Consider the following 56114-nt stretch of genomic DNA (forward strand, 5'->3'; position numbering starts at 1 on the left):
GCTCCGGTGCGGTAGATCCAAGGTTACAAGGCGTTTGCGCCAGCTTCCGACGATCCGCTCCATCGTTCCTGTGCTACCCCTTGCTTCGCAGTCTCGGATCCGCTTGCGGACCGTGTCATTTCAAAACTGTTCAAGGAGTAACACCATGTCCGATCGTCAGACCGGCACCGTCAAGTGGTTCAACGACGCCAAGGGCTTCGGCTTCATCACGCCTGAGAGCGGCCAGGACCTGTTCGTCCACTTCCGTTCGATCCAGGGCACCGGCTTCAAGTCGCTGCAGGAAGGCCAGCAGGTTTCGTTCAAGGTTGTGCAGGGCCAGAAGGGCCTGCAGGCCGACGAAGTGCAGGCCATCTAAGGTCCGCACATCGCTGCATCAGAAGCCCCGGACGGCAACGTCCGGGGCTTTTTCGTGTCCGGGGCGTAAGCGCCGGCATCACGCCCGGGTCGTTAGCCTGTGCCCTTCCACGGACTGAACGGGGGGTTCCAGATGGTTCATCGCTCTTGTCGCATCGTGCCGCTGATACTGGTGGTGGCGCTGGCTGCGGCCGGCTGCCGTCGCGAGGCCGAGGTCCCGGGGGGCGCCGTGAGCGGCCCGGCGCCGGATCCGGCTGCCGCCATCACCGACCCGGATGCCCGGGGCGAAGAGCCGCGGGTGCTCGAGGACGTGATGGAGTCCGACCCGCGCTACATCATCGGCATCAGCTACCCGCCAGGCATCAATCGCCATCCGGGGCTGGCGGCGGAGCTTGGACGGTATGCGGATGCCGCCCGCGCCGACCTGATGGAAGCGGTTGCAGCGCGGGACCCCGACGCCCCCGGCGCCGGCGCCCCCTATGACCTGTCGCTGCCATTCGACATGGTGATGGAGTCGCCCGAGGTGGTGGCGGTGCAGGCTACCGGCACCAGCTATACCGGCGGAGCCCACGGCAATCCGCTGGTCGCGCGTTTCGTGTGGCTGCCCGGGCGCAATGAAATGCTCCGCGCGGAGGCCCTGCTCGAAGGTCCGGATGCCTGGAACGATGTCTCGGCGTTCGTGCGCGAGTCCCTGCACGGGGCGCTCTCGCAGCGCCTGGATGCCGATGCGAACCTAGAGCCTGATGATCGTGCGCGCCTGCAGCGCAGCGTTGGTCGCATGATCGATGAAGGCACCGGGCCGGAGGTGGCCAACTTCGCCCACTTCGAGCCGCTCCCGGGGGCCGACGGCCGCCTGCGCGGGCTGCGCTTCGTGTTCCCGCCCTATCAGGTGGGACCGTACTCCGATGGTGTGCAGACGGTCGACGTGCCGGCCAGCGTGCTGCTGCCGCATGTCTCACCGCCATACCAGGGCCTGTTCGCCGCGAACTGAGCGGCGCGGGGCCGGGATTGGCCCCCGCCGCCGCCAGGCGCTAGCATCGTCCCGGGCCATTTCGGGGACGGTGATGCATCCGATCCAGGAACGCGTCCATGGCCTGCTGGCTTCCGCCGACGTCCGCATTGGCGGCGACAGGCCCTGGGACATGCGGGTTCACGACACCCGGCTGCCGGCACGGCTGCTGGCCGGGGGCTCGCTGGCCTTGGGCGAGTCCTATATGGATGGGTGGTGGGACACGCCCTCGCTGGACCAGTTGATCGGCCGCCTGCTCGCAGCAGGGCTGGACCGCCGTGCGCCCGGCCTGGCCGACCTCCGCGACGCCGCCGCCGCGCGCCTGCTCAACCTGCAGCTCGGGCGGCGCGCCTACGCGGTGGGCGAACGCCACTACGACCTCGGCAACGACCTGTACCGGGCCATGCTCGGCCGCCGCCTGGTTTACAGCTGCGGCTATTGGCATGACCGTGACGGCAGGCTGGCGGAATCGCTCGACGCCGCCCAGGAAGCCAAGCTCGACCTGGTCTGTCGCAAGCTCGGCCTGCGGCCGGGCATGCGCGTGCTCGACATCGGCTGCGGCTGGGGCGAAGCGCTGAAGTTCGCCGCGGAGCGCCATGGCGTCAGCGGCGTGGGGGTGACCATCTCACGGGAGCAGCAGGCTTTCGCCGAAGCGCTGTGCGACGGCCTGCCGCTGGAGTTCCGCCTGCAGGACTACCGCGCGCTCCGCGGCGAACGCTTCGACCGGGTGCTGTCCATCGGCATGTTCGAGCACGTGGGGCTGCGCAACTACCGCGGCTATTTCGACCTGGTGCGCTCGCTGCTGCCCGCCGACGGCCTGTTCCTGTTGCACAGCATCGGCGGCAACGCCTCGCGTCGCCGCACCGACCCCTGGATCGCGCGCCATATCTTCCCGAACTCGATGCTGCCCTCGGCGCGGCAGCTGGCAGTGGCCAGCGAAGGCCTATTCGTGATCGAGGACTGGCACAACTTCGGCGCCGACTACGACCTGACGCTGCAGGCCTGGCGCGACAACGCCGAGGCCGCGTGGGACCGGTTGCCAGCCCGCTACGACGAGCGCTTCCGGCGCATGTGGCGCTATTACCTGGGCTGTTCGATGGCGGGCTTCCGGATGCGCCGTACCCAGCTGTGGCAGGTGTTGATGTCACCGGAGGGCATTCCCGGCGGCATCGTCGCCGCGCGCTGAGGGGCGGGTGCGGCGACCCCGGAAAGAACTTCCCCCGCCGGAGCGGGGGAAGCGATGGGTCAATCCTGCTGGGTGGTCCCGGCCGGCGGGGCGCCGTCCTCGGTGGTGGCATCCAGGCCACGCTTCACCAGCAGCGGCTTGATGTCCGGCGTCTTGCCCGAGAAGTCGGTGAACAGCTGCAGCGCGTCCTTGCTGCCGCCCTGCGACAGCAGCGTGGCGCGGAAGCGGTCGCCGTTGGCGCGGGTCAGGCCGCCGTTCTCCTCGATCCAGGCCACCGTGTTGGCGTCCAGCACCTCGGACCAGATGTAGGCGTAGTAGCCGGCCGCGTAGCCACCCATGATGTGGCTGAAGTAGGTGGTGCGGTAGCGCGGCGGCACCGCGGCGAAGTCCAGGCCGGCGGCCTTGAGCGCGGCGGCCTCGGTGGCGAGGATGTCGCCGGCCTCGGGCAACCTGTCGGCCGGCAGCTGGTGCAGGTACTGGTCGAGCATGGCCGCGCCCAGGTACTCGGTGGTGGCGAAGCCCTGGTTGAACTTGGCGGTCGCGACCACCTTGTCCAGCAGCGCCTGCGGCATCGGCTCGCCGGTCTCGTGGTGCTTGGCGTAGTTGGCCAGGATCGACGGCCAGTCGGACCACATCTCGTTGACCTGCGAGGGGAACTCGACGAAGTCGCGCGGCACGCTGGTGCCGGAGAAGTAGGGGTACTTCACGTCCGAGAACATGCCGTGCAGCGCATGGCCGAACTCGTGGAACATGGTCGTGACCTCGTCCCAGGTCAGCAGGGTCGGCTTGCCGGCCTCGGGCTTGGGGATGTTCTGGTGGTTGGCCACCACGGGCTTGGTGCCCTCGAGCTCCGACTGCGAGACGTAGCCGCTCATCCACGCACCGCCGCGCTTGGAGTCGCGCGCGTAGGGATCGAAGATGAAGAACGCGAGCTGGCTGCCGTCGGCGTTGGAGACCTCGTAGACCCAGGTGTCCTCGTGGTACTTCGGCAGGTCGGTGCGCTCCTTGAAGGTGATGCCGTAGAGCTGGGTGGCGGCGTAGAACACGCCGTCCTCGAGCACGCTCTTCATCTCCAGGTAGGGCTTGAGCTGGGATTCGTCGAAGTCGTACTCGGCCTTGCGCACCTTCTCGGTGTAATAGGCCCAGTCCCAGGGCTCGACCTGGAAGGTGGGCTCGCCCTTGGCCTTCTGTTCGGCGTCGATCATGGCCTGGAGCTTGCCGGCCTCGGCGCGGGCATTGGCGACGGCGGCCGGGGCCAGCTGGCCGAGCATGGCGTTGACGGCATCGGTGGTCTTGGCGGTTTCGCCGTCGAGCACGTAGTCGGCATAGGTCTCGAAGCCCAGCATCTTCGCGCGCTCGGCGCGCAGCTTCAGGACCTTTGCGACCAGGGCGGTGTTGTCCCACTGGTTGCCGCGCGCGCCGCGGACCACCGAGGCCTTGTGGATGCGTTCGCGGAGTTCGCGGTTGGCCAGCTGCGACAGCGGCGGCTGGCCGGTGGTGTTGAGCAGGGTGACGACGTACTTGCCCTTGTGGCCGCGCGCGGTCGCTGCGGCGGCGGCACCGCGGACCTGCTCATCGGTCAGGCCCTCCAGCTCGGCGGCGGTGTCGACCACCACGGCGGAGTCGTTGACCTCGGCCAGCACGTTCTGGCTGAAGGTCGTGCCCAGGGTCGCCAGTTCGGAGTTGATTTCCTTCAGGCGCGCTTTCTGGGTCTCGTCGAGCGCGGCGCCGGAGCGGACCAGGTCCTTGTAGTACTCCTCGACCAGGCGCACGCCTTCGGCGTCCAGGCCCAGGGTGCTGCGGGCGTCATGCAGGGTCTTGATGCGCGCGAACAGCTTCGGATCCAGCGAGACGGCGTCGCGGTGGGCGGCGAACTTCGCCGAATAGTCGGCCTGCAGCTTCTTGCGCGCGTCGTTGGTGTCGGTGCCGACCAGGTTGAAGAACACGCGCATCGCGCGGCCCAGGGTCTTGCCGTTGGTTTCCAGCGGCAGGATGGTGTTTTCGAAGGTCGGCAGTTCCGGGTTGTCGGCGATCGCACGGACTTCGGCGAGCTGCTCGGCCATGCCGGCCTCGAAGGCGGGGGCGAAGTGTTCGTCACGGATCAGGTCGAAGTGCGGGTACTGCAGCGGCAGCGTGCTCTTCGCCGCGAAGGGATTGTCCTTGAGGGCAGCGGCGCTGGCGGACACGGCGGCTTCCGCATCGGTGGTGGACTGGGCGAGGGCAGGCGACATGCCTGCACCGGCGATGGCGATGGCCAGGGCGAGCGACAGCGGATGCTTCATCGGGCGTTTCCTTGCGGGACTGAGTCCCCTAGGGTACCCCGCCCGCCCGGGAGCTCCCCCTGACGAAAGGCATGGTCCATGCCGCACTGCCTGTGGGAGCGGCTATAGCCGTTCCCACAGGAGCGCGCTCAGCGGACGATGGTGACCGGCAGCTCGCTCTGGGCGATGACCTTGCTCGACACCGAGCCCAGCAGGATGCCCTTGACCGAGCCGCGGCCGTGCGAGCCCATCACCACGATGTCGGCCTTGGTGTCCTTCGCCGCGGCGAGGATGGCTTCGGAGGGCTCGCCGACGACGGCCAGTTCGCGCACGTCGGCCTTGCTTCGGGCCAGCGCCTTGCGCGCCGGGGCGAGCATGCGCTGGTGGTTCTCGGCGTGGATCGTATCCATCGCCTCCCTGCCGATGCGGGTGACGACGCCGGGGAAGGGCGCGGCATCCACCGCGACCAGGAAGATCTTCGCCGGCTTGGCCAGGCTCCTGGCGAGCGTGTTGGCGTGTCTGGCGGCGCGGACGCTGATGTCGCTGCCGTCAACGGCGACCAGGATCTTCATGCGGATTTCCTCGGGATTCGTGCGTGATGGCGGGATTCTACGCGGTGCGGGGCGCCGGGGCATGGCGCCGGCGGCTCACTTCTCGACGAAGGCCCGCTCGAAGACATAGTCGCCAACCACGCCGATGCGCATCGACGGTTTGAAGCCGCGGCCATCGAGCAGCGCGCGGAAGTCGGCCAGCATGCCCGGGCTGCCGCAGATCATGGCGCGGTCGCGTGCGGGATCAAGCGCGTCCAGGCCGAGGTCGGCCATCATCTGGCCGGTGGCCATCAGGTCGGTCAAGCGGCCGCGGTGGGGGCGGCCGTCGAACACGAAGTCCTCGCGAGTGACCGCCGGGTAGTAGAGCAGGCGCTCGCGCAGGATGTCGCCGAGCAGCTCGTGGCGCGGCAGCTCGTTGACGATGTAGTCGCGATAGCAGAGGTCGGCCTCGCTGCGCACGCCGTGGCAGAGCACCACGCGCTCGAAGCGCTCGTAGGTCTCCGGATCCTTGATGATCGACAGCCACGGCGCAAAGCCGGTGCCGGTGCCCAGCAGGTACAGGTTGCGGCCGGGGTGCAGGTCGCTGATCAGCAGGGTGCCGGTGGGCTTGCGGCCGATCAGCACGTCGTCGCCGGGCCGGATGTGCTGCAGGCGCGAGGTCAGCGGTCCGTTGGCGACCTTGATGCTGAAGAACTCCAGCTGCTCTTCCCAGTTCGCGCTGGCGATCGAATACGCGCGCATGAGCGGCTTCGTGCTGCCGTCGGGCTGTTCGACGGGCAGGCCGATCATCACGAACTGGCCGTTGTCGAAGCGGAAGCCGTCGTCACGGGTGGTGGTGAAGCTGAAGTAGTCGTCCGTCCAGTGACGGACGTCCAGCACCGTCTCGGTGCCAAACGCTGAGGACATGCTGTGTTGGGCCGGAGGGGAAGGAAACCCGCTTATTGTACGCTCAGGCCCTGCCGCTTGCCCCGACCCCGGCGGACCCCCAGTGGGAGCCGCTATAGCGGCGATCGAACCATGTGTCCGGAGCGAAGACCAGAATGCCCGAGCTGCCGTATGCGGCGAACGGGCCTTCTCGCGGCTATAGCCGCTCCCACACAAAGCCGCTGCCACAGTGGATCGGTGGTGGGGTGTCAGCGGTAGCCGGCGGCCTGCAGTTCGAACAGTTCGGCGTAGCGGCCGCCGGCGGCCATCAGTTCTTCGTGGGTGCCGCTGGCCTCGATCAGGCCGTCGGCCATCACCAGGATGCGGTCGGCCATGCGCACGCTGGAGAAGCGGTGCGAGATCAGTACCGTGGTGCGCTGGTCGGAGAGTTCGCGGAAGCGCTGGAAGACCTCGTACTCGCTGCGTGCGTCCAGCGCCGCGGTGGGCTCGTCCAGGATCATGACCTGGGCATCGCGCATGTAGGCGCGGGCGATGGCGACCTTCTGCCACTGGCCGCCGGAGAGGTCGACGCCGGTCTTGAAGCGGCGGCCGATCACCTGGTCGTAGCCGCGGGGCAGGCCGGTGATGACCTCGTCGGCCATCGCGCGGCGCGCCGCGGTCTCGATGCGCTCGCGGTCGTCCATGGCGTCGATCTGGCCGACGCCGATGTTCTCGGCCGCGGTCATGTGGAAGCGCACGAAGTCCTGGAAGATCACGCCAATGTTGGCGCGCAGGTCGTCGAGGTCGTAGTCGCGCAGGTCGCGGCCGTCGAGCAGGATCCGGCCCTCGTCGGGGTCGTACAGGCGCGAGAGCAGTTTGACCAGGGTCGTCTTGCCTGCGCCGTTCTCGCCGACCAGGGCAAGCACTTCGCCCGCGCGCAGCTCGAATTCGACGCCGCGCAGCGCCCAGCGGGCGGCGTCGGGGTAGCGGAAGCCGACGTTCTCGAACACGAAGCCGCTTGAGATGGGGCGAGGGATGGCCGATGCCCCCGGCTTCGACACGATCTCCGGCTCGATGTCGAAGAACGAGTACAGGTCGTCGAGGAACATCGCCTGCCCGGCCACCTGCGACAGGCCCACCAGCAGCCCTTCAAGCAGCTGGCGCAGGCGGCGGAAGCTGCCGGCGAGGAAGGTCAGGTCGCCGATGCTGAAATCGCCGTGCACCGTGCGCCAGGCGATGTAGGCGTAGGCCACGTAATAGCCGAGCGTGCCGAGCGCGGCCAACAGGGTGCCCCAGAAGGCACGCCGGCGGGCCAGCTTGCGGTTGGCGACCAGGAAGGCCTGCGAAAGCGTGCGGAAGCGCTCCACCAGGAAGTGGTGGAGGCCGAAGATCTTCACTTCCTTGGCGGTGTCGACGCTGGCGCCGGTCTGGCGCAGGTACTCCAGCTGGCGGCGCTCGGCGGTCCACTGGAAGTTGAGCGAATAGTTGAGCGCGTTGAAGTGCGACTCGCCCACGAAGGCGGGGATCAGCGCCACGGCAAGCAGCAGGATCAGCCAGGGCGCATAGATCATCAGGCCGGCGGAGAAGCTGATGATGGTGACGATGTCCTGGGCCTGGCCGAACAGCTGGCCCATCAGGTTCATCCGGCCCATGGTCTGGCGCCGCGCGCGGTCGAGCTTGTCCTGGAGCTCCGGATCCTCGAAGTCCTCGAGGTCCAGGGTCGCCGCGTGTTCCATCAGGCGCACGCTGGCGGCGTTGGTGAACATCTCCGACAGCACCTGGTCGCAGTACGAGACCACGCGCCCGAGCAGGTCGGAGCCGATCGCCAGGCCGAACTCGGCCGCCAGCAGCAGCGCCAGGTAGTCGAGCTGGCCGGTGCGCCAGGCCTCGGCGAAGCCGTCGCCGACCACGCCGGTGCCGACCAGGCGGATGGCCTCGTCGATGATCAGCTTGCCCAGGTACAGCATCGCCACCGGCAGCACCGCCCGCAGCAGGCGCAGGCCGAGCGTGGTGATGGTCAGTGCCCGGCTGGTGCGCCAGATCTCGCGCAGGAACGGCGGCAGGTTGCGCAGCGCGCTGAGCCGTTCGCGAAGCGAAGGGCGGCCCGCCTGTGGATCAGGCGGGGATGATGGGGTGCGGGCGGCGCTTGCGACGGTCGACATCGCGCCATCTTGCCCCGACCCTTGTGCAGACCGCTACAGCGCGCGCCGCGAACCTCTGGGAGCGGCTATAGCCGCGATCGCTCTGCGGCACAGGGCAGGCGGCGCGGATCGCAGCTGTAGCTGCTCCCACAAACAGCTGTCAGTCGAGCTGCAGCTCCACGTCGCCGGAGAAGGTCTCGATCGTGACCGACCCGCTGCCGGTGCCATAGCGGTGCTCGAGGCTGGCGCCGGGGCCCACGCGCTTGCGCACGACGTCGGCGCCGGGGGCGTCGATGTCGCCGCTGAAGGTCTTGGCCTCGACCCGGGTCGAGGCGCCGGCCGGCAGTGCCAGGCGGACGTCGCCGCTGACCGACTCGAAGCTGAAGCGGCCGCCATCGGCCATGGCCGTCCTGATGCTGGAATCGCCCGATACCGAGCTGCTTTCCAGCCGCGCCAGGCGCTCGCCGCGGGTGTCGATATCGATATCGCCCGACACCGTTTCCACGTCGATATGGCCGGCGATGCGGCCGCGCAGGGCGACCTTGCCGCTTACGCTCTCGACATCGACCTCGCGGCTGTTGAGATTGAGCTTCAGGTCACCGCTGACGCTTTCGATGCTGGCCTTGCGCGGTGCGCCGACCGCGGTCACCCGGCCGCTGACGCTGTCGATTTCCAGATCGTCGCCGGCCACGCCCTGGACATCGACGCTGGCTGCGACCGAATCGACGTCGAGGCTGGCCTGGCGCGGGATTTCCAGCACCAGGGTCGTGGGTTCGCTGTCGCGGCCGTTGCGCGGATAGCGCACGCGCACCGACAGCTTGTGGCCGCCGTCGTCGATCTCCAGGCGCTCGACGCCATCGCCCAGGCTTCCGGTGATGCGGACTTCGTTGCGGTCCCAGGTGCGGACCTCGACCTGGCCCTTGAGGTTGGAGACCTCGACTTCGCCGCGGGCGTCGAGCGGGCGGGTTTCGTTGATCGGGGTGGCGGCGAGCAGCGGGCCGGCAAGGCCGGCGAGCGCGAGGCCGATGATGAGATGACGGGTCATGTGGGAACTCCTCGGGTCAGGCCTGGCGCAGGCTGAGCGCCAGGCGGTGGGCATAGATGTGCTGCAGCCGGTGGAACAGGTGCAGCGCGTCGGGATCACGGGCCAGCGCGGCGCGCACTTCGGCGGCGCTGCGGTCGAGTTCGGCGTCCAGGCCGGGCGTGGACGCGCTGCCGGTGCCGGTGGCTTCGACTTCGCGCAGGGCGCCCTGGTATTCGCGGGCCAGCGCGTCGGCGGCCCGCAGCAGCGGGCTCGTGGCCAGGGCCGCGGCGCCTGTGGCGACCACATTGGTGGGGCCGTTGGCCGGCGGGTCGACCGCAACCCGCACCGGCAGCAGCTGCCAGCCTGCTGCCACTGCCAGCACCACCGCGGCGGCACTGGCGTAGGCGGCATTGCGGCGACGCAGGTGGCGGCGTCGGTCGCTGCGCTGCGCGGCTGGCGGCGTGGGCGCAAGCGGTGCCGACGGCGTGCATGCCGCCGGCGTGGTGGAGGTCGCGACGCGGACGTCCCCCGCAGCGCCGGCGTGACAGGCGTCGCAGAGCGGTCCCCGTGGCTCCAGTCGGGCGGAAATCGCGGGCCACAGGTCGCGCTCCGGGGTGGCGTCTTCGCGCAATCCGCGCAGGCGCGCGGCCAGGTCGCGGGGCAGTGCGGGACCGGTCCCGCCCTGGCCGCCGGGGTGCGTGTTCGTACTCATGTCATGTCTCCGAGTCGGGCGCGCAGCAGCCCGCGCGCACGGTGCAGCTGGGCCTTGGAGCTGCCCGTCGCCATGTCCAGCGCGGTGCCGATCTCGCCGTGGGTCCAGCCTTCGATGTCGTGCAGGACCAGCACGGCGCGTGCGCGCGGCGGCAGCGTGGCGACGGCGCGGGCGAGGTCCATCGCCATGGCAGGACCATGTCCGGGCGCGCCGGGCGAGGGCAGCTCGTCGAGCAGTCCGTCGTCGTCACCGTCGAGTGCCGGGCGCGCGCGGCGTGCGCGCAGGTCCATCAGCGCGGTGTTCACCGCCAACCGGTGCAGCCAGGTGCCGAAGGCGGCCTCGCCGCGCCACTGCGGCAGCGCTTGCCAGGCGCGGAGGAAGGTCTCCTGCACCAGGTCCTCGGCGCGCGCATGCTGCCAGCCGGCCAGGCGCAGCACCACGCCGTGCACGCGCGCCGCATGGCGGCGATACAGCGCTTCGAACGCGGCCACGTCACCGCCGGCCGCGGCCAGCGCCAGGGCGTGGTCGCTGTCCCCGGCATCAAAGGCGGCCGGGGTTTGCAGGCTGTCGGTCATGGCGGCGTCGAGCATACCCAGTCGGATGCAGCGTCGCGGCAAAGGGTTTAAGCCTTGCCGCCGCGGCGGCGTAAAATGGGCGCCTGAGCCCGCAGTCCAAGAGCCCGCCGTGACCGAGATCCGCCAGGAAGAATTCATCCAGAGCGTCGCCGACGCCCTGCAGTACATCAGCTACTACCACCCGGTGGACTACATCCGGAACCTCGCCGCAGCGTACGAGCGCGAGGAGTCGCCGGCGGCCAAGGACGCCATGGCGCAGATCCTGATCAACTCGCGCATGTGCGCCGAAGGGCACCGCCCGATCTGCCAGGACACCGGCATCGTCACCGTGTTCCTCGAGATCGGCATGGATGTGCGCTGGCCCGACGCCACCATGGGCGTCGAAGAGATGGCCAACGAAGGCGTGCGTCGTGCCTATCGCCTGCCCGAGAACAAGCTGCGCGCCAGCGTGCTGGCCGATCCTGCCGGCGCCCGCCGCAACACCGGTGACAACACGCCTGCGATCGTCAACTTCAAGGTGGTCCCGGGCGGCAAGGTCGACGTGATCGTCGCCGCCAAGGGCGGTGGCTCGGAGGCGAAGGCGAAGTTCGCCATGCTCAATCCGTCGGACTCCGTCGTCGACTGGGTGCTGAAGATGGTGCCGACCATGGGCGCCGGGTGGTGCCCGCCGGGCATGCTCGGCATCGGCATCGGCGGCACCGCCGAGAAGGCGATGCTGCTGGCCAAGGAAGCGCTGATGGAGCCGATCGACATCGTCGACCTGAAGGCCCGCGGCGCGTCCAACCGCCTGGAAGAGATGCGCCTGGAGATCTTCGACGGCGTCAATGCGCTCGGCATCGGCGCCCAGGGCCTGGGTGGCCTGACCACGGTGCTCGACGTCAAGATCAAGGACTATCCGACCCACGCTGCCAACCTGCCGGTGGCGATGATCCCGAACTGCGCGGCCACGCGGCACGCGCACTTCACCCTCGACGGCAGCGGCCCGGTGATGCTGGATCCGCCGTCGCTTGAGGACTGGCCGCAGATCACGTACGACGCCTCCAAGGGCCGCCGGGTCGATCTCGACACCGTGACCCCGGCGGAAGTCGCTTCATGGAAGCCGGGCGAGACGCTGCTGCTCAACGGCCGCCTGCTGACCGGCCGCGACGCGGCGCACAAGCGCATGGTCGGGATGCTCGACCGCGGCGAAGCGCTTCCGGTGGACCTCGCCGGCCGCTTCATCTACTACGTCGGTCCGGTGGATCCGGTCGCGGGCGAGGTCGTCGGCCCGGCGGGCCCGACCACGGCCACGCGCATGGACAAGTTCACCGAGCAGATCCTGTCGCAGACCGGCCTGCTGGGCATGGTCGGCAAGGCCGAGCGCGGTCCGGCCGCGATCGAGGCGATCCGCAAGCACAAGTCCGCCTACCTGATGGCGGTCGGTGGCTCGGCCTATCTTGTTTCCAAGGCGATCAAGGCGGCCCGCGTGCTGGCTTTCGAGGATCTCGGGATGGAGGCGATCTACGAGTTCACGGTGCAGGACATGCCGGTGACCGTGGCGGTGGACTCCACCGGCGAGTCGGTGCACGAGACGGGGCCGCGCGAGTGGCAGTCGCGGATCGGGAAGATTCCGCTGAGCCTAAAGCTGTGACCGGATCGGCCGGATGATCTTCTCGGCGAACTTCTCGCGCAGCGGTCGCTGCTCCCACATCTCGTACGAGTACTGCTTCGCGTCCTCCATGTCCTTTTCGAACACTTCCGTCATCCGCGCCGCAAACGCGCGGTCGTAGACGTTGAGGCTCGCCTCATCATTGAGCCGGAACGAGCGGATGTCGAAGTTCGTCGAACCCAGCGACACCAGCTCGCCGTCCACGATCAGCAGCTTCACGTGCAGCATCGTCGGCTGGTATTCGTGGATCTCGATGCCCGCCTTCAGCAACTCGCCCCAGCCTGCCTTGGACGACAGGCGCACCGCTTCCGAATCGATGTGCTCGCCCGGCAGCAGCACGCGTACCCGGACGCCGCGCTTGCGGGCCGCGATCAGCGCCTTGTCGATCAGTTCGTCGGGGACGAAGTAGGAGGCGGTGAGGTCGATCGTATGCTCGGCCGCGGCGATCGCGCTCAGGTACATCAGGTGCATGCTTTCGCTGCCCCCGGCCGGTGATGCGATGAACAGGTGGGCGGCCATGTCGCCTGCCGGCTCGAGCTCCGGGAAATACGCTGGACCGTTGAGCAGGGTGCCGGTGGTCTTGATCCAGTTGTCGTTGAAGGCGGATTGCATCTGCGCAACCGCCGGGCCCTCGATGCGGAAGTGCGCTTCGCGCCAATGGTCCGGGTCCTGCGCATGCCCGGTCCACTGGTCGGCGATGCCCACGCCGCCGGTGAAACCCACCTTGCCGTCGATCACCAGAAGCTTGCGGTGGGTGCGGTTGTTCATGCGTCCCAGGTTGTACCAGTGCAACGGACGGTAGCGCTCCACTTCCACGCCGTCTTCCTTCATCTGGTCCAGCATCTCGTCATCCATCTTGATACTGCCGACCCAGTCCACCAGCAGGTGCACCGCCACGCCTGCGCGCGCGCGCTCGCTCAGCGCGTCGGCGAAGCGCTGGCCGATGTCGCCCGACCAGTAGATGTAGGTTTCGAAGGTGATGGTTTCCTGCGCCGAGGCGATCGCCTCCAGCATCGCCGGGAAGATCTCGTCGCCGTTCTCGTAGTCGGTCACCTGGTTGCCGGGCAGGATTGCCGGCCCGAGCAGGACCGACATCTCGCGCCGGAACTGCGGATCGCTGATCGCATGCCGGTGCGCGATCTTGCGTTCGATCTTTTTTTCCGGGGTGGCGAAGTTCATCGCCAGCACCACGGCAAGCACCGTGATGACGACGGTCAGGACAAGGGTCCAGGCCATGTGCTTTCGACTCCAGTTCTTGAGGCTCATCGGATTCCTCGGCGTGCATGCGCCGGTACCGCCACTGTGCGACCGGCGCATTCAGCGACGCGTGAAGCTCAGAACCAGTCGAGCACGGAGATCCCGAAGCCGACGTAGGTGGCCTTGTGGTCGTAGTCGAGCATGCTCTCGCCGTAGCCGCTGAACAGCTGCATGTGGCCGTGCAGGTGGCTGCTGATCGGGAAGCCCCAGTCGAATTGCAGCGCGCCGTTCGAACGGTCGCCGCTGCGCAGCGAGTGCCGGGCCATCAGCGCGAAGGTCTGGTCGCCGCGGGTGTGCACCACGGTGACGTCGCCCCGGCCCATGTAGTCCTCCATGCCGGGGTTGTCATCGTCGCTGCCGTCGGAGATGCGGATCCAGGGGCGGAAGGTGACCGCCCAGTCCTCGCGGTCCAGGCCGACGTTGAACATGATGCGGTTCCAGCTGCGCGAGAAGGGGTCGCTGCGGCCGTTGGACTGGTGGTTGATGCCGACCGCTGCCATGCGCCCCTTCCAGCCGCCGATGCTGTAGTTGTTGCGGAACACCAGCAGCACTTCCGGCTCGTAGTTGGTCTCGCGGAAGGGGCGGGAGTTGTCGCTGTTGTAGACCTGCCAGTGCGAGCTCTGGGTATAGCCCATCCAGATGTCGCCGTTGTCGCCGAACAGGTTCTCGACGGCCTTGGTCTTGAAGCTGATCTGGAACTTGGTCTCGATGCTGTCGATGCCATCCATCTGCAGCTCCTGGCCGTCGGCCGAGGAGGTCGGGCTGGTGTTGGGATTGCTGCTCCAGAACGCGGGCAGGAGGTACACCGGCTTGTAGGCGCGCATGTTGAATGTGCCGAGCTTGGAGTCGCGCGCAAGCTCCCAGCGGCTGTCGAGCAGGGAGCCGCGGCCGGCGTTGGCCAGGGCGCGGCGCGGATCGTCGTCGTGGGGAAACAGGTCGCTGCTGGTGTCGCCGTCGCGGCTTCGCCCGGCCTCGCGGACTTCACTGCGTGCCTGCGCGGCCGCTGCATCGGCCTGCTCGGGTCCCGGCAACTTGCGCTCGGCGACCTGGTCGTAGCAGGCCAGGCGTTCGGCGGCGATTTCCATCGCCACGCAGGCCTGGAGGCCGGGCAGCGGCGCGGGGTCCGCGACCTGTGCGGCGACGGTGAACGGGAGCATGCAGAGCAGGGGCAGCAGGGCCGTCGGGCGTCGTTCCATGGCGTCGGGGCTTCGCGATCAGGGTGGGGTGCAGTCTAGCGCGCAGTCTGCCGTCGGCTCAGAAAATCCACGCCAGCACGAACAGCCCGATCATCGTGAATGCAAGCGCCAGCTTGAGCACGGTGCCGAAGACGATGCCGAGCCACGTGCCGACACCCACGCGCGTGGCCTGGGCCACGCCGCGGCCATGCATCAGTTCGCCCGCCAGTGCGCCGACGAACGGGCCCGCGAACAGGCCGATCGGGCCGAAGAAGATGCCGACGAAGGTACCGATCACCGCGCCCGCGACCGCCTTGCCGCTGGCGCCGACGCGGCGCGCCCCCAGCGCGGTGGCCCAGAAGTCGACCGCGAGGGAAAAGACTGTCAGCAGCCCGAGCACCACCAGCATCGGGACGCCGATGTATTCGAAGCCGCCAGCCCAGGCGCCCAGCACCATGCCGGCGAAGACCAGCGGCAGGCCGGGCAGGGCGGGGAGGATGGTGCCGGCGATGCCGACCAGGACCAGCACTGCGGCGATGGCGTAGTAGAGGTGCTGGAGGTCCATCGCGTCAGTCTGCCGCAAAAAGACGGCCCGCAGGGCGGGCCGTAAAAACAAGAGGGAGAGAGTCTGGAGTTCCGCTCAGCGGACGCTGGCGCGGCCGTTGGCAACGTTCACGTACGAACCCTCGCGGATGCCGCCGAGGTCGTTCTGCGTCACCACCGTCATGCGGCCGTTGTCCAGGCGCACGTGGACGTCGTAGACCGACTGTCCCTGCACGCGGTTCTGGATCGCGTTGCCGGCAACCGCGCCACCCACTGCGCCGGCCACGGTCGCGGTGTTGGCGCGGCCATCGCTGTCGGTATTGCGCTGGGTGATCTCGCGCGCGGCTACCGCGCCCACGATGCCGCCGAGGACGGCACCCGTGGCGTTGGGGGTATTGGATGCGCGTGCACGATGGTCGATCCGGGTGACCACGCCGCAGGTGTCGCAGGCCCTGGAGGTATTGCCGTAGCCGCTGTCATAGCCGCCGCCCGAGTATCCGGGGCTGGTGCTTGCGCAGCCCACCAGGGTGGCTGCGGCGATCATCGCGCTGGCGCTGATGAGGCGGATCTTCATTGCGGACTCCTGCACGGCACGGGAAGGGATGCCTTGGTGCCGACGTTAGGTGGCTGGATGTGAACAGCCAATCAATCGCGGCGGCATCGGGGCGTTTGGCCCCGGGTCGTGCAGGAATCGTTCATGCACAGGCAGGCGCCGGCGACGGCGCCGCCTGCCTGTGCCGCCGCCCTCAGCCCCGGAAGTCGGTGTGGCAGGACTTGCAGTCGCCGCCGACGTCCTCGAGCGTGCTCTTCAGGCCGGCACAGTTCAGCGGCGGCGAGGCGAGCGCCTTGTCCAGCGTGGCGCGGAAGCTGCCGGTGTGCGCGGCGAAGCGGGTGTTGTCGCGCAGATCGGGGAAGGCCGGGTCGAGATCATTGCCGAGCGTGCGCATGGCCTGCAGGTGCGGCAGCACGTCGGTGGCGGCGCAGCGGTTGGCGTCGAGCTTCTGGCGCAGCTGTGCGCTGTGCGCCGACATCAGCTGCATCGCCGCGTGCGGATAGTGGTCCTGCCAGCCCTTGCGGGCCTCGAGCGTGCGCATCAGCATCACGACCACCACCACGCCGATCACCAGTCCCAGCAGGAACACGAACAGGTAGCGGCTCGCGGCCGAAGGTGCCTTGCGCGGCGTGGACGGGTTGCTCGGCGTGGCTTGCGGCTTCGGCGTCGACATGTACTGGCTCCAGGTGGGCGTGGCGAAAAGGGGGATTGTATGCGGCGGGGTCGCTAAAATGCCGCCATGGACACGACCTGGACCGAACGCTTCGCCGGCATCGACCGCCTTTACGGACGCGGCGCGATGGAACGCTTCGCCGCCTGCCACGTCGCGGTGGTGGGGCTGGGCGGCGTGGGCTCGTGGGTGGCCGAGGCGCTGGCGCGCAGCGCGGTCGGCACGCTCACCCTGGTCGATGCCGATGATCTCTGCGTGTCCAACACCAACCGCCAGCTGCCGGCGCTCGCGGGCCAGTACGGCCGCGCCAAGGTCGAGGCCATGGCCGAGCGCTGCCGCGCGATCAACCCCGCGATGGTGGTGCACGCGGTGCCCAGCTTCCTGACCCCGTCGAACCTGGACCAGCTGCTGGACCGCGGCTACGACCTGGTGGTCGATGCCTGCGACAGCTTCCGCAGCAAGGTCGAGATGATCGCCTGGTGCCGGCGCCGCAAGCTGCCGCTGGTGGCCGTGGGCTCCGCCGGCGGGCGCGTGGATCCGACGCTGGTGCGCGTGCGCGACCTGTCGAAGACCGAGCACGACGCGATGCTGGCCCTGGTCCGCAAGAAGCTGCGCGCCGAGTTCAACTTCCCCACGGGCCCCAAGCGCTACTTCAGCGTGCCGGCGGTGTATTCGCTCGAGAACGTGCGCTACCCGCAGGCCGACGGCAGCGTCTGCGGACTGCGGCCACGGGTCGGCGGCGAGGACGGCTTCAAGCTCGACTGCGGCGGCGGGCTGGGCGCCGCCACGCACATCACCGGCGCGTTCGCGTTCGCGGCCGCCGGCAAGGCGCTGGAGATGCTGCTGGCGCGCGCACCCGTGCAGGAAACCGCGCCAACGCCCTGATGTGGGAGCGACTCACCAACGCCCTGATGTGGGAGCGGCTATAGCCGCGATCCGGTCCCGCCATTCACCCCGGCAGCCCGAACAAGCGCCGTGCATTCGCCGTCGTCGCCGCGGCCACCTCCGCCGCCGGCACGCCGCGCAGCTGCGCGATCGTCTCGCAGACCACGGTCAACCGCGCCGGTTCGTTGCGCTGGCCGCGGATGCAGGAATCGGGCTGGTCCGGAGCATCGGTTTCCAGCAGCAGGTGCTCCAGTGGCATGGTCGCGGCCAGCGTGCGTAGGCGGTTGGCGCGCTCGTAGGTGACCGGCCCGCCCAGCCCCAGCATGAAGCCCAGTTCCCACAGCTTCTCCGCCTGCTGCCTGCTTCCGGAAAAGCTGTGCACCACGCCGCGCAGGCCACCGATGCGGCGGATCGCGGCGGTCACCTGGTCCACCGCGCGCCGGGCGTGGACGATCAGCGGCAGGTCGGCGTCGCGCGCGATGCGCAGCTGGGCCTCGAAGAAGGTGGCCTGGGCGGCGGGATCCAGGCCTTCGATGTAGAAGTCCAGGCCGCATTCGCCCACCGCCACCGGACGCTCGCGTTCGATCCACTCGCGCAGCAGCGGCAGGTGGGCGTCACGATGGTGTTCGAGGAAGGTCGGGTGCAGGCCATAGGCGGCGTGGAGGCCGGAATCCGCGGCCGCGGCCTCGCGCAGGGCGGGCCATTCGTCGGCGTGCGTGGCGGGCAGTACCTGCATGGCCACGCCCGCGGCGCGGGCCCGGGCCACGATCTCGCCGCGGTCACGATCGAACTCGGCGGCATCCAGATGGCAGTGCGAATCGACCAGCATCGCGCTCAGCCGCGGCGGGCTTCGCCGTCGATTACCCGGCCCTGCGGCGGCGCGCCCTTGCGCTTGCGCCGCGAGATCAGCAGCACGCCCATGCCCATCAGCAGTTCGTCGATGAAGGGCAGGGGGTCGGGCACGAACAGGTTGAGCACGAACAGGGCCGCAGCCACCACGAACAGCTTGGGATAGCTCAGGCGCCCGAGCCAGCGCAGCAGTGGGGCGACAAGGAGGGGATTGGGCACGGTCTTCGGCCTCGGTGGACACGAGGACGGCACGCTAGCACGCAGCGGAGTGGGCACGGGTTCACGCCTCGTGCAGTCCCGCGCCGCTGGCTCCGCAAAGGTTCAGGCGGCGAATGTTGGAATCCCGTTACGCCAGATCCATTTCATGGCCATACCCCCGACAACCGGCGCTTTCGCCCCCGAGGAGCCCGATATGAAGAACAACACGCTTGCCATCGCCCTTGCCTCGCTGCTGGTCGGCGGCGTCGCCGTCGCCGCGTTCCAGGGCAACCGCGACGATGCGCCGCGAGCCGACATCGCGCCGGCCGCGGGCCTGGTCGATTCCAACGGGAATGGCGCCCTGGGCTTCGGCGACGACGCTGCGATCCCGGCCGATGGCCGCCTCGAATACGCCCGCGTGCTCGCCATCGAGCCGGTGACCGAGCGCGAGGCCCAGTACGCCACCGTGATCGGCTCCGAGGCCATCCGTGAAACCACCACCAGCAACAGCCCGCGCGAGGTCTGCAACGACGTCGTGGTGCAGGAGCGTCTGCCGGAGCGCGACGGCAACGTCGGCGGCACCGTGGCCGGCGCGGTCATCGGCGGCCTGGTCGGCAACCAGGTCGGCGGCGGCAACGGCCGCAAGCTGGCCACGGTCGCCGGCGCGGTGGGCGGCGGATTCGCCGGCCGCGAGGTCGATCGCCGCCACGTTGGTGGCCAGGTGGTCGAGCGCATCGACCGCCAGTGCCACACGGTGCAGGACAGCTCGCAGTCCTCGCGCGTGGTCGCCTACACGGTGACCTACCGCAACCCGGACGGCACCACCGGCACCATGCGCACCGACAGCAAGCCCGGCAACCGCATCGCCCTGGGCGATACCGACGTGACCGTCGGCTACGACGTCACCTACAGCTATGACGGCGTCGAGCGCAGCATCCGCATGGACGAGCGCCCCGGCGACCGCCTGCCGGTGATCGATGGCCAGGTCGTGACCCAGGTCGCTGCCCTGGACAACGGCCCCGACCGCGGCTGATCCGCCCGCAGCTGGTAATGCAACGATGGCCGCACCCCCACCCGGGTCGCGGCCATCCTGTTTCTGGCCCATTGCCCTTTGCGGGAGCGGCTATAGCCGCGAATGATCCTGCCGCGGCCCGGTCGCGGCTATAGCCGCTCCCACAACAGCGCGCGGCCCCCAGGCTGCCCGGCCGCCGCTACAATGCGGGGTTTCCCGCCCACCGGTAGCGCTTGCATGGCCCTGAATCCGTACGACCTTTACGACGTCCGCTCCCTGCTCAGCGAAGAGGAGCGCGCGGTGCAGGACACCGTCGCCCGCTTCACCGACGAGCGCGTGCTGCCGATCATCGGCGAATGCTTCGACGAAGGCCGTTTCCCGAAGGAACTCATCCCCGAGATCGCAGGCCTCGGCCTGCTGGGCGCCACGCTTCCGGCCGAATACGGCGGCTCCGAGCTCAACTACGTCAGCTACGGCCTGATCTGCCAGGAGCTGGAGCGCGGCGATTCCGGCATCCGCAGCTTTGCCAGCGTGCAGTCCTCGCTGTGCATGTACCCGATCTTCGCCTACGGCACCGAAGAGCAGAAGAAGCGCTGGCTGCCCGACATGGCCGCCGGCAAGGTCATCGGCTGCTTCGGCCTGACCGAGGCGCACGGCGGCTCCGATCCCGCCAACATGAAAACCCACGCCAAGCGCGACGGCGACGACTGGATTATCAACGGCTCCAAGATGTGGATCACCAACGGCAACGTAGCCGACATCGCGATTGTCTGGGCGCAGACCGATGATGGCATCCAGGGCTTCGTGGTCGAGAAGGACTTTGCCGGCTTCAAGGCGCAGGAGGTCAAGCACAAGATGAGTCTGCGCGCATCGGTGACCAGCGCGCTGTTCTTCGACGGCGTGCGCGTGCCCGAAGCCAACCGGCTGCCGAACGTGAAGGGCCTGAAGGGCCCGTTGGGCTGCCTGACCCAGGCCCGCTACGGCATCACCTGGGGCCCGATCGGTGCGGCCATCGCCTGCCTGGACGAAGCGCTCAACTACAGCAAGGAACGCATCCTGTTCGGCCGCCCGGTGGCGGCAACGCAGAGTGCGCAGCTCAAGATGGCCGACTGGGCCCGCCGCATCACCAGCGCGCAGCTTCTGAGCCTGCAGCTCGGCCGCCTGAAGGACGCCGGCAAGATGCAGCCCACGCAGGTGAGCGTGGCCAAGTGGAACAACTGCCGCATGGCCATCGACATCGCCCGCGAGGCACGCGACCTGCTTGGCGGCGCCGGCATCACCACCGAGCACTGCCCGATCCGCCACGCGCTCAACCTGGAATCGGTGATCACCTATGAAGGCACCGAGACCGTGCACCAGTTGGTGCTCGGCCGCGAGTTGACGGGCATCAACGCCTTCGGCGGCTGAATCGCCATCCGGGGCGCCGTACCCTCGGCGCCACATCGGTCCAAGCGCCACAGGTAGATCCGCCATGTCCCAGGCCGATATCCGACTCGAAACCCAACGCCTCGTCCTGCGCGTGCCGCGGTTCGAAGACTTCGACCGCTTCGCCGAGCTGATCGGCGACGAGCAGGCCGCGCGCCACATTGGCGGCCATGCCCCGCGCGCCGCGGCCTGGCGCAGGTTCCTGCAGCAGCCCGGTGCGTGGATGCTGCAGGGCTTCGGCATGTTCTCGATCATCGACAGGGACAGCGGCGTCTGGCTTGGCCAGGCCGGGCCGTGGAAGCCCGAGGGCTGGCCGGGCAACGAGATCGGCTATTCCATCCATCCTGATGCCTGGGGCAGGGGCTACGCCACCGAAGCCGCGACCGCCGCGATCGACTGGGCGCTGGCGAACCTCGGCTGGAACGACTTCATCCACTGCATCGCGTCGGAGAACCTTGCGTCGCAGCAGGTGGCCAAGCGCCTCGGGTCGACCCTGAAGGGGCCCGGGCGGCTGCCTGCGCCCCACGAGGACGCAGCGGTCGAGGTCTGGGGCCAGACTCGCGACGAGTGGCAGGCACGCCCGCGGGGGCAGCAGGCATCGTGCTGAAGCATCGCGGGACCCTTGCGGCCTGCCTGTTCGCCCTGGCCATCGCGCTGTTCGTCGCGCCGGTGCAGGGCGCCACGCAGCACAGCATCGCGCCGGACCCGGACTGGATCGAGCTGCAGCCGGTTCGCGGTGACGCCGGCACCGCACCGGTCGCCGACGATATCCGCTACCTGCTGGTCGACGACCAGGTCAACCTGCTGGGCGCGGAGCCGGTCTGGCACAGGCGCCTGGTCGAGCGCGTCATCAGCGAGCGCGGGCTTGCGGACGCGGCGCGCCTGTCGATCGACTTCCAGCCGCTGTACCAGCGCGTGGAGATCCACGCGATCGAACTGCTGCGCGATGGCGAGCGCATCGACCGCCGGCAGCGCGCCGACATCCAGGTGCTACGCCGCGAATCGGACATGGAGTCCGGGATCCTCGACGGCCGCCTGACGGTCCAGGTCACGGTGCCGGACGTGCGCGTGGACGACCGGATCGATTACCGCTTCAGCGTCACCGGCGCCAACCCGATCTTCGGCAGCGAGTACCACGACACCTATGCGGCGGGCTACGGCGTCGCGCTGGCCGAGCGCCGCGTGCGCTTCCTGCACCGGCCGGATGTCACCCTGAACCACCGCGTCGACAGGCCCGGATACAGCGTCGCGCAGGGCGGTGGCGACGGCTACCGCAGCCTGGAATTCCGGGCCTCCGACCTGCCGCGCATCGTCGAGGACGACGATACGCCGCAGTGGCACGACGGCTTCGGGCGCCTGCGCGTGTCCACCCTGGAGGACTGGTCCGCGGTCGCCGCCTGGGCGAAGCCGCTGTATCCCGCGCGGCTGCGGGACCGCGCGCTGGCGCAGGAGCTGGCCGCGAAGCTGCAGCTGGATGCGGCCGATCCGATGGGCTCGATGGAGCGCGCGATCGCCTTCGTGCAGGGCGAGGTCCGCTACACCGCGATCGACATGGGCAGCCATTCCCACGCGCCCAGCCCGCCCGAGACCACGCTCGAGCGCCGCTTCGGCGACTGCAAGGACAAGTCCTCGCTGCTGGTGTCGCTGCTGGCCGAAGCCGGGATCAAGGCCGAGCCGGTGCTGGTCAACACCCTTGCACGCAGCGCCGTCGCGAAGCGGCTGCCGAGCCCGCTGGCCTTCGACCACGTGGTGGTGCGCGCGCGCACCGACGATGGCGACGTCTGGATCGACGCCACGCGCAGCCGCGAACGCGCGCCGCTCGGCGAGCGCGAGCCGCTGCCGTTCCGCTACGGCCTGCCGGTGTACAGCAGCGGCGGGCTGGTGGAAATTCCGGCGCCGGTGCCCGCGCTTCCCGACGTCGAAGTCACCCAGCGCATTCGCCTGGACGCTTCGGGTGGCGATGCGCGGGCCCTGTTCGGCGTCGTGACCGACTACCGCCGCGGCGAGGCCGAGGACCGGCGCGTCCAGTACGAGGACAGCGCGCGCGGCGATATCGGTGAACGCTATCTGTCCTACATGCGCTCGTTCTACGACGGCATCGCCGCCGCCGGCCGGCCCGATGCCGCCGAGCCGCCGGCGCCGGGCGTGATGCGCACGGTCGAGGGCTACCGCCTCGACTGGAACATGGAGCGGGAAGGGCAGGCCTTCGGCATCGTCCTGTTCCAGCTTGGCGACTGGTTGCCGACGCTGCCACAGCGCGCCAGGACAGCGCCGCGCCTGCTCGCGGGGCCGCAGTACGCAACGCACACGATCCGCGTCGACTATGCGCGCGGCTGGTCCATCACGCCCGGGGTGGATCTGGTCGAGAACCCCTGGTTCTCGTTCGAGCGACGGGTCGGAGTGGAAGGCGAAGACCTGGTCGTCTCCGGCAGCTGGCGCCGCCACGCCGACGAAGTCCCGGCCGCGGACTACGCACGCTTCCGCAGTGACATGGAGAGCGCCAGGGACCTGCTGGCATACCGGGTCGACCTGGACGCAACGCCGGCCATTTTTTCGGCCCGTGCCGCGGACTGGGCCTGGCCGGCGGCGGCAACCGTCGTCCTGGCCGCGCTGCTTGGCCTGGCCTGGAGGCGCAGGCGCAGGGACCGGCTGTCGGGAATGCTGTTCGCGCCAAGGCCGACGATGGCGACGCTGCTGGAACGCCCCCGTGCCTGGTGGCCGGCGCTGGCGCTGATCGCGTTGACCGCGGTGCTGGGCGCGGCGCCCGATTTCGTCGGCGAGTCCCGCGGCGGCAACCTGGTCCTGGCGATCGCCAGCCTCGTGGCGTCGCTGGTCTGGTTCCCGCTCTACACCCTGTTGCTGATGGGCTGCCTGCGCCTGCTTTCGGTGCGCGCAGGCTTCGGCAACCTGCTGTTGGCCGCCGCCTGGGCCTGCGTGCCCTACCTGCTGTTCCTGCTCCTTGCCGGCATGGCGCTCGGCGGCCGGATCCAGGCCTTTGCCGACGGCCATGAAATGCAGCCGTCCGACGTCCCCGGCGTCCTGCTCGCAGTGCTGCTGGTGTTCACCGGCGTGTGCTGGAGCATGGTGACCAGCATCAATGCAAGCGCGGTGGCGGCATCCACCGGGCGCGCCAAGACGCTTGGCGCGTTCGTGCTGTCCTTCCTGTTCCTGGTCGGCCTGGTGCTGGTCGTGGGACTGGTGGCCGCCGTCGTCTATTTTTCCGGGGGCGGGGGGCTGTGATCCCGTCCCCCCATCGATCCCAGCCTTCCTGCAAGCCCCGTCCGGAGCATCGCAAGCCATGACCAGTTCCAGCGTTCCGTCCCCGATCCCCGCCCGCATGCGCGGCCTCAACCGCGCCGAGATCTGCGACGTCAATTTCAGCGAATTCGTGCGCGGCTGGGAGGGTGGCAACGGCCGTGCGCCCGGCGCCGACGACGCCATCCTGCCCGGCAGCGCGCTCGACGCCACCGGTTTCATGGAGCTGTTCGAATCGCAGCTGGTCAGCCGCCACCTGGACCTGATGGCGCGCGTGCTGCGGGTACAGAACAAGGTCTTCTACACCATCGGATCGAGCGGCCACGAAGGCAACGCGATGGTGGCGCGCGCGACGCGCCACACCGATCCCGCCTTCCTGCACTACCGCTCCGGCGCCTTCATGGCCGAGCGTTTCCGCAAGCTGCCGGGCATGGATCCGGTGATGGATTCGGCGCTGTCGTTCGCGGCGTCAAAGGACGATCCGGCCTCGGGCGGTCGCCACAAGGTGTGGGGCAGCAAGCCGCTGTGGGTGCTGCCGCAGACGTCCACCATCGCATCGCACCTGCCAAAGGCCCTGGGCACCGCGGTCGCGATCGAGCAGGGCAGGCGCATCGGCCATCCGCTGCCGGTGCCGGGCGACAGCATCGCCATCTGCTCGTTCGGCGACGCATCCAGCAACCACGCCACCGCGCAGACCGCGTTCAACGCCGCCGCCTGGACCGCCTACCAGAAGCTGCCGGCACCGGTGCTGTTCGTGTGCGAGGACAACGGCATCGGCATCTCGGTGAAGACGCCCGACGGCTGGATCGCGCGCAACTTCGCGCAGCGCCCGGACCTGGACTATTTCACCGCCGACGGCCTGGACCTGGCCACCGGCTACGGCGACGTGCAGCGCGCCGTCGACCATTGCCGCCGCACCCGTCGCCCCACCTTCCTGCACCTGCGCACCACCCGGATCATGGGTCACGCCGGCACCGACTTCGAGATCGAATGGCGCTCGATCGAAGAGCTGTGCGCGGTCGAAGCCACCGATCCGCTGCTGCGTTCGGCCGCGATCGCGCTCGAGTCCGGACTGATGTCGAAGGACGACGTCATCGACCTGTACGAGGCCACGCGCGCGAAGTGCTTCGCCGCCGCCGAGGACGCCGACAGCCGCCCGCGCCTGGACAATCTCGAAGACGTGATGGCGCCGCTGGCTCCCTACACGCCCGACGCAGTGGCCGCCGAGGCCGGGCGCACCGATTACGACGAGCGCCGCCTTGAAGTGTTCGGCAGCGAAGCGAAGCTGCCCGAGAACCAGCCGCCGAAGCACCTCGCGATCCAGATCAACCAGGCCCTGCACGACCTGTTCGCCAAGTACCCCGAAGCCCTGCTGTTCGGCGAGGACGTGGCCCAGAAGGGCGGCGTCTACACCGTCACCAAGGGCCTGCAGAAGTCCTTCGGCGCGCGCCGTGTGTTCAACACCCTGCTGGACGAAACCGTGATCCTCGGCCTCGCCCAGGGCTACGCCAACATGGGCCTGCTGCCGATGCCGGAGATCCAGTACCTGGCCTATTTCCACAACGCCTGCGACCAGATCCGCGGCGAGGCGGCGTCACTGCAGTTCTTCTCGAACGGCCAGTACCGCAACCCGATGGTGATGCGCATCGCCTCGCTCGGCTACCAGCGCGGCTTCGGCGGGCATTTCCACAACGACAACTCGATCACCGCGCTGCGCGACATCCCGGGCCTGGTGGTCGGCTGCCCCAGCCGCGGCGACGACGCGGCCACCATGCTGCGCACGATGATGGCGCTGGCCAAGGTCGACGGTCGCGTCTGCGCTTTCCTCGAGCCGATCGCGCTGTACATGACCAAGGACCTGCACGAGCCTGGCGACGGCGGCTGGCTGACGGAGTTCCCGGCTCCCGGCGAGTCGATGGAGCTTGGCGAAGGCCGCGTCTACGACGAGGACCACGAGGATCTGGTGATCTTCAGCTACGGCAACGGCGTGCCGATGAGCCTGCGCGCCGCACGCGCGATCGAGGCGAAGCACGGCTGGAAGGTGCGCGTGGTCGACCTGCGCTGGCTGGTCCCGCTCAACGAGGACTTCATCCGCGACCAGGCCGCGAGCGCGACCCGCATGCTGATCGTCGACGAAGGCCGCCGCAGCGCCGGCGTGGGCGAGGGCATCGTGACCGCGATCGTGGAGGGCGGCTTCGCCGCGCGCCCCTTCCTGCGCGTGACCGGCGCCGACACCTTCACCCCGCTGGCCGGCGCCGCCTTCCTGGTGATCCCGTCCGAAGAAGAAATCGTCGCCGCCGCCGACCGCCTCGCCGCCACCTGACCCCGCAACCACCCGACCTCGCGGCCACCCGACCCGCAACCACCTGTAGGAGCAGCTATAGCTGCGACCGGCTACATGTTGCGACGTCTCGCCGAAGGCGCGCGGTACGGCAGGTCGGTGGGTACTCCGTGGGCTGTCCCGCTGCGCGGGCCTTTATGCCCACTCCGCACCCCCCAACCCGCCTTGCAGCGCCTTCCCGCGGCCCGCCGGAAAATCAAAGGCGCGACGCCGGCGGAGTACCCGCCCATCCTCCGCCCCCGCCAAGCCTTAAGGCGCGACGACCCGTACCTCAACCCGACGGTTTGGCGCAAGACAGTCAATCAATGCCTGCCCCTTCACATCATCACAGTCGGCCACGGGCTCCACACTGCCACGCCCCACCGCCGTAACCAGCTCACCCGGCACACCCGCGGCAATCAGATGATCCCGCACCGCCGCCGCGCGCTTGCGCGACAGCTCCACGTTGGCCGTGTCCCTGCCGATGCGATCGCTGTGGCCGATCACATGCACCGCCTCGATGCCGGACGTGGCAAATACCCGCGCCGCCAGATCATCGAGCTCCGCGCGCCCCGCATCGCTCAGGTTCTCCACGCTGGCCTTGCCGAACGCGAACAGCGCATCGCCGGACAGCGTGTGGTTGAACGAGGCCGGCGGCGGTGGCGGCTCCGGCGTTGCTGGTGCGGGCTCCGGCGCAGTCGCGCAGGCTGCGATCAGGCAGGTGGCCGCGAGCGCGGCCAAGGTCGGCTTCCACTGGCGATACATGTGATTCCCCTGGTTCGTTGCGGGCGGCGCGATGGCCCCATGCCAAGCGTCCGCTCCGGATCCCCCTGCGCCCGAGCATAACGCCGGAACGTGTCCGTGCCGCAACCGGAGCCGCTGTTCGGGAACTCCGGAGGGGCGGCGGCAGGGCCGCCGGCCCTCAGCGCGCCAGGCCGTCCAGCAGCGACAGCGGCGCCAGGGCGGCGCCATCAACATGCAGCGGCGGCGCGTCTTCCGCCCGCTCAAGCGGCAGTACCGCCAGCGCCAGCGCGGCGTGGCCGGGCGCTTCGCCGCCGGCCGCGGCGGCCGCGACCACGGTCCCGAGCGCGCGATCGCCCTCCATCACCGAGGCACCGGCAGCCGGCACGATCGCGCAGCCGAACAAGGCCAGCCCGCGCTTTGCCTGGCCGAGGAAGTGCGTGCGGGCCACGATTTCCTGGCCCGGGTAGCAGCCCTTGTGCACGCTGTAGGCGCGCAGGCGCTCCAGCGACAGCTGCTGCGGGGTGAAGGCTTCGAGCGTCGCCGTGCCGGGGCGCGGCAGGCCGTGCGCGATATCGAATGCGCGCCAGCGGGCGAGGGCGTCGGCATCAACGCGGGGACCATCGGCAGCGGCATCGCCTGCCTCCGCTCCGGTCTCGCCAAGGCTGCCGGCAGACGCGATGCGCAGGGTTCGCGGCGTCGTGCCGTCGCCGAAATCGAGTTCCACGCCGCCATCGGTATCGATCATTGCAATTGCGCCGGACGCAGCGGTCGCGCCAACCACGTTGCTCGGCGCATCAAACACCCCGCAGACCGACAGCCCCCCGGGAATTCCCAGCTTCACCTTGCTGCGGAACACGAAGCGCCCCAGCGCTGCGGACAACGCGTCGGCGTCACCATCGGGCAGCAGCAGCCACAGCGTCTCCGGCCCCACGCGCAGCAGCGCGAACAGGGCCTGCACCCGGCCCTTCGGCGTCAGCCAGCCACTCCATTGCCACTGGCCGTCGGCCAGCTTCGAAAGATCGCCCATGAACTGCGCCTGCGCGAAGGCGATCGCATCGCGGCCTTCAAGCGCGAGCAGGGCATGGTCGGAAAGGGCGAAAAACGGTGCCTGCGCGGCGGCTGGCTTGTCCAAACTGTGCTCCGGGACGTAGACTTCGACTCGTGCAAGATCCCGCAATCATAGGCGATACGCCCCCGGAGACGCCCCCGGCGAGCTCCCCGGGCGATGCTCCGGCATCGCCGCCGGCGCCCGAGTTCGGTGGGCGCGACGGCCCCGATCCAACGCGCTACGGCGACTGGGAGAAGAACGGACGCTGCATCGATTTCTGATGCGGGGCCGCCGGACGCGGCCACAGCAAGACCTTCGTAAGCCAACGCGGCGCTGCCGCCGCCCAGCAAGAGACGCCTGCCGCGATGACCCATTCCAACCGCCCCCTGTCGCCGCACCTCCAGGTGTACCGCTGGCAGATCACCATGCTCATGTCGATCCTGCACCGAGCCACCGGCATCGCGCTGGTGGTCGGCGCGTTCGGACTCGCGTGGTGGCTGCTTGCCGTCGCCGCCGGCGGCGAGGCCTATGCCTCCGCTGCCGCCTGCCTGGCCTCGCCGCTGGGCAAGGTCGCGCTGTTCGGGTTCTCGGCAGCCCTGGTCTACCACCTGCTCAACGGCATCCGCCACATGCTGTGGGATGCCGGTTGGGGCATGTCGATTCCCGAGGTCTACCGCTCCGGCTACACCGTGTTCGGGCTCACCGTGGTGCTGACCGCGCTGATCTGGTTCGTTGCGCTGGGAGCATCGGCATGAGCGACGTCAAGGTGACCCCCGACTACCGCACGCCGCTGTCGCGCGCGCGCCGCCTGGGTTCGGCCAAGTCCGGCACCGGCCACTTCTGGTGGCAGCGCGTCACCGCCGTGGTGCTGGCGCTGCTGGTGCCGTGGCTGGTCGGCACCCTGGTGTCGATGGTTGGCGCCGACCTCGGCCGCGTCTACGAGGTCTTCTCGCGCCCCTACAACGCCATCCTCATGGCGCTGTTTGTGATGGCGCTGTTCTGGCACGCGAAGCTCGGCATCCAGGTGGTGATCGAAGACTACGTGCACAACCGCGCCGTCGAGCTCACGCTGCTTGTGCTCAACATCCTCCTCTGCGTGCTCGGCGCGCTGGGATCGCTGTACGCGATCGCCCGCATCGCGCTGCTGGCCTGACAAGACGCCCGAAATGACCAACGCCTACAAGATCACTGAACACAACTACGACATGATCGTGGTCGGAGCCGGCGGCGCCGGCCTCCGCGCCACCTTCGGCCTGGCCCAGAAGGGCCTGCGCACCGCCTGCATCACCAAGGTGTTCCCGACCCGTTCGCACACGGTCGCGGCGCAGGGCGGCATCTCGGCCGCGCTCGGCAACATGGGCGAGGACGACTGGCGCTTCCACTTCTACGACACCATCAAGGGCTCCGACTGGCTGGGCGACCAGGACGCCATCCAGTACATGTGCCGCGAGGCCATCCCCGCGATCATCGAGCTCGAGCACCAGGGCGTGCCGTTCTCGCGCACCGAAGAGGGCAAGATCTACCAGCGTCCCTTCGGCGGCATGACCACGCACTACGGCAAGGGCACTGCACAGCGTACCTGCGCCGCCGCCGACCGCACCGGCCACGCCATGCTGCACACGCTGTACCAGCAGTCGCTGGCGCACAAGGCCGAGTTCTTCATCGAATACTTCGCGCTCGACCTGATCATGGACGAGGAGGGCGCCTGCCGCGGCGTGCTCGCCATCGACATGGCCGAGGGCACGCTGCACCTGTTCCGCGCCCAGGGCACGGTGCTGGCCACCGGCGGCTACGGCCGCGCCTACTTCTCCGCGACCTCCGCGCATACCTGCACCGGCGACGGTGGCGGCATGGCGCTGCGCGCGGGCCTGGGCCTGCAGGACATGGAGTTCGTGCAGTTCCATCCCACCGGCATCTACGGCGCCGGCTGCCTGATCACCGAGGGCGTGCGCGGCGAAGGCGGCATCCTGCGCAACTCCAACGGCGAGCGCTTCATGGAGCGCTACGCGCCCAACGCCAAGGACCTCGCCAGCCGTGACGTCGTCAGCCGCTCGATGACCATCGAGATCCGCGAAGGCCGCGGCGTCGGCGAGCACAAGGACCACATCCACCTCGACCTGACCCACCTCGATCCCAAGGACATCCACGAGAAGCTCCCGGGCATCTCGGAGTCCGCGCGGATCTTCGCCGGCGTCGACGTCGAGAAGCAGCCGATTCCGGTCATCCCCACCGTCCACTACAACATGGGCGGCGTGCCGACCAACTACCACGGCGAAGTGGTGCAGCTGAAGGACGGCAACCCGGACTCCGTGGTCCCGGGCCTGTACGCCATCGGCGAGGCCGCCTGCGTCTCGGTGCATGGTGCCAACCGCCTGGGCTCGAACTCGCTGCTGGACCTGGTGGTGTTCGGCCGCGCGGTGGCCAACCGCTGCGCCGAGACCATCAAGCCGGGCCAGCCGCACAAGACGCTCGCCCGCGACGCCTGCGACAAGGCGCTGTCCAACCTCGACACGCTGCGCAACGCCAACGGCGGCACGCCGACGGCGGTGATCCGCGACAACATGCAGCGCACCATGCAGGCCGACGCCGCGGTGTTCCGCACCGGCGAGACCCTGGCCGAGGGCGTGCACAAGATCCGCGAGATCCACGCGTCGTTCGCCGACGTCAAGGTCAGCGACCGCTCGCTGGTCTGGAACTCCGACCTGATCGAGACCATGGAGCTGCAGAACCTGCTGGGGCTGTCGCTGGCGACCATCGTCGCGGCCGAGAACCGCAAGGAATCGCGCGGCGCCCACGCCCGCGAGGACTTCCCGGACCGCAACGACGCCGAATGGCAGAAGCACTCGCTGACCTGGGTGGACGAGGCGGGCAACACCCGCATCGACTACCGCCCGGTGCACATGTACACGCTCGACGATGAGGTCGAAGTCGTCCCGCCCGTTGCGCGCGTCTACTAGGATCGATAAGCAGATGGCCGAATTCTCACTCCCCAGGAACTCCAAGGTCCACAAGGGCAGGCACTTCGCCGCGCCGGCGGGCTCGACCCGCGTGCGCGAGTTCAAGGTCTACCGCTGGAGCCCGGACGACAACGAGAACCCGCGCACCGACACCTACGAGATCGATCTCGACAAGTGCGGCCCGATGGTTCTCGACGCGCTGATCAAGATCAAGAACGAGGTCGATCCCACGCTGACCTTCCGCAGGTCCTGCCGCGAGGGCATCTGCGGTTCGTGCGCGATGAACATCGACGGCACCAACACGCTGGCCTGCACCAAGGCCATCGACGACTGCGGAAAGGGCGAGGTGCCGATCTACCCGCTGCCGCACATGGAAGTGGTCAAGGACCTGGTCCCGGACCTGACCCATTTCTACGCGCAGTACGCCTCCATCCAGCCCTGGATCCGCACCCAGAGCGCGCCGCCGCCGGACCGCGAGCGGCTGCAGTCGAAGGAAGACCGCGCCAAGCTCGACGGCCTGTACGAGTGCATCCTCTGCGCCTGCTGCAGCACCGCGTGCCCAAGCTACTGGTGGAACGGCGAGCGCTATCTCGGCCCGGCGGTCCTGCTGCAGGCCTACCGCTGGATCGTCGACTCGCGCGACGAGGACACCGGTGCGCGCCTGGACGATCTCGAGGATCCGTTCAAGCTCTACCGCTGCCACACCATCATGAACTGCACGCGGACCTGCCCGAAGGGGCTCAACCCCGCCAAGGCCATCAGCGAGATCAAGCAGCTGATGCTGGCCCGCCAGGTCTGATCCATACCGCGCCGGCACCTGCCGGCGCGTTCGTATCCGGGGAAGCGCGATGACAAGCAACTTGATCCTGTGGCCCGCCGTGGTCCTGATCGCGCTGACCTTCGTGGTGGCGGTGGTGATGTGCCGCCGGCGCGTGTCGGTGATGAAGCGCGAGCGCGTGCATCCGCAGTCGGTGGCGCTGTCGGCGCAGATCGCGCAGCGGCTTACCGATACCCGCGCGTCGGACAACTACCGCAACCTGTTCGAACTGCCGGTGCTGTTTTATTTCGCTGTCGCCGTGGCGATGGCCGCCGGTGTGCGCGATCCATGGGTGCTCGGGCTGGCCTGGGGCTTTGTCGCCCTGCGCATCGTGCACAGCATGATCCACTGCGGCTACAACAAGGTCATGCACCGCTTCCAGGTCTTTATCGCGGGCTTCTTCGTGCTGGCGCTGCTCTGGATCCGCCTGGCCTGGTACCTGTTCCTGGCATGAGCACACCCGTCGACAAGCCCATGCCCGACGACGAGGCCGAGTTCCGCCGCCTGCGCTGGCGCTGCCGGCGCGGTATGCGCGAGCTCGACCAGTTGCTTGAGCGCTGGCTGGAGCGCGAATGGCGGCAATCCCCGACGGCCGAGCGCGAAGTCTTCCTGCGGCTGCTGGACAGCGAGGACGATAGGCTGTGGAAATGGTTCCTCGGCCAGCAACGCCCCGATGACGACGCCCTCGACGCCCTGGTCCACCGGATCCGCGCCCTGCCGCATTGACTGGCGGCCGTCGCGCTGGCCTTCGGCGATCCTGATCCTGCTGGGCGTGCTTGCGCCCGTCGCGGTGCTGGCCAGCGAGATGCCGCGCGCAGTGGCCTGGCTGCTGGCCGCGGCCGCGGCGGTGCAGAGCCTGCATTCCGCCGCGCGCGAGTGGCGGCGGGTCCCGCGCAGCCTGTTGTTCACCGCCGATGGCCGCATGCAGGTCGATGACGTCGATGTGGCCGACATCGAGCTGCAGTGGCGCGGGCCGCTCGCTTTTCTCTCCTGGCGCGATGCCGAAGGCCGCCGCCGGCGCCTGGCCTGGTGGCCCGACACCCTGCCGCCGCGCTGGCGCCGTGAACTCCGGCTGGCCGTCGACAGGCTGCCCACTGCGCGCGCGGGGCCATCGGTGGCACCATAGCGGCCTTCGAGCTGGCGAGACCCGATGTTCAAACCATTACCTGTCGCCATCGGCATGCGCTATCTGCGCGCCAAGCGCCGCAACGGCTTCATCTCCTTCATTTCGCTGGCCTCCATCCTCGGCATCGCGATCGGCGTGACCGCGCTGATCACCACGCTTGCGGTGATGAGCGGGTTCCAGCGCGAGATCCGCGACCGCATGCTGCAGATGACGCAGCACGCGACCGTCAGCGCGCACGGCGAGCCGATGCAGGACTGGCAGCGCGCGGTCGATGCCGCGGTGGCCGATCCGCGCGTTGCCGGCGCCGCGCCCTACATCTCCACCGAAGGCCTGCTTTCGGGCAAGCGCCGCGAGCCGGCCATGATCCGCGGCATCACCCCGGCCGACGAGGCCAAGGTCTCGGTGCTGGGCGAGCGCATGGTCGAAGGCAGCCTCGATACATTGACGCCGCGCAGCTACAACATCGTGCTCGGCCGCGAGCTGGCGGCGTGGCTGGGCGTGCGCCTCGGCGACAGCGTGGTGGTCACCACCGACTTCCAGGCCACGCCCATGGGCGCGGTGCCGCAGCTCAAGCGCTTCACCGTCAGCGGCGTGTTCGAAGCCGGCTACCAGGAGTTCGACAAGGGCCTGGCGGTGGTCAACATCGAAGACCTGCAGCGCCTGCTGCGCATGGGCGACGGCGTGACCGGCGTGCGCCTGCACATGCACGACATGGACCAGGCCTATGCCGTGGCGCGCGACCTGGCGTTGAAGCTTGAAGGCCCGTACATGGTCAGCGACTGGACCATGGAGAACGCGCACCTGTTCCGCGCGCTGAAGCTCGAGAAGACCATGATCGCGATCCTGCTGTCGCTGATCATCGCCATGGGCGCCTTCAACCTGGTGTCGTCGCAGGTGATGCTGGTCACCGACAAGCAGTCCGACATCGCCATCCTGCGCACCCTGGGGCTCACGCCGGCCGGGGTGATGCAGGTGTTCATGGTGCAGGGCTCGCTGATCGGCGTGTTCGGCACCGTGCTGGGCGTGGTCGGCGGCGTGGCACTGACGCTCAACCTCGAGCGCATCCTGCGCCTGATCGAGGCCGTGACCGGCGCCGAGCTGATGCCGGCCGACGTCTACTACATCACCGGGCTACCGACCGAGCTGAGCGCGCAGGACATCGTGATCGTGGCCCTGGTCGCGCTGGCCATGGCCTTGCTGGCCACCATCTACCCGGCGCGGCGCGCGGCGCGCACCGACCCGGCGGAGGCGCTGCGCTATGAGTGACCGGAAAGCGAAAGACGCCCGGATGCGCGCGGTTGCCGGATCGGGTGCCGGTGATCCCGTCGGTGCCGGTGCAGGTGCCGGTGCGGTCGACATGGCGGAGCGCCAGGCGGGCGAAGTGGTCGGTGCCGGGGCCTTGGGCAAGACCTATGCCGAAGGCCGGATGCACACGCCGGTCTTCGACGGACTCGACCTGTCGGTGTCGGCCGGCGAGACCGTGGCGATCCTCGGCGCATCCGGTGCCGGCAAAAGCACGCTGCTGCACCTCCTCGGCGGCCTCGACACGCCCACCGCCGGCGAGGTCTACGTCGCCGGCCAGCGCATGAGCGCGCTGTCGGACGCCGAGCGTGGCCGCCTGCGCAACCGCGCGCTCGGCTTCGTCTACCAGTTCCACCATCTGCTGCCCGAGTTCACCGCGCTCGAAAACGTGATCCTGCCGGTGCTGCTGTCGGGTGCCGGCGTAGCGGACGCGTCTGCGCGCGCCCGCGTGCTGCTGGAGTCCGTCGGCCTCGGCCATCGCCTTGAGCACAAGCCCGGCGAACTCTCCGGCGGCGAACGCCAGCGCGCCGCCGTCGCCCGCGCCCTGGTCAACCGCCCCGCCTGCGTGCTCGGCGACGAACCCACCGGCAACCTCGACGAAAAGACCGCCGCCACCGTGTTCGAACTGATGCTCGAGCTCAACCGCGCCGAACGCACCAGCCTGGTCCTGGTCACCCACGACCGCCGCCTCGCCCGCCGCCTCGACCGCGTCCTCGAACTCCACGAAGGCAAACTCCGCGAGATCCCCCCCGCCTCCGCCTGAAACCCCCTTTTTTTGGGGGAACGGCTACTCGGCGTGGGCGGCCACATTGCGGGAGACGGCAATTTGTGGGAGCGGCTATAGCCGCTCCCACGAAAGCCCGACACGCATGTCGGGGAAGCTACCGCTGGCACCCCGACGCGGAAGCGTCAGCCTAGGCCCATGCCCAGGCCACGCTCCCAAACCCTTCGTCGCGGACGCTGGTCCGAAGCCGGCAGCATCTACCTCCTCACCTTCGTCACGGATCAACGTCGTTCGTGGTTCAGCGATTGGGATCCTGCGTCGCGCATCTCAGGTGCCCTTGCCGATCGTGCTGCCTGGGCTGGCTCCAGGCTTTTGTGCTGGGTGCTGATGCCCGATCACTGGCACGGCGATTCCGACCATGCCAATCGCGGCCATGGCCGCTCCCACAAAAGCCCAGCGATCGCAGCTATAACTGCTTCTGCTTCTGCTTCTGCTTCTGCATCTGCATCTGCATCTGCATCTGCATCTGCGGTTGATCCTGTTGCTCCTGTGTCTGTAGTTGCTCCTGCATTCGGGGTGGGGGTGGCGGGGGCGTTGGTTTTGGGGGCGTTTGCCTGCCTGCGGCTTCCGGCTTTGCCGGCGGCGGCCCTGCTTGCGGCGTTGCTGCTCGTGGGGCTTGCCGGCTGGTGGCGCTTGCGCAGCCGCTGGCGCTGGGCCGGGGCGATGCTAGTCGGGTTCGCGCTCTGCGGCCTGCATGCCGCGACGTCGCTCGGCGCGCAGCTCCCCGCGGAGCATGAACGGGCCGACTTCACCGTCAGCGGGCGGGTCATCGGCCTGCCGGAGAACGAGCTGCGGCGCACGCGCTTCCAGCTTCGGGTCGACGACGACCCTGCGCTGCCCGAATTCCTGCGTGGGGCGAAGCTGCGCCTGTCCTGGTACGAGAACGACTGGTCGGACGAGCTCACGCGTCGCCACGAGCTGCAGCCCGGCGCGACCTGGCGTCTGCAACTGCGCCTGCGCGCGCCGCGCGGGCTGCGCAATCCCGGCGGCTTCGACAGCGAGCGCCACGCCATGGCCGCGCGCATCGCCGCCACCGGCTATGTGCGCGAACAGGCGACGGCGGAGCAGCTCGCCCCGCCGCGCGGCATCGACGCCTGGCGCGACCGCATCGCGACCCGCATCGACGAAGCCGTAACCGGCGCATCCTCGCGTTACGTGCGCGCGCTGGCGCTGGGCGATACGCGCGCCCTGTCCGACACCGACTGGGAGCTGCTGCGCGCCACTGGTCTGACCCACCTGATCGCCATTTCCGGCTTCCACGTCGGGCTGGTCGCGGGCTTCTTCGCCCTGTTGGGAGCGGGGTTGTGGCGGCTTTTTCCGGCACTGTGCACGGTCATCCCGAGACCCCAGGCCGCGGCCGCTGCGGCCTTCCTCGGCGCACTTGGCTACGCCGCCGTCGCCGGCTTCGCCCTGCCCACGGTGCGAACGGTGCTGATGATCGCGGTGGTGGTCGCCGCGCGGCTGTCACGACGGCGGCTGCGTATTTCGGAGTCGCTGGCGTTGGCCGCGATCGCCATCGTCCTGGTCGATCCGCTGGCGCTGCTCTCGCCCGGGTTCTGGCTCAGCTTCGGCGGCGTCGCCTGGCTGCTGTGGTGCCTGCCGCAGGCCGGCGGCCGCCCGCTGCGCGACTTCCTTTCCGCGCAGTGGGTGGCCACGCTCGGGCTGCTGCCGATGACCGCCATCCTTTTCGGCCAGGCCTCGCTGGCCGGGCCTTTCGCCAACCTGGTGGCGATTCCGTGGTGGAGCCTGGTGGTGGTGCCGCTGTCGCTGGTCGGCACTGCGCTGGAAGGCCTGCACGCAGGCTGGGGGAGTGACGCCTGGCGACTGTCGGCCCGGGCTTTCGACCTGTCCTGGCCGCTGTTCGAGCGCCTCGGCAACAGCCCGCTGGCGCTGTGGTGGCTGCCGGAAGCACGCTGGTTTGCGCTGCCGATGGCGATGCTCGCCGCGTTCTGGATCCTGCTGCCGCGCGGCGTGCCCGGCAAGCCGCTTGCCCTGCTGCTGTGGCTGCCGCTGCTGTGGCCCGACCGCCAGCTGCCGCGGCATGGCGAGGTCGAGCTGGTGGTGCTGGACGTGGGGCAGGGCATGTCGCTGCTGGTGCGCACCGCCGGCCACACCATGCTCTATGACATGGGCCCCGCCATCCGCGATGGCTACGACGCCGGCGAGCGCGCCGTGGTGCCGGCGCTGCACGCTCTGGGCGTACGCCGGGTCGAGGCGATGGTGGTGAGCCACGGCGATGCCGACCATGCCGGCGGCCTGGACGCGGTGCGCCGGCGCTTCCCCGCGAAGCGCCTGCTGGCACCAGAAGGGATCGCCTTCGAGGGCGCGTCGGACTGCCTGGCCGGAAGCGGCTGGAAGCGCGACGGCGTGACCTTCCGCTTCCTGCACCCGCCGCTGCATTTCCCCTACCTGCGCAACGAATCCAGCTGCGTGCTGCGGATCGAAACCGCCCACGGCGCGATCCTGCTGACGGGCGACATCGGCGAAGCGGTGGAGGAGCGCCTGGTTGGACGCGTGCCGCAGGATCTTCCGGTGGACGTGGTCCTGGTGCCGCACCATGGGTCCAGGCATTCGTCGACGGTGGAATTCGTGGCCGCGACCTCGCCCCGGCTGGCGCTGGTATCGGCCGGGCACGGGAACCGGTTTGGCCATCCCGACGCGAACGTGGTCGAACGCTGGCAGGCTGCCGGCGCGCGCGTGCTCGAGACCCCCGCTGCCGGCGCGCTCCGCGTTCGCCTTGGGGAGGCCGGGCCGGAGATCGAAGCAGAACGTGATCGCCGTCGCCGTTTCTGGGACGCCGAAGCCGCCTCCCGCCTGCGGGAGCAGCTATAGCCGCTCCTGCAGAAGCGGTTGTAGGAGCAGCTATAGCTGCGATCGGTGTGCGTGGACGGTGCAGAGTCGCCCGGCGGTGCGGCATCGCAGCTATAGCTGCTCCCACAAAGGCCGGCTGCTCCCACACAGCCGGGCTGCTCCCACACAGGCGGGCTGCTCCCACACAGGCGGGCTGCTCCTACGGGGCGGGATTGTGGCGTTATCCTATGGGCCCTGTTTCCCGGGCCCCCCGGCCTCTGGAGTGATGCGTGCTGGAACTGGTCAAGGCCGGCGGTTGGCCGATGCTGCCGCTGCTGTTGTTGTCGGCGGTGGCGCTGGCGATCATCGTTGAACGCTTCTGGACGCTGCGCCGCAACCAGATGCTCCCGGCCGGCCTCGGCCGCGAGGTACGCGACTGGGTCGGCCGCGGCGGGCAGCTCGATCCGTCCCACATCGAGTCGCTGCGCGGCAACTCGCCGCTGGGCGCGCTGCTGGCCAGCGTGCTCGACATGCGCAACCACCCGCGCGAAGAGATGCGCGAGCGCGTCGAGGACGTCGGCCGCCACCAGGCGCATCGCATGGAGCGCTACCTCAACGCGCTCGGCACCATCGCCGGCATCGGGCCGCTGCTGGGCCTGTTCGGCACCGTGGTCGGCATGATCCAGATGTTCCTCGGCATCATGGATGTCGGCATGGGCGAGATGAACGAGCTGGCCGGCGGCATCGGCAAGGCCCTGGTCTGCGCCGCCGCCGGCATGGTGGTGGCGGTGCCGGCGCTGATGTTCCACCGCTTCTTCCGCGGCCGCATCGATGGCTACATCGTCGCCATGGAGCACGAGGCGATCGCGCTGATGGATGCCCTGGATCCGCGCAACCGCCCGGGCAGGGCCTGACCCGCGCATGCGCATCCGCGACCGCCGCGCCGAGGACATCCCCGAGATCAACCTCGTTCCGCTGATCGACGTGATCCTGGTGCTGATCATCTTTTTCGTGGTCACCACGACCTTCGATACCCGGTCGATGCTCAAGCTCGAGCTGCCGCGTGCCGACGCGCGCGCCGCCGACAGCGAGCAGCCCTCGCTGAGCGTGCTGGTCAACGCCGAAGGCCGCTATTTCATCGATGACCGCGAGGCCCTGCGCACCGACGTCGAGTCGATCAAGGCCACGATCCTTGAAGTCGCCGGCGAAGACCGCGAGCGCCCGGTGCTGCTGCGCGCCGACGCCCGCACGCCGCACCAGGCGGTTGTGACCGCGATGGACGCACTTGGCCAGCTGGGCTTCCGCCGCATCTCGATCGCGACCGCGCCCGAGGCCGGCGGCAATGTCGTGCAGGATCCCGCGCAGTGAGCAGCGCGGGCGGACGGGACCCGTCACAGCCAGAGGCCCCGGCCGCCGAAGGCGCACCCTCTGCCTGGCAGACCTACCGCCGCCTCCTCGGCCACACCGTCAACTACCGGCCGCTGCTGATCGTGGCGATGGTCGGCATGGTGATCGAGGCCGCGGCCGGCGCCGCCTTCGTCTGGCTGATGGAGCCGCTCACCAACCAGGGCTTCGTCGATCCCGACCCGGACATGGCGCTGATCCTGCCGCTGGCGATCATCGGCCTGTTCCTGCTGCGCGGCGCGGCGACCTTCTGCACCGACTACGGCATCGCGCGGGTGGGCCGCAGCGTGGTGCGCGACCTGCGCGAGCTTGTGCTGGGCAAGTACCTGCGCCTGCCGAGCAGCCGCTTCGACACCGAAGCCGTGCCGCAGATGGTCAGCCGGCTCAACTTCGACACCGAACAGGTCACCCAGGCCAGCGCCGACGCGCTGAAGATGCTCATCGCCGACGGCCTGACCATCGTCTTCCTGTTTGGGCTGATGCTCTGGACCAGCGTCAAGGTGACGCTTGCGATGATCCTGATCGCGCCGCTGATCGGGGTGCTGGTCTGGTACGTGGGCGGCCGCTACCGCCGCATCAGCCGCGGCATCCAGACCGGCATGGGCGATCTGGCGCACAGCGCCGAGCAGTCGCTGGCCGCGCAGCAGGACGTCAAGGTGCACGGCGCGCAGGCCTTCGAGCAGGGGCGCTATTCGGCGCTCGCCAACCGCGTGCTGGGCCTGAACATGAAGGTCGAGGCCACGCGCGCGGCGTCCTCGGCGCTCGTGCAGATCCTGGCGGCGCTGGCGCTGGCGGCGATCGTCTGGGTGGCGATCCGCGAATCGCTGGCGGGGCAGCTGAATCCCGGCGAGTTCATCAAGCTGATGACCGCGATGATGGGCATCATTCCGTCCCTGCGGCGCATTACCAACGTGCAGAGCGTGCTGGGCCGCGGCGTGGCTGCCGCCGAGCGCCTGTTCGCGATCCTCGATGACGAGGAAGAGGACGACCGCGGCCGCCACAGGGTCGAGCGCGCGCGCGGCGAGCTGGTGTTCGACGATGTCGGCCTGCGCTACGCTCGCGGCGACGGCAGCGCGCTGGAGAACGTGAGCTTCCGCGCCGCGCCCGGCACCGTCACCGCCATCGTCGGCCGCTCCGGCAGCGGCAAGACCAGCCTGGTGCGCCTGGTGCCGCGCTTCTACGAGCCCAGCTCGGGCCGCATTACGCTGGACGGCGTGCCGCTGGCCGACTACCCGCTGGCCGACCTGCGCCGGCAGATTGCGCTGGTCGGCCAGCGCGTGGCGCTGTTCGACGACACCGTCGCCGCCAACATCGCCTACGGCATCGATGCGCCACTTGAATCCATCCGCGCCGCCGCCGAAGCCGCCAACGCCTGGGAATTCATCGAACGCCTGCCGCAGGGCCTGGACACGCCGATTGGCGAGAACGGCTCACTGCTCTCCGGCGGCCAGCGCCAGCGCCTGGCGATCGCCCGCGCGATTCTGCGCGACGCGCCGATCCTGATTCTCGACGAAGCCACCGCCGCGCTCGACACCGAGTCCGAGCGCCTGGTGCAGGACGCGCTGCAGCGGCTGATGCCCGACCGCACCACGCTGGTGGTCGCGCACCGCCTGTCGACCATTGAGCACGCCGACCAGGTGCTGGTGTTCGACCAGGGCCGCATGGTGGAGCAGGGCACCCACGCCGAGCTGCTGGCGCGGGGCGGGCTGTACGCGCACCTGCATGCGATGCAGTTCCGCGACGGTGGTGCCGCATGAGCCGCCGCGAAACCCCGCGCTGGTGGTACGGCGGCGGCCGCGTGCCGCTGTGGGCGCACGCGGTGTCGCGCGTGTACGCCGCGCTGGTCGCGCTGCGCGTGCGCCTGTACCGCATCGGGCTGCTGGGGAAGCGCCGGGTGAAGGTGCCGGTGCTGGTGGTCGGCAACCTGGTCGCCGGCGGCAGCGGCAAGACGCCGCTGACCATCGCCATCGTCGAACGCCTGCGCGCCGAGGGCTGGAATCCCGGCGTCGCCACCCGCGGCTACGGCCGCGCGGACGAGTCGAAGCCGCTGTGGGTCGAAGCCGGCACGCCCGCAGCCCAGGGCGGTGACGAGCCGGTGCTGATCGCGCGCCAGTCCGAAGCCCGGGTGCGCGTCGACCGCGACCGCGTCGCCGCCGCGCGCGCGCTGGCCGCCGCCGGCTGCGACATCGTGGTCTGCGACGACGGCCTGCAGCACTACGCGCTGGCGCGCGACATCGAGATCGAAGTCATCGATGGCCGCCGCCGCCACGGCAACGGCCTGCCGATCCCCGCCGGCCCCATGCGCGAGCCCGCCGCGCGCGCCGCGGCCTGCGACTTCCGCGTGCTCAACGCCGGCAGCGATCCCGACATCGCCGCCGGCTTTGGCGAGTGGCCGATGTGGCTGGCACCCGGCGACGCCGTGCCGCTGCTCGGCGGCCGCGGCCTGCCGCTGTCGGCGTTCGCCGGGCAGCGCGTGCACGCGGTGGCGGGCATCGGTGACCCGGAGCGCTTCTTCGAAATGTTGCGCGCCCTCGACATCGCCGTGGTGCCGCACGCGTTCCCCGACCACCACGCCTATGTCGAAGGCGACCTGCGCTTCGGCAGCGACCTGCCGGTGCTGATGACCGCCAAGGACGCCGTGAAGTGCGCCGCCTTCGTCGGCGAGCGCCACTACGCCGTCCCCGTACGCGCCGAGCTCCCCGAAGCCTTCTGGGTCGCGCTGCTGGCCAAGCTCGCCCCCGCCTGACTCTGTGGGAGCCGCTATAGCCTCGATCGGGTCAGCGCGACTGTGGGAGCGGCTATAGCCGCTCCCACAAAAGCGGCTCCTGCGGGTCAGGGCGGCACAATCGGGGCACAATCGGGGCATGACCAGGCAATCCTTTACCGTCGCCATCCCCGCGCGTTTCGCCGCGTCGCGCCTTCCGGGCAAACCGCTGCGCCTGCTCGCGGGCGAGCCGCTGGTCCTGCACGTCGCCCGCCGCGCGCTGGCCGCGGGCGCGGACGCGGTCTGGGTGGCCGCCGATGACGACCGCATCGCCGACGCACTCGCCAACAGCGGCGTCCGCATCGCCATGACCTCGCCGCACCACACCTCCGGTAGCGACCGCCTGGCCGAGTGCGCCGCCATCGCCGGCTGGGCCGACGACACCGTGGTGGTCAACCTGCAGGGCGACGAACCCTTCGCGCCCGCCGCCGGCATCCGCGCCGTGGCCACGGCGCTGCTGGACTCCGGTGCCGAGATGGCGACCCTCGCCACGCCGGTGGACGCCGCCGCCACGCTCGCCGATCCCAACGCGGTCAAGCTGGTCCGCGCCGCCAGCGGCGACGCCCTGTATTTCAGCCGCGCCCCGATCCCCTGGCCGCGCGACGCCTGGTCCACGGCCGAAGGCCGCGCCACGCTCCCGCCCGGCGGCCACTGGCTGCGCCACATCGGCATCTATGCCTATCGCGCCGGCTTCCTGAAACGCTTCGCGGCGCTGCCGCCCACGCCGCTGGAGCAGGCCGAATCGCTGGAACAGCTGCGCGCCCTCGAGCACGGCCATCGCATCGCCGTCGCCCTGTCGCCGGAGCAGTTTCCGCCCGGCGTGGATACGCCCGAAGACCTCGCGCGCGCCGAACTCCGCATCGCCGCCGCCCAAGCGGCCCACGGCGCCCGCTGACCTCCGCCCGCTGCGCCTCAATTGCCCGAAGGCTTGAAGTAAGATCCAGACATGCAGGCCGCACCCGAATTCCCGCCAGGCATCGACTGGCTCAACACCACCGAACCCTTGCGCATGTCCCAGCTGCGCGGCCGGGTGACCGCGCTCGCGTTCGTCAACGCGGGCTCGGCCTGGTCCAGCCAGACCCTGGTCGACCTCAACCACCTGCGCAACCGCCATCCCGACCGCCTCAACGTGGTCGCGGTGCACGTGCCGCGCTTCGACCACGAGCGCGAGCCGCGGCGCGTGGGCAAGCGCCTGGCGCGCAACAATTTCGAATTCCCGGTCGGCCACGATGCCGACTGGACGCTGTGGCAGCACTACGGCATCCAGGCCTGGCCCACGGTGGTGCTGATCGATGCCGAAGGCCAGGTGCGCGACCGCTTCGTCGGCGATGGCCAGCTGCGCGGGATCGATTCCGCCATCAGCCGCCTGCAGTCCGAAGCCACCCCGCGCTCGCTCAACGCCGAACGCATCGAGATGCGCCGCGGCGGCGAACCGGTCCTGCCGCTGCGCTTCCCGGTCGGCCTGGCGCTGTCGGGCAACTACCTGTACGTCGCCGACAGCGGCCACCATCGCGTGCTCGAGTGCGACCTCAGCGGCCGCGTGCTGCGCCAGTTCGGCAGCGGCGGCGCCGGCTTCATCGATGGCCCGATGGAGCTTGCCGCCTTCAGCCGCCCGCAGGGGCTGTGCATCGAACGCGACACGCTCTACATCGCCGATACCGGCAACCACGCCGTGCGCCGCATCCAGCTGCGCAGCGGCGATATCGACACCGTGGTCGGCGCCGGCCGCCCCGGTGTTCCAAATCAAGGCCCGGTGGCCGATCCGCGGATGGTCGCCCTGGACCAGCCGCGCGCGGTGTCGCTGGCCGCCGGCAACCTGCACATCGCCACCGCCGGCGACAACCGCGTCTGGTCCTTCGATCTCGGCGCCCCGGCGATGACGCTCCTGGCCGGCTCCGGCGCGCTGGCCGTGGACGATGGCGCGCGCGAACAGGCCTCGTTCGCCGAACCCGCCTCGCTCGCCGCCGTGCAGCAGGTGGTCTATGTCTGCGATGCCGCGGGCTCCGCGATCCGCTCGGCCAACGTGCGCACCGGCCAGGTCACCACCCTGGTGGGGCAGGGCCCCTGGAGCCACGGCAGCGGCGACGGCGCCCGCGCCAGCGCGCGCCTGCAGCAGCCGCAGGCGATCGCGCTTGATCCCGATGCGCCGGTGTTGTGGATCGCCGACAGCGGCAACGACTGCCTGCGCTCGCTGCGCCTGGGCGGCGGTGAACTCACCACCGTCACCCTGCCGCAGCGCCTGCACGCACCCTGCGGAATGGCCGTGGCCGACGGCGTGGTCTGGATCGCCGATACCGACGCCCACGCCGTACTCCGCTATGACACCCGGGACGGAAGCCTGAAGCACGTTCCCATCGGCGAATGACCGCGGCCGGCGACCCCGGCGCCGCGCCCGCCTTCGACGGCAAGGACTTCGTCCGCGGCCTCAGCACTGCCCCCGGCGTGTACCGCATGTACGCCGCCGACGACAGCGTGCTTTACGTCGGCAAGGCCGGTGCGCTGAAGAAGCGCGTGGCCAGCTACTTCAGCGCCAGCCCCAAGAACGCGCGCACCGCCGCGATGCTGTCCCAGGTCGCGCGCATGGAGGTCACGGTCACCCGCACCGAGGCCGAAGCGCTGCTGCTGGAAAACCAGCTGATCAAATCGCTCAAGCCGCGCTACAACGTGCTGCTGCGCGACGACAAGAGCTACCCGCACCTGCTGATGACCCGCGAAGAGTGGCCGCGCATCGCGCTCCACCGCGGCCCGCAGTCGGTGCCCGGCCGCTACTACGGCCCGTACTCCAGCGTGGTCGCGGTGCGCGAAACGCTGAACCTGCTGCACAAGCTGTTCAAGCTGCGCAGCTGCGAAGACAGCGTCTTCAAGAACCGCACGCGCCCCTGCCTGCAGTACCAGATCGGCCGCTGCAGCGCGCCCTGCGTGGGCCTGGTGGAGGCCGCCGAATACGAAGCCGCCGTGCGCCGCGTGCGGATGTTCCTTGAAGGCCACAGCGACGAACTGCTTGACGAACTCGCCGCCTCGATGGAAGCCGCCAGCGAACGCCTGGACTTCGAGAACGCCGCCCGCCTGCGCGACACCCTCGCCAGCCTGCGCAGCATGCAGGCGCGCCAGTACGTCGACGGCCACGCCGCGGATCTCGACGTGCTCGCTATCGCCATGCAGGGCACCAATGCCTGCGTGCTGCTGCTGGCCTTCCGCGACGGCCGCAACTTCGGCACCCGCGCCTTCTTCCCGAAAACCAACGGCGTCGACGAGCCCGCCGAAGTGCTGGCCGCCTTCGTCGCCCAGTACTACATCGCGCACCAGCCGCCGCGCGAGATCGTGCTCGACCGCGTGATCGAGGATGTGCCGCTGCTTGAAGAAGCCTTCGCGCTGCAGGCCGGCCGCAAGGTCACGCTGAAGACCAGCGTCCGCGGCGAGCGCGCCGGTTATCTCGACCTTGCCCGCCGCAACGCCGAGAACTCGCTCGCCACCCAGCTCGGCAGCCAGGCCGCGCAGGCCGCGCGCGCCGAATCGCTGCGCGAACTGCTGGGCCTGGCCGAGCCCGCCAGGCGCATCGAGTGCTTCGACATCAGCCACACCATGGGCGAGGCCACCGTCGCGTCGCAGGTGGTGTTCGATGCCGAAGGCGCGGTGCGCGGCCAGTACCGCCGCTACAACATCAGCGGCATCGAACCCGGCGACGACTACGCCGCCATGCACCAGGCCCTGACCCGGCGCTTCAAGCGCGCCGCCGGCAACGACGACGCCGTGCTGCCCGACCTGCTGCTGATCGATGGCGGGGCGGGGCAGGTGGGCCAGGCCAAGGCCGTGCTGGCCGAACTCGGCATCGCCGGGGGGATCACTATTGTCGGCGTGGCCAAGGGCGAAGCGCGCAAGGCCGGCGATGAGACCCTGCTGCTGCCGGACGGCAGCGAAGTAAAGCCCGGCGCCGCATCGCCCGGCCTGCAGCTGGTGCAGCAGGTGCGCGATGAAGCCCACCGCTTCGCCATCACCGGGCATCGCGGCCGCCGGCAAAAAGCGCGCAGCACCAGCCGGCTCGAAGACATCCCCGGCATCGGCCCGCGCCGGCGCGCGTCGCTGCTCAAGCATTTCGGCGGCCTGGGCGGCCTGCGCGCCGCGGGCGTTGCGGAAATCGCGCGCGTGGAAGGCGTCAATCTCGCGCTGGCCGAACGGATTTACGCCACACTGCACGGCCTGGACGCCCCCGCGCCAGCTGCAACGCGACCCCAGAAGGACCCATGAAGCTCACCCTTCCCACCTGGCTGACCCTGCTCCGCATCCTGTTGATCCCCGTAATGGTGGCGACGTTCTACATGCCCTGGCAGTGGAGCAACTTCGCCACCGCCGGCGTGTTCGGCCTGGCCGCCATCACCGACTGGTTGGACGGCTGGATCGCGCGCCGCTACCAGATGTCGTCGGCCTTCGGCGCCTTCCTCGACCCCGTGGCCGACAAGCTGATGGTCGCCACCGCGCTGTTTTTGATCGTGCAGGGGCATCCCACGCCGTGGATGGCGTTCTGGGCGGCGGTGATCGTCGGCCGCGAGATCGCCGTGTCCGCCCTGCGCGAATGGATGGCCGAACTCGGCCAGCGCGCCACCGTGAAGGTGGCCGCCATCGGCAAGGTCAAGACGGTCGCGCAGATGGTCGCCCTGCTGGCCCTGCTGTACGCCGTCACCCCCGACAAGAACCCGCCGCGCCCCGAGCCCTGGCTGGGCACGCCGATCTTCCACATCGGCGACTGGATGCTGGCCGTCGCCGCCCTGCTGACCCTCTGGTCGGGCTTCCTCTACCTGCGCGCCGCCTGGCCCGCACTCCGCGAAAGCGAACGCCGCAGCCAGTAACCCCCTCGCACGCGCCGCCCGCCGTCCCGCCGCCGGCGGCCTTAAAAGCTGCTCCCACAAAGGCGGGGGGCATCTGGTCGCAGCTATAGCTGCTCTTAAAAAAGTCGGGGGTAGGGAATTCGATGATCGGGGGGTGTTGACAGTTTTTTTCCGGGCATTACAATTGCTGGCTCACAACGCGGGAATAGCTCAGTTGGTAGAGCACGACCTTGCCAAGGTCGGGGTCGCGAGTTCGAGTCTCGTTTCCCGCTCCAGATCGAAGCTGCAGGCATTGCGCCTGCAGCTTTTTTTTTGTTCGATCCCGGGCTATCCGTTGGACGTCGTGCTTTGCGAGGCGATCAGGCTGGCACCGCACGCAGTCTTGTCGCCATGGCGCGCGACCGGGCTGCCGAGGATGACCACGCCCGGGTCTCCCGTCACGATGGTGGTGCTTCCATGCTGGCTGCAGACGACCGCGTCGCCGATGCGCGCGACCTGGCGTCCGCCCAGGCTGACCGCGGGTGCGCCAGCCACGACAGTGCCGCCGTGGTCGATCGCGTCACCTACCAGGATCCATGGCAAGGCCATCGCAGTTCTCCTTATGGAATCGGGTGGGTCTTCACGCGGCTCCATGCTTCGAGCAGCGCGGCGCGCAGCGGCGGCGGGATGTCTTCCGATGCCGGCGTGGTGGCGTAGTGTCCGCCGAAAGAGGGGCTGCCGTCCGGGGGCTGCACCAGTGATTCGCCCTGCAAGACGTACTCACGCCCTCCGGCGTGCAGGACCAGCTTGATGTCATGGGGATCGATTCCGCCGCCGCAGAATCCGCTGTAGCCGACCACCAGCTCGGCGATGCCGTCGTCGTCGAGGTCTTCGACCCGGGTGGCCCGTTCCAGGAAGCCGGCTTCGAAATCCAGGCCGTCACAGTGCGTGGTTTCACCGGCCTGCCACGTCTCCCGCCATCCGGGGGCTGCGTCGTCGGAAGCGTCAAGGTAGTGCGTGACCGTCAGCGCGATCGTTTCGATGTCGCCGTCCTCGCTTTCCGACATGGACTGCGCGCGTCGGAAGACCAGCAGGTTCGAGCCGTTTGCATCGCGGTATGCCAGCGCGTGCAGGAGTTTGCCCTCATCCGCGACGGCAGGCAGTACCAAGCTGGCGGCGTCCACGGGTTCCGCCCGGATGCCATGCGGCGTGCCTGCGGCATCTGTGGCTTCTGCCCGGGTCTCGGCCCCGGTCGCCGGCGTCGTCACGGGCGGTGGCGGGCTGCTGGCATCGTTGCAGCCGGCCAGGCCGGCCACACCGGCCAGGAGCAGCGGCCAGAAAGCCATCCGTGTCCTAGCGCTCATTGCCCGACGCCTTCTGGTTGACGGAAATATCCAGGGCCTGGTTGAGCGCAGCGGATGTGGTCACGTCCAGGTTCGGATCCTCCAGCTCGGTTGCGGCGAATTCGGCATAGGCCAGGGGCACGTAGTACCGCATCGTGCTTTTGCCGAAGGCGCTGAAATTGATCTGGTCGCCCTGGTTCCCGCCCAGCAGGATCGGATTGCCGTTGCTGGCCACTGCGTAGACGAAGCCGACGTGGCTGGTGCCGCGCATGCCGATCGCGCCATAGATCGGCGCGTCGATCTGTGAAAAGGCGGCGTCGCTCGCGAACGAACGCGCCCGGTAGTGTTCCCGCGAGATGGTGTAGCCGGCCTCCTTGAGGCACCAGTTGACGAACGATGCGCACCAGGCGTTGTTGGTCCCCGACATGGAAGGCAGCCACTTCGTGCCCAGCTCATGGTGGTAGTTGATCGTCTTGCCGATCACGTCCTCGGTCTTGCCGGCCCAGCGGCTGGCTTCGGCGTAGGCGTGTTCCATCCAGGGCGCGCGGCGCTGGTCGAGCTGGACGATGGCCAGGGGATGGCCCTGGTTCTCGCGGCTGCGCGTACTGGCCGTGGACTGGGTGCCGCCGGTGCGGGCGGGCCGGGGGGGCGCTGCGGCGGGCGCGCTGGCGACGACGCCGGCGGGAAGGTCGATGACCTGCCCCGGGCTGATCACGTTGCGGTTGGCGATGGCTCCCTGGTTCACCGCCATGATCCGGTCGACGCTGGTCCGGTGCCTGGAGGCGATCGCGGCCAGGGTGTCGCCGCGGACCACCGTGTAGCGGGCAGGAGCGGCCTGCTGGCCCTCGCCATGGATCCAGACCACCTGGCCGGGCCGGATGCTGTTGGCGTTGCGGATGGTCGCGGCATTCGACTGCTGCAGCGCCCCTGCAGTGGTCTTGAAGCGCTGGGCGATCGCCGAAAGCGTGTCGCCGGGTTGCACCACGTAGCGGATCGGTTTGCGTTCCGGTGCCGCTTCCGTCGCCTCCGCCGGGGGATTGTGCGGCTGGGAGGCTGCGGTGAAGATCTCGCTCAGGCGCGCGAAGACGATCGAGATGGACGTATCCAGCAGCGTCAGTCGCCCGATTTCCGCCTTCTCGCCGCCCGTTTCCAGAAGCACGACTTCTTCGCCCGCGGTGCGCGTGACCAGCGGCGGAAGCGCGCCCTGCGCATTGGTGGTGACGTCGCGGCTCTCCCCGTTCCCGCGCTGGACCGTGACCGGATGGTCGGGCAGGGGGCGGGCGCCGTCGGACAGCGCGACCGAGGTCACGTGGACCCAGCGCTCCTGGCGGGTATCGACGCTGGCGTTGTAGCCCTCCATCTGCTCCATGGCCGACATGATCCCGCCGAGCTCGGCGTCGCTCATGTCGCTGAGCAGCCTGTCCCGGGCCAGCCCCGTGCGCTTGATGACAAAGCCGAGGTATTTCTCCGTATCGTTCTCGACCGGCGGTGCATAGGTGTAGATCGCATCGCGAAGCGAAAGCGTGTCGTAGCGGCGGCGCAGCAGCGCGCGCTTTTCCGCGCGCCCGGTCTCGGGGCTGGAGAAGATCGCGAACGCGCCGTTGGGCGTGTCCGCGGTGCCGATGACCCCCTGGTAGAGCCGGCTCGGCCGCAGGTTGCCGGGGTTGTTCAGGCGCCACGCCAGGGTGCCGCCCGTGCGCAGCAGGCGGTCGCCGTTGTCGGCGGTGAACTCCACGGTCTTGATCTCGCGATGGTAGACAGCACTGACCAGCGGCCTGCTCATGGGCGCAGCGCCTCCTCGATCGTGGTCCCGGGCGCGGCCAGCGACTCGCCCTGCCTTTCGAAGATCCAGCGCCCTTCCTCGTCCAGCCGCTTCAGGGCGAACGTTTCCACCCGGACCCTGGCGTCATCGTCATACGGTGTGTCTTCGTACTCCAGCGCAGCAATCGCGAGGCCGGGCGCGGGACCGTCGACCGCCAGCCGCGCATCGCGGGTGGTGAAGTCGGCGGTGGCCGTCCTGGTGAGGATGAAGTCGAGCGCGGGATCCGCGGCGTCGCGCACCAGCGGCAGCTGGTGCCAGGCCGTTTCTCCGCTGGGCCGGAACTGGAACGTGTACACGTGGAACGTGTGCGCGTTGAGGTGGGAGACGAGGCCCACGTTGATGCGCAGCTCGCCCTGCGCGGAGTCGAGCACGTGCTCGCCACTGGCGTAGTTCTGGGCGGAGGCGGAGCCAACGGCGCAGAGCAGCAGGGCGGTGACCAGGAAACGGTGCATCGGCGTCCTCACGGGGCGTCCAGGCCGAGCAGTTCGGCGATGAGTCCGGGATCAAGCGGGGATTCGACGGCATCGTCCAGCAGCTGCTGCGAGTAGCGGTTGCCGTCGGCGTGCAGGGGTTCGGGCGCAGCCTCTGATTCCGGGTCCGCCTCCGGCGCCGTGGCGGCAGGGGCGGCTGCAAGCGTCTTCCAGCCGCCATCGCCGATCTCCAGGGTGAGTTCGGTGCCCAGGCCGTCATGGGTGGCCCGCGGCAGGCGGCCGCTGGCGTCGACCACGCCGGAGGCCAGTGTCGCGCCCTCGCCGTCGCGGACCTTGAAGTTGCGGCCGACCCAGCCCATCGATTCGGCCAGCGAGTCGCTGCCGGTCACCGCGAAGCGCAGGCTGGAGACGAAGGCGAACTCGGCCGCAGGCAGCGCGGGTAGGGCGGCGGCGTTGCGTTCGCCGCCCAGGAACAGGTTCTGGCTGCTCTTGACGGTGAAGTCGCCCGGGCAGGCGAAGACGATATCGCCGCCTTCCAGGGTGATCGCCGATTCCCCGGCCTGGAGCACGATTTTTTCCTGCGCCGTCACTTCGATCGTGCTTTCGGTGCTGGTGATGCTGACCGTCCTGTCTGCAAGGACCTCCAGCCCCGCTGCATGGGCCTGCAGGCTGAGCGGGCCACTGGCGGCGACCATCTGCAGCGTACCGCTGCCGGCGAAGCAGCCCGCCGACGCGCCGGACACTGCGGCGAAGGTGGCGCCCGCAGCGAGATGCGCGCCTTCGCCCGCGGTCCAGTGCTGGGCACCACCGGCGTAGGCCAGCAGGCTGTGCGAGGTGCCGTACACCAGGTGGCTGGCGCTTTCCTGCAGCATCCGCGGCCCGTCGATGCGTTCCACCTCGTCGCCGGGTTCGCGCCCCTGGCCCTTGGGCCGGGCCGCAGGCTGGCTGTTGACCGGCCCGTCGTAGCGGCCCTTGCGCAGGGGGTCGATCGCTTCCAGCAGCGCCTCCTGCCGCGGGTTGGCCTGCAACGGGAAGCCGTCCACGCCGGCGACCCGTTCGGAGAGGCTGGTCGCCGTACGCACCGCGGCCTCCAGCCCTGCCACCGCCTCCGCGGCGTCATGTAAGGTCGAGGCCGCAGCCGGGCGCGCGCTGGTCGAGATCAGGAAGCCCTCGCCGGCGCGCTGCATCGACCAGCCCCGGGTATCGAGCTCGAAGCCTTCGCCGCGCAAGCCACCGCGGTTGGCGTCCGTCTGGTCGATCAGCAGCCCGAGGCCGAGCCGGCTGGCGGCCAGTCCGGTATCGAGCTGGTGGCGCAGCTGCCGCGGCGTGTCATCGACGATCCAGCGGCTGTCCTGCTGGCCGTCCAGGCCGGTGGTGCGCAGGCCGCTGAGCACGCCCGGGTGGTTGGATTCGCTGTCCTCGCCACCGGCGTAGGGCGGGAGATGCGCGCCACCGTACAGCTGCGCGACCACGACCGGCCGGTCGAGGTCGCCATGCTCGAAGTCCACCAGCACTTCGCTGCCCAGGCGCGGCAGGAAGTGGCTGCCGAAATCGGGACCCGCCACGGACTCGGCGACCGGCACCCAGGTGCCGCTGGAAGCGTCGCCGGGGGCATGTCCCGGATCCTTGCCGCCGGTGTCCTGCAGGCCGCCGGGGTTAGGCAAAGCGCCGCGCTGCCACCAGAACTGCAGCCGGACTTCATGGTCGCGGCTGGAGGTCACGCCGGCGTCCGGCAGGCCGACCACCAGCGCGGTCTGCGGGCCGGGCGCCGTGGGCCGGGGGATGTGCATCGGGACCACCGCGACGCCGGCAGGCACGCATACGAAACGGTTGCGGTAATCGCCTTCTTCCAGCGCCGGCGACCCGAGCAGGGTCACGGCGTGGCTGCCCAGGTTGTTGACCGCGGTGTGCTCGACCACCAGCGGAACGAAGCGGTCGCCGTGCAGGTCGGGGTGCTGCTCCAGGGTGAAGGCGTGGCCCGGCGCCAGGCCACGGCCGCTGCCGGCGCCGGCATGCAGCCGGGCCGGAAGGTGCAGGGCCTGCAGCCGCAGGTCCGCGGCGGACTGCGCCAGCGCGGCGGTGGGGAACGCGCCGCTGCGTGCGGCCTGGTAGACCTCCAGCGTGGGCAGGCCGGTTGCGTCCAGCTCCGCCCGGGCGGCGGACATGCGCACCTGGTCGCGCTCCCAGCTCGCAACCGCCACAGCGTTCGTGGTGACCTGGCGCTTCTCGGTGAAGAGCACCGCCGCATCCTCCGCCTCGGTAGCGTCGACCCGGTGGAAGCGCAGCGTGGCGGGCGACGCCTCGGGCGCGCTCGCCTGGTCGTCGTGGATCACCAGCACGTGGCTGGCCCGCGCGCCGGACTGGCGGTCCGCGTCGCCGGGATGTTCGAAGCGGTAGGCCAGGCCGGCGTCGGCCAGCAGGCGGGCCAGGAAATCGAAGTCGGACTCCCACTGCGTGCGTACCGGACGCGGCGACAGCGGCCGGCTGATGTCGAAGCGGTAGTTGGCCTGGGGATAGTGCGCGAACAGCCGCTCGATGATGCCGCGCTCGTCCAGGTCCTGGTGGATCAGGCGGTTGCGACGCAGGCGCAGCAGGGCCGTCCACGGCTCAAGCCGGATGCGGTAGCGCGCAAGGCCACCCTCCGAGCCGAGCTGCGCGGCCTGCGTGCAGCAGCCGTGCCAGGTCCGGCCGCCGCCGGGGCCGCGCAGGCGCAGCGTGGCCTCCGTCGAAAGCAGTGGTCGCAGGTCGATGGAGGCGTTGGCCGACAGGCAGTCGATCTCGAACAGGAAGGGTTCGCTCACCGCTTCGCGGGCGCGGAAGCGCTCGACCGCGAACGCGTCGGGCAGGGTGGTCTCCAGCTCGATCAGCCGATTGTGCTGCGATACCAGACGTGTCCAGGCGGGCAGATCCATGGCCATACCTAATTGTTCCCGTGCCGACCGCGGGTCAGCGCGGGGAAACCGCGCCGGGCCTCAGGCGCAGGGAGTCGAGGATGGCGTCCCAGAGCGCCAGCGCGTCTTCGCTGGAGCCGAAGGGCGCGTCGATCACTTCGCCGCTGTCGTCGGTTTCGCCGGTGGTGCCCAGCTCCAGCGACAGGAAGGGGTGTTCGATCGAATTGGCCTGCCCCTGCGATTCCCACAGAAACTGGTAGGCCGTCTTCCCGTCCGCGTCTGCGCGTACCAGTACTTCCTGGCCCTGCACCGGGCCCAGGTCGCGATCGCCGCGGCGCAGGTTGGTCATCCGTGCAGCCACGTCTTCATAGCCCGGCGGGACCGACGCGGCCCGCTTCAGCAGCCCGCTCGCGGGGCGACCGGTGGTGTAGGACATGAAGTCCAGCGTCACCGTGGGGTAGTCGCGCAGGCGGATGGTCGCGGTGACCTCTTCCCGGTTGAGGCGACTGTGCGCGATGACACCGGAGTCGATGCAGAAGCCGGGTCCCGCCGGCACCTCGGCGCGCGCGCGCGGGCGCAACGCACCGAGCACTTCGCGCCCGTGCGCAGTGGCCTTGGCCCGCGCCTGCGGCGTGGCGTCGCCTTCGCCCTGGAACTGGTAGAGCACCTGCCCGGCCGGGAACCAGGCGAAGTCGTCGTACCGGTACAGGCGACGGCTGTTCGGGCTGGCCCACGACACCAGCGAGACCTGCCCGGTGGCGATGTCTTCGCGCGCGACGTACATCGAGTCACCGTCGCGGTGCGCGGCGTTCCGCAGCCCGGCCTCGCGCGCGGCCAGCCTGTCGGCGAAGCCTTCCCTGGAGACCCCTGCATGGGTGTCCACCCTGGAGCCGGCAAAGGTGTAGCGCGCCGAGACCCGGCTGCCCGCCGGCAGGTCGATCAGGTACCGCCCCAGGCAGTAGGTGGTGTTGCCTTCCGTGCTCATCTGCCGCTCCTCAGCGTGTCCTGCGGCCATCGCCGACACCAGTGCAAGTCCCAGCATCAGTTTCATGCCCAGTCCGCCTGCTGCGAAATTTTGACGATACCGTAGAGCGTGGCCCACAGCGCCCGCGGATCGTTGTAACTGTGCTGGTGCTCATAGCCCTTGGTCACCTTGCCCTTTGCGTTTTTGTCCACGTGCGCGCCGCTGCCCTGGTCGCCCTGGCGGAAGTCGGCTTCCACCCCGGCCAGGCCCGGTGCACGGCTCGACAGCGCCGGCACGGTTTCATCGCCGTTGCCGCCGGGGCCCGCGATGTCCAGCCTGACGGTGGCGCCGTCCACCTGCAGGCGCATCCTTTCCTTGCCGTTGTCGTCCAGCACCAGATGCTGGCCCGGGCCGCCGTCGGCCGGCAGGGCCGCGCCGTCCCAGTGCACTTCCGACCAGGCCTTGCGCTTGCTGTCGTCGCCGTAATGGGCATACGCCGGCGCGGGGTAATGGCCGCGGATGTTGTCGTGGAAGGCGTGGACGTCGTCGATCCGCGTGTCGAACATGGCGAAGGGGTCGGTGCCCCCGGACCTCGAGAACACTTCTTCCCCGGCATCCGGCAGCAGGCCGGCGGGGTCCAGCAGGGACTGGTTGTGCTCGGGCACCAGTCCGTACCAGTCACGGCTCTGGTAGATCTCCGCATACGGGTCGCCCGACTGCGGCAGCGCGTGTGTCCACGGCCGGCCGCCGGCTGCGCCGCCCAGCTTCAGCCAGGCATAGTCGTGCGCGCCGGCGCCCTGGCCGTATTCGTCGGTCGGCAGCAGCTCCATGGCACCCGGGGAATTGGCCATGATCGCCGTGACCTCCGCGGCGTTGCGCCCCAGCACCACGTTGGCGAAGCCCTCGAAACCCGAGCGCATCCGCTTGTAGGTGGCGGGTGCGCCCACGGCCGGCATCACCCCCAGCACCGAGCCCAGCACCTTGTCGTTGCCATGGATGCCGGTCAGGGCACGCGCCACGAAGCCGCCCATGGAGTGGGTGACCAGCACCACCTTCATGCGCTCGGCAACGCCGCTGCCGAGTTCTTCGCGATAGTGCTGCAGGACCACCTCGTCGATGTGGCTGGCGAGCTTGCTGCCGCTGGCGTCATTGGACTGCAGCCAGTTGTAGCCACCCGCCCAGACCTCGAAGCGGTAGCGGGCGGCGTGCCGGAGCTCGTCGCCGGTCAGGGCTTCGGCGCCGGTGCCGTCACCGTAGTCCGCGGCGGCACGGCGGTAGAGCATGTCGTCGCGCCATTCCCCCAGGAGCTCCGCGTTTTCCATCAGCGCGTTGAGCTCCTGCTGCAGCAGGCTCATCGCGGGGTGGTAGGCCGAGCGCATCAGCGTGCCCCAGCCGCGCCTGCGCGCTTCGTCGCGGTCGAGGCTGCCGCCGGTATCGATCGGTCCGCGGTCATCGACCTCGGTGGTGTCGGGATCCAGCAGCCGCTGGCGGGTGGCCGGTCCGCGGAAGAAAAAGCCCACCAGGGTGCCGATCGCGCTCAGGATCGACACCACGCCATCCGTGTTCGGTGGGCGCCAGGCGACCTTTCCGCCGCCCTCCAGACGCAGGTTGGTTCCCATGATCCCGGGCAGGAACACGATCGGGATCACTGCATCGGG

General features: G+C 69.6%; 52 protein-coding genes and 1 tRNA gene (1 of these 53 running past the window's edge). 30 read left to right on the forward strand and 23 right to left on the reverse strand.

Annotated features, from left to right (window positions below; all coding sequences use genetic code 11):
* The first annotated feature begins 145 nt into the window (after nt 1–145).
* The 3 genes from ACW7G5_RS04360 (at nt 146) to cfa (ending at nt 2549) form a co-directional block, all read left to right on the forward strand.
* Complete coding sequence (locus ACW7G5_RS04360; protein WP_343254799.1) at nt 146–355, forward strand: cold-shock protein; 210 nt, start codon at nt 146–148, stop codon at nt 353–355.
* A 132-nt stretch (nt 356–487) separates the two neighbouring features.
* The gene (locus tag ACW7G5_RS04365; protein ID WP_457002125.1) at nt 488–1345 is read left to right on the forward strand and encodes a DUF3298 domain-containing protein; all 858 of its coding nucleotides are present in this window, start codon (nt 488–490) and stop codon (nt 1343–1345) included.
* Nucleotides 1346–1418: 73 nt separating this feature from the next.
* Nucleotides 1419–2549: a cyclopropane fatty acyl phospholipid synthase gene (gene cfa, locus ACW7G5_RS04370; RefSeq protein ID WP_457002127.1), complete on the forward strand. Its 1131-nt coding sequence runs from the start codon at nt 1419–1421 to the stop codon at nt 2547–2549.
* Nucleotides 2550–2608: 59 nt separating this feature from the next.
* Here the strand turns inward: cfa and ACW7G5_RS04375 are convergent, their stop codons facing one another.
* The 7 genes from ACW7G5_RS04375 to ACW7G5_RS04405 form a co-directional block, all read right to left on the reverse strand.
* Nucleotides 2609–4819 carry a M3 family metallopeptidase gene (locus tag ACW7G5_RS04375; RefSeq protein ID WP_457002870.1) on the reverse strand — a complete coding sequence of 737 codons (2211 nt, stop codon included), beginning with the start codon at nt 4817–4819 and terminating at the stop codon, nt 2609–2611.
* 140 nt (nt 4820–4959) lie between these two features.
* Nucleotides 4960–5382: a universal stress protein gene (locus tag ACW7G5_RS04380; protein WP_457002129.1), complete on the reverse strand. Its 423-nt coding sequence runs from the start codon at nt 5380–5382 to the stop codon at nt 4960–4962.
* Between the two features lie 75 nt (nt 5383–5457).
* Nucleotides 5458–6267, reverse strand: a complete 810-nt coding sequence (locus tag ACW7G5_RS04385) for a ferredoxin--NADP reductase (RefSeq protein WP_457002131.1) — start codon at nt 6265–6267, stop codon at nt 5458–5460.
* A gap of 227 nt (nt 6268–6494) precedes the next feature.
* Nucleotides 6495–8387: an ABC transporter ATP-binding protein gene (locus ACW7G5_RS04390; RefSeq protein ID WP_457002133.1), complete on the reverse strand. Its 1893-nt coding sequence runs from the start codon at nt 8385–8387 to the stop codon at nt 6495–6497.
* Between the two features lie 139 nt (nt 8388–8526).
* Entirely contained in the window at nt 8527–9411 is an 885-nt protein-coding gene (locus ACW7G5_RS04395; protein WP_457002135.1) for a DUF4097 family beta strand repeat-containing protein, read from the reverse strand.
* Between the two features lie 16 nt (nt 9412–9427).
* Nucleotides 9428–10102: a hypothetical protein gene (locus ACW7G5_RS04400; protein WP_457002136.1), complete on the reverse strand. Its 675-nt coding sequence runs from the start codon at nt 10100–10102 to the stop codon at nt 9428–9430.
* A complete protein-coding gene (locus tag ACW7G5_RS04405; protein WP_457002138.1) occupies nt 10099–10692 on the reverse strand; it encodes an RNA polymerase sigma factor in 594 nt (197 codons plus the stop codon). The genes ACW7G5_RS04400 and ACW7G5_RS04405 overlap by 4 nt, the downstream gene beginning before the upstream one ends.
* Before the next feature lie 94 nt (nt 10693–10786).
* Here ACW7G5_RS04405 and ACW7G5_RS04410 point away from each other — a divergent pair, with 94 nt between their 5' ends.
* On the forward strand, nt 10787–12307 hold the full coding sequence (locus ACW7G5_RS04410) for a fumarate hydratase (RefSeq protein WP_457002140.1): 1521 nt from the start codon (nt 10787–10789) through the stop codon (nt 12305–12307).
* On the opposite strand, the gene ACW7G5_RS04415 is transcribed toward ACW7G5_RS04410, so the two are convergent.
* The 5 genes from ACW7G5_RS04415 to ACW7G5_RS04435 form a co-directional block, all read right to left on the reverse strand.
* Nucleotides 12296–13561, reverse strand: coding sequence for a phospholipase D-like domain-containing protein (locus ACW7G5_RS04415; RefSeq protein WP_457002871.1), 1266 nt, complete (start codon nt 13559–13561; stop codon nt 12296–12298). The genes ACW7G5_RS04410 and ACW7G5_RS04415 overlap by 12 nt on opposite strands.
* Before the next feature lie 98 nt (nt 13562–13659).
* Nucleotides 13660–14778, reverse strand: a complete 1119-nt coding sequence (locus ACW7G5_RS04420) for a phospholipase A (protein WP_457002142.1) — start codon at nt 14776–14778, stop codon at nt 13660–13662.
* A gap of 58 nt (nt 14779–14836) precedes the next feature.
* Nucleotides 14837–15322: a DUF456 domain-containing protein gene (locus tag ACW7G5_RS04425; RefSeq protein ID WP_457002144.1), complete on the reverse strand. Its 486-nt coding sequence runs from the start codon at nt 15320–15322 to the stop codon at nt 14837–14839.
* 75 nt (nt 15323–15397) lie between these two features.
* Nucleotides 15398–15874: a glycine zipper 2TM domain-containing protein gene (locus tag ACW7G5_RS04430; protein ID WP_457002146.1), complete on the reverse strand. Its 477-nt coding sequence runs from the start codon at nt 15872–15874 to the stop codon at nt 15398–15400.
* A gap of 172 nt (nt 15875–16046) precedes the next feature.
* Complete coding sequence (locus ACW7G5_RS04435) at nt 16047–16526, reverse strand: hypothetical protein (protein WP_457002148.1); 480 nt, start codon at nt 16524–16526, stop codon at nt 16047–16049.
* A gap of 66 nt (nt 16527–16592) precedes the next feature.
* Here ACW7G5_RS04435 and ACW7G5_RS04440 point away from each other — a divergent pair, with 66 nt between their 5' ends.
* Nucleotides 16593–17408 carry a tRNA threonylcarbamoyladenosine dehydratase gene (locus tag ACW7G5_RS04440; protein WP_457002149.1) on the forward strand — a complete coding sequence of 272 codons (816 nt, stop codon included), beginning with the start codon at nt 16593–16595 and terminating at the stop codon, nt 17406–17408.
* A gap of 64 nt (nt 17409–17472) precedes the next feature.
* On the opposite strand, the gene ACW7G5_RS04445 is transcribed toward ACW7G5_RS04440, so the two are convergent.
* Nucleotides 17473–18237, reverse strand: a complete 765-nt coding sequence (locus ACW7G5_RS04445; protein ID WP_457002150.1) for a TatD family hydrolase — start codon at nt 18235–18237, stop codon at nt 17473–17475.
* A gap of 5 nt (nt 18238–18242) precedes the next feature.
* Entirely contained in the window at nt 18243–18476 is a 234-nt protein-coding gene (locus ACW7G5_RS04450) for a DUF6116 family protein (protein WP_457002151.1), read from the reverse strand.
* Between the two features lie 193 nt (nt 18477–18669).
* Between ACW7G5_RS04450 and ACW7G5_RS04455 the strand changes: the two genes are divergently transcribed.
* From ACW7G5_RS04455 to ACW7G5_RS04475, 5 genes are all read left to right on the forward strand, one after another.
* Nucleotides 18670–19488 carry a glycine zipper 2TM domain-containing protein gene (locus ACW7G5_RS04455; RefSeq protein ID WP_457002152.1) on the forward strand — a complete coding sequence of 273 codons (819 nt, stop codon included), beginning with the start codon at nt 18670–18672 and terminating at the stop codon, nt 19486–19488.
* Nucleotides 19489–19704: 216 nt separating this feature from the next.
* Nucleotides 19705–20874, forward strand: a complete 1170-nt coding sequence (locus tag ACW7G5_RS04460; RefSeq protein ID WP_457002153.1) for an acyl-CoA dehydrogenase family protein — start codon at nt 19705–19707, stop codon at nt 20872–20874.
* A gap of 64 nt (nt 20875–20938) precedes the next feature.
* Nucleotides 20939–21499, forward strand: a complete 561-nt coding sequence (locus ACW7G5_RS04465; protein WP_457002155.1) for a GNAT family N-acetyltransferase — start codon at nt 20939–20941, stop codon at nt 21497–21499.
* On the forward strand, nt 21493–24132 hold the full coding sequence (locus ACW7G5_RS04470) for a DUF3857 domain-containing protein (protein WP_457002157.1): 2640 nt from the start codon (nt 21493–21495) through the stop codon (nt 24130–24132). The genes ACW7G5_RS04465 and ACW7G5_RS04470 overlap by 7 nt, the downstream gene beginning before the upstream one ends.
* A gap of 58 nt (nt 24133–24190) precedes the next feature.
* Nucleotides 24191–26470 carry a thiamine pyrophosphate-dependent enzyme gene (locus tag ACW7G5_RS04475; RefSeq protein WP_457002159.1) on the forward strand — a complete coding sequence of 760 codons (2280 nt, stop codon included), beginning with the start codon at nt 24191–24193 and terminating at the stop codon, nt 26468–26470.
* Between the two features lie 267 nt (nt 26471–26737).
* Here ACW7G5_RS04475 and ACW7G5_RS04480 read toward each other — a convergent pair whose 3' ends face one another.
* A complete protein-coding gene (locus ACW7G5_RS04480) occupies nt 26738–27232 on the reverse strand; it encodes an OmpA family protein (RefSeq protein ID WP_457002161.1) in 495 nt (164 codons plus the stop codon).
* A gap of 157 nt (nt 27233–27389) precedes the next feature.
* Nucleotides 27390–28343, reverse strand: a complete 954-nt coding sequence (ygfZ, locus tag ACW7G5_RS04485; RefSeq protein ID WP_457002163.1) for a CAF17-like 4Fe-4S cluster assembly/insertion protein YgfZ — start codon at nt 28341–28343, stop codon at nt 27390–27392.
* A gap of 29 nt (nt 28344–28372) precedes the next feature.
* Here ygfZ and ACW7G5_RS04490 point away from each other — a divergent pair, with 29 nt between their 5' ends.
* The 20 genes from ACW7G5_RS04490 (at nt 28373) to ACW7G5_RS04585 (ending at nt 47301) form a co-directional block, all read left to right on the forward strand.
* Nucleotides 28373–28540, forward strand: a complete 168-nt coding sequence (locus ACW7G5_RS04490; protein WP_457002165.1) for a DUF1674 domain-containing protein — start codon at nt 28373–28375, stop codon at nt 28538–28540.
* Nucleotides 28541–28624: 84 nt separating this feature from the next.
* Nucleotides 28625–29014, forward strand: coding sequence for a succinate dehydrogenase, cytochrome b556 subunit (gene sdhC, locus ACW7G5_RS04495; RefSeq protein WP_457002166.1), 390 nt, complete (start codon nt 28625–28627; stop codon nt 29012–29014).
* A complete protein-coding gene (gene sdhD, locus ACW7G5_RS04500; RefSeq protein WP_457002168.1) occupies nt 29011–29412 on the forward strand; it encodes a succinate dehydrogenase, hydrophobic membrane anchor protein in 402 nt (133 codons plus the stop codon). The genes sdhC and sdhD overlap by 4 nt, the downstream gene beginning before the upstream one ends.
* 13 nt (nt 29413–29425) lie before the next feature.
* A complete protein-coding gene (gene sdhA, locus ACW7G5_RS04505; protein ID WP_457002170.1) occupies nt 29426–31216 on the forward strand; it encodes a succinate dehydrogenase flavoprotein subunit in 1791 nt (596 codons plus the stop codon).
* Between the two features lie 13 nt (nt 31217–31229).
* Nucleotides 31230–32015, forward strand: a complete 786-nt coding sequence (locus tag ACW7G5_RS04510; protein ID WP_457002172.1) for a succinate dehydrogenase iron-sulfur subunit — start codon at nt 31230–31232, stop codon at nt 32013–32015.
* Between the two features lie 49 nt (nt 32016–32064).
* Nucleotides 32065–32487 carry an MAPEG family protein gene (locus ACW7G5_RS04515; protein WP_457002174.1) on the forward strand — a complete coding sequence of 141 codons (423 nt, stop codon included), beginning with the start codon at nt 32065–32067 and terminating at the stop codon, nt 32485–32487.
* Nucleotides 32484–32759: an FAD assembly factor SdhE gene (locus ACW7G5_RS04520; protein ID WP_457002175.1), complete on the forward strand. Its 276-nt coding sequence runs from the start codon at nt 32484–32486 to the stop codon at nt 32757–32759. The genes ACW7G5_RS04515 and ACW7G5_RS04520 overlap by 4 nt, the downstream gene beginning before the upstream one ends.
* Complete coding sequence (locus ACW7G5_RS04525; protein ID WP_457002177.1) at nt 32707–33159, forward strand: hypothetical protein; 453 nt, start codon at nt 32707–32709, stop codon at nt 33157–33159. The genes ACW7G5_RS04520 and ACW7G5_RS04525 overlap by 53 nt, the downstream gene beginning before the upstream one ends.
* Nucleotides 33160–33183: 24 nt before the next feature.
* On the forward strand, nt 33184–34425 hold the full coding sequence (locus tag ACW7G5_RS04530; RefSeq protein WP_457002179.1) for a lipoprotein-releasing ABC transporter permease subunit: 1242 nt from the start codon (nt 33184–33186) through the stop codon (nt 34423–34425).
* Nucleotides 34426–34516: 91 nt separating this feature from the next.
* Nucleotides 34517–35224: a lipoprotein-releasing ABC transporter ATP-binding protein LolD gene (gene lolD, locus ACW7G5_RS04535; protein ID WP_457002873.1), complete on the forward strand. Its 708-nt coding sequence runs from the start codon at nt 34517–34519 to the stop codon at nt 35222–35224.
* Between the two features lie 510 nt (nt 35225–35734).
* Nucleotides 35735–38077 (forward strand): DNA internalization-related competence protein ComEC/Rec2, encoded by a 2343-nt coding sequence (locus ACW7G5_RS04540; RefSeq protein WP_457002181.1) that lies wholly within the window; start codon nt 35735–35737, stop codon nt 38075–38077.
* A 248-nt stretch (nt 38078–38325) separates the two neighbouring features.
* The gene (locus tag ACW7G5_RS04545) at nt 38326–38949 is read left to right on the forward strand and encodes a MotA/TolQ/ExbB proton channel family protein (RefSeq protein WP_457002183.1); all 624 of its coding nucleotides are present in this window, start codon (nt 38326–38328) and stop codon (nt 38947–38949) included.
* Between the two features lie 7 nt (nt 38950–38956).
* Entirely contained in the window at nt 38957–39403 is a 447-nt protein-coding gene (locus ACW7G5_RS04550; protein ID WP_457002184.1) for an ExbD/TolR family protein, read from the forward strand.
* The gene (msbA, locus tag ACW7G5_RS04555; RefSeq protein ID WP_457002186.1) at nt 39400–41196 is read left to right on the forward strand and encodes a lipid A export permease/ATP-binding protein MsbA; all 1797 of its coding nucleotides are present in this window, start codon (nt 39400–39402) and stop codon (nt 41194–41196) included. The genes ACW7G5_RS04550 and msbA overlap by 4 nt, the downstream gene beginning before the upstream one ends.
* Nucleotides 41193–42185: a tetraacyldisaccharide 4'-kinase gene (gene lpxK, locus ACW7G5_RS04560; RefSeq protein ID WP_457002188.1), complete on the forward strand. Its 993-nt coding sequence runs from the start codon at nt 41193–41195 to the stop codon at nt 42183–42185. Before msbA ends, lpxK begins: the two co-directional genes overlap by 4 nt.
* A 118-nt stretch (nt 42186–42303) precedes the next feature.
* Nucleotides 42304–43098 carry a 3-deoxy-manno-octulosonate cytidylyltransferase gene (gene kdsB, locus ACW7G5_RS04565; protein WP_457002190.1) on the forward strand — a complete coding sequence of 265 codons (795 nt, stop codon included), beginning with the start codon at nt 42304–42306 and terminating at the stop codon, nt 43096–43098.
* A 51-nt stretch (nt 43099–43149) separates the two neighbouring features.
* A complete protein-coding gene (locus tag ACW7G5_RS04570) occupies nt 43150–44568 on the forward strand; it encodes a thioredoxin-like domain-containing protein (RefSeq protein ID WP_457002192.1) in 1419 nt (472 codons plus the stop codon).
* A complete protein-coding gene (uvrC, locus tag ACW7G5_RS04575; protein ID WP_457002194.1) occupies nt 44565–46448 on the forward strand; it encodes an excinuclease ABC subunit UvrC in 1884 nt (627 codons plus the stop codon). The genes ACW7G5_RS04570 and uvrC overlap by 4 nt, the downstream gene beginning before the upstream one ends.
* Nucleotides 46445–47047 carry a CDP-diacylglycerol--glycerol-3-phosphate 3-phosphatidyltransferase gene (gene pgsA / locus ACW7G5_RS04580; protein WP_457002196.1) on the forward strand — a complete coding sequence of 201 codons (603 nt, stop codon included), beginning with the start codon at nt 46445–46447 and terminating at the stop codon, nt 47045–47047. Before uvrC ends, pgsA begins: the two co-directional genes overlap by 4 nt.
* Nucleotides 47048–47225: 178 nt before the next feature.
* Nucleotides 47226–47301 (forward strand) — tRNA-Gly (locus tag ACW7G5_RS04585).
* Between the two features lie 52 nt (nt 47302–47353).
* Here the strand turns inward: ACW7G5_RS04585 and ACW7G5_RS04590 are convergent.
* The 7 genes in view from ACW7G5_RS04590 to ACW7G5_RS04620 are tightly spaced (at most 34 nt apart) and all read right to left on the reverse strand, a layout consistent with a single transcriptional unit that may run on beyond the window.
* Nucleotides 47354–47614 carry a PAAR domain-containing protein gene (locus ACW7G5_RS04590; protein ID WP_457002198.1) on the reverse strand — a complete coding sequence of 87 codons (261 nt, stop codon included), beginning with the start codon at nt 47612–47614 and terminating at the stop codon, nt 47354–47356.
* Nucleotides 47615–47625: 11 nt separating this feature from the next.
* Entirely contained in the window at nt 47626–48351 is a 726-nt protein-coding gene (locus ACW7G5_RS04595; RefSeq protein WP_457002200.1) for a M949_RS01915 family surface polysaccharide biosynthesis protein, read from the reverse strand.
* Between the two features lie 7 nt (nt 48352–48358).
* Complete coding sequence (locus ACW7G5_RS04600) at nt 48359–50131, reverse strand: TIGR02594 family protein (protein WP_457002201.1); 1773 nt, start codon at nt 50129–50131, stop codon at nt 48359–48361.
* A complete protein-coding gene (locus tag ACW7G5_RS04605; protein WP_457002202.1) occupies nt 50128–50622 on the reverse strand; it encodes a hypothetical protein in 495 nt (164 codons plus the stop codon). Before ACW7G5_RS04605 ends, ACW7G5_RS04600 begins: the two co-directional genes overlap by 4 nt.
* Nucleotides 50623–50630: 8 nt before the next feature.
* Nucleotides 50631–53513, reverse strand: coding sequence for a type VI secretion system Vgr family protein (locus ACW7G5_RS04610; protein ID WP_457002203.1), 2883 nt, complete (start codon nt 53511–53513; stop codon nt 50631–50633).
* 34 nt (nt 53514–53547) lie between these two features.
* Entirely contained in the window at nt 53548–54543 is a 996-nt protein-coding gene (locus tag ACW7G5_RS04615; protein ID WP_457002205.1) for a T6SS immunity protein Tli4 family protein, read from the reverse strand.
* Nucleotides 54540–56114, reverse strand: the 3' portion of a protein-coding gene (locus tag ACW7G5_RS04620) for an esterase/lipase family protein (RefSeq protein ID WP_457002207.1). 126 nt of this gene lie beyond the right edge of the window; only the last 1575 of its 1701 coding nucleotides appear in the window; its start codon lies off the right edge, out of view; the stop codon is at nt 54540–54542. The genes ACW7G5_RS04615 and ACW7G5_RS04620 overlap by 4 nt, the downstream gene beginning before the upstream one ends.

It is taken from the genome of Luteimonas sp. A501 (genome assembly GCF_054052085.1).

Coding starts and splice junctions, on each gene's coding strand:
- ACW7G5_RS04515 (WP_457002174.1), top strand. CDS start 32,065: ATGACAAGCAACTTGATCCTGTGGCCCGCCGTGGTCCTGATCGCGCTG.
- ACW7G5_RS04445 (WP_457002150.1), bottom strand. CDS start 18,237: ATGCTGGTCGATTCGCACTGCCATCTGGATGCCGCCGAGTTCGATCGT.
- ACW7G5_RS04465 (WP_457002155.1), top strand. CDS start 20,939: ATGTCCCAGGCCGATATCCGACTCGAAACCCAACGCCTCGTCCTGCGC.
- ACW7G5_RS04405 (WP_457002138.1), bottom strand. CDS start 10,692: ATGCTCGACGCCGCCATGACCGACAGCCTGCAAACCCCGGCCGCCTTT.
- ACW7G5_RS04400 (WP_457002136.1), bottom strand. CDS start 10,102: ATGAGTACGAACACGCACCCCGGCGGCCAGGGCGGGACCGGTCCCGCA.
- ACW7G5_RS04520 (WP_457002175.1), top strand. CDS start 32,484: ATGAGCACACCCGTCGACAAGCCCATGCCCGACGACGAGGCCGAGTTC.
- pgsA (WP_457002196.1), top strand. CDS start 46,445: ATGAAGCTCACCCTTCCCACCTGGCTGACCCTGCTCCGCATCCTGTTG.
- ACW7G5_RS04475 (WP_457002159.1), top strand. CDS start 24,191: ATGACCAGTTCCAGCGTTCCGTCCCCGATCCCCGCCCGCATGCGCGGC.
- ACW7G5_RS04460 (WP_457002153.1), top strand. CDS start 19,705: ATGGCCCTGAATCCGTACGACCTTTACGACGTCCGCTCCCTGCTCAGC.
- ACW7G5_RS04430 (WP_457002146.1), bottom strand. CDS start 15,874: ATGAAGATCCGCCTCATCAGCGCCAGCGCGATGATCGCCGCAGCCACC.
- ACW7G5_RS04455 (WP_457002152.1), top strand. CDS start 18,670: ATGAAGAACAACACGCTTGCCATCGCCCTTGCCTCGCTGCTGGTCGGC.
- uvrC (WP_457002194.1), top strand. CDS start 44,565: ATGACCGCGGCCGGCGACCCCGGCGCCGCGCCCGCCTTCGACGGCAAG.
- ACW7G5_RS04610 (WP_457002203.1), bottom strand. CDS start 53,513: ATGGATCTGCCCGCCTGGACACGTCTGGTATCGCAGCACAATCGGCTG.
- ACW7G5_RS04595 (WP_457002200.1), bottom strand. CDS start 48,351: ATGGCTTTCTGGCCGCTGCTCCTGGCCGGTGTGGCCGGCCTGGCCGGC.
- ACW7G5_RS04590 (WP_457002198.1), bottom strand. CDS start 47,614: ATGGCCTTGCCATGGATCCTGGTAGGTGACGCGATCGACCACGGCGGC.
- ACW7G5_RS04525 (WP_457002177.1), top strand. CDS start 32,707: ATGACGACGCCCTCGACGCCCTGGTCCACCGGATCCGCGCCCTGCCGC.
- ACW7G5_RS04395 (WP_457002135.1), bottom strand. CDS start 9,411: ATGACCCGTCATCTCATCATCGGCCTCGCGCTCGCCGGCCTTGCCGGC.
- ACW7G5_RS04380 (WP_457002129.1), bottom strand. CDS start 5,382: ATGAAGATCCTGGTCGCCGTTGACGGCAGCGACATCAGCGTCCGCGCC.
- ACW7G5_RS04360 (WP_343254799.1), top strand. CDS start 146: ATGTCCGATCGTCAGACCGGCACCGTCAAGTGGTTCAACGACGCCAAG.
- ACW7G5_RS04390 (WP_457002133.1), bottom strand. CDS start 8,387: ATGTCGACCGTCGCAAGCGCCGCCCGCACCCCATCATCCCCGCCTGAT.
- ACW7G5_RS04570 (WP_457002192.1), top strand. CDS start 43,150: ATGCAGGCCGCACCCGAATTCCCGCCAGGCATCGACTGGCTCAACACC.
- ACW7G5_RS04385 (WP_457002131.1), bottom strand. CDS start 6,267: ATGTCCTCAGCGTTTGGCACCGAGACGGTGCTGGACGTCCGTCACTGG.
- ACW7G5_RS04550 (WP_457002184.1), top strand. CDS start 38,957: ATGCGCATCCGCGACCGCCGCGCCGAGGACATCCCCGAGATCAACCTC.
- ACW7G5_RS04615 (WP_457002205.1), bottom strand. CDS start 54,543: ATGAAACTGATGCTGGGACTTGCACTGGTGTCGGCGATGGCCGCAGGA.
- ACW7G5_RS04480 (WP_457002161.1), bottom strand. CDS start 27,232: ATGTATCGCCAGTGGAAGCCGACCTTGGCCGCGCTCGCGGCCACCTGC.
- ACW7G5_RS04600 (WP_457002201.1), bottom strand. CDS start 50,131: ATGAGCAGGCCGCTGGTCAGTGCTGTCTACCATCGCGAGATCAAGACC.
- ACW7G5_RS04530 (WP_457002179.1), top strand. CDS start 33,184: ATGTTCAAACCATTACCTGTCGCCATCGGCATGCGCTATCTGCGCGCC.
- sdhC (WP_457002166.1), top strand. CDS start 28,625: ATGACCCATTCCAACCGCCCCCTGTCGCCGCACCTCCAGGTGTACCGC.
- cfa (WP_457002127.1), top strand. CDS start 1,419: ATGCATCCGATCCAGGAACGCGTCCATGGCCTGCTGGCTTCCGCCGAC.
- ACW7G5_RS04365 (WP_457002125.1), top strand. CDS start 488: ATGGTTCATCGCTCTTGTCGCATCGTGCCGCTGATACTGGTGGTGGCG.
- sdhA (WP_457002170.1), top strand. CDS start 29,426: ATGACCAACGCCTACAAGATCACTGAACACAACTACGACATGATCGTG.
- ACW7G5_RS04415 (WP_457002871.1), bottom strand. CDS start 13,561: ATGGCCTGGACCCTTGTCCTGACCGTCGTCATCACGGTGCTTGCCGTG.
- ACW7G5_RS04510 (WP_457002172.1), top strand. CDS start 31,230: ATGGCCGAATTCTCACTCCCCAGGAACTCCAAGGTCCACAAGGGCAGG.
- lolD (WP_457002873.1), top strand. CDS start 34,517: ATGGCGGAGCGCCAGGCGGGCGAAGTGGTCGGTGCCGGGGCCTTGGGC.
- lpxK (WP_457002188.1), top strand. CDS start 41,193: ATGAGCCGCCGCGAAACCCCGCGCTGGTGGTACGGCGGCGGCCGCGTG.
- ACW7G5_RS04605 (WP_457002202.1), bottom strand. CDS start 50,622: ATGCACCGTTTCCTGGTCACCGCCCTGCTGCTCTGCGCCGTTGGCTCC.
- kdsB (WP_457002190.1), top strand. CDS start 42,304: ATGACCAGGCAATCCTTTACCGTCGCCATCCCCGCGCGTTTCGCCGCG.
- ACW7G5_RS04440 (WP_457002149.1), top strand. CDS start 16,593: ATGGACACGACCTGGACCGAACGCTTCGCCGGCATCGACCGCCTTTAC.
- ACW7G5_RS04435 (WP_457002148.1), bottom strand. CDS start 16,526: ATGTCGACGCCGAAGCCGCAAGCCACGCCGAGCAACCCGTCCACGCCG.
- sdhD (WP_457002168.1), top strand. CDS start 29,011: ATGAGCGACGTCAAGGTGACCCCCGACTACCGCACGCCGCTGTCGCGC.
- ACW7G5_RS04420 (WP_457002142.1), bottom strand. CDS start 14,778: ATGGAACGACGCCCGACGGCCCTGCTGCCCCTGCTCTGCATGCTCCCG.
- ACW7G5_RS04425 (WP_457002144.1), bottom strand. CDS start 15,322: ATGGACCTCCAGCACCTCTACTACGCCATCGCCGCAGTGCTGGTCCTG.